Annotated in this window: 46 protein-coding genes and 3 pseudogenes (2 of these 49 running past the window's edge); 24 read left to right on the top strand and 25 right to left on the bottom strand. The window is 60.4% G+C overall.

Annotation, left to right across the window (positions count from 1 at the left end; genetic code table 11):
• The 3 genes from OKW45_RS38170 to OKW45_RS38180 form a co-directional block, all read left to right on the top strand.
• Window positions 1–541, top strand: partial view of a protein-L-isoaspartate(D-aspartate) O-methyltransferase gene (locus OKW45_RS38170; RefSeq protein WP_429473855.1) — the 3' end only. It extends 1505 nt beyond the left edge of the window; only the last 541 of its 2046 coding nucleotides appear in the window; its start codon lies beyond the left edge, outside the window; its stop codon occupies window positions 539–541.
• 94 nt (window positions 542–635) lie between these two features.
• A complete protein-coding gene (locus OKW45_RS38175; RefSeq protein WP_429473856.1) occupies window positions 636–956 on the top strand; it encodes a hypothetical protein in 321 nt (106 codons plus the stop codon).
• A 51-nt stretch (window positions 957–1007) separates the two neighbouring features.
• Window positions 1008–2312: a cation:proton antiporter domain-containing protein gene (locus OKW45_RS38180; RefSeq protein WP_429473857.1), complete on the top strand. Its 1305-nt coding sequence runs from the start codon at window positions 1008–1010 to the stop codon at window positions 2310–2312.
• Window positions 2313–2517: 205 nt separating this feature from the next.
• Here OKW45_RS38180 and OKW45_RS38185 read toward each other — a convergent pair whose 3' ends face one another.
• The 4 genes from OKW45_RS38185 to OKW45_RS38200 form a co-directional block, all read right to left on the bottom strand.
• Window positions 2518–3255 carry an ABC transporter substrate-binding protein gene (locus tag OKW45_RS38185; protein WP_429473858.1) on the bottom strand — a complete coding sequence of 246 codons (738 nt, stop codon included), beginning with the start codon at window positions 3253–3255 and terminating at the stop codon, window positions 2518–2520.
• A gap of 216 nt (window positions 3256–3471) precedes the next feature.
• On the bottom strand, window positions 3472–4761 hold the full coding sequence (locus OKW45_RS38190; protein WP_018422226.1) for an MFS transporter: 1290 nt from the start codon (window positions 4759–4761) through the stop codon (window positions 3472–3474).
• A gap of 52 nt (window positions 4762–4813) precedes the next feature.
• Complete coding sequence (locus tag OKW45_RS38195; protein ID WP_429473859.1) at window positions 4814–6142, bottom strand: MFS transporter; 1329 nt, start codon at window positions 6140–6142, stop codon at window positions 4814–4816.
• Window positions 6143–6213: 71 nt separating this feature from the next.
• Entirely contained in the window at window positions 6214–7488 is a 1275-nt protein-coding gene (locus tag OKW45_RS38200; protein ID WP_429473860.1) for a glucarate dehydratase family protein, read from the bottom strand.
• Window positions 7489–7691: 203 nt separating this feature from the next.
• On the opposite strand from OKW45_RS38200, the gene OKW45_RS38205 reads away from it, so the two are divergent.
• Window positions 7692–8396, top strand: coding sequence for a GntR family transcriptional regulator (locus tag OKW45_RS38205; protein ID WP_026226114.1), 705 nt, complete (start codon window positions 7692–7694; stop codon window positions 8394–8396).
• 212 nt (window positions 8397–8608) lie between these two features.
• Here the strand turns inward: OKW45_RS38205 and OKW45_RS38210 are convergent, their stop codons facing one another.
• Both OKW45_RS38210 and OKW45_RS38215 read right to left on the bottom strand, forming a co-directional pair.
• Window positions 8609–9622 carry a Gfo/Idh/MocA family protein gene (locus OKW45_RS38210; protein WP_429473861.1) on the bottom strand — a complete coding sequence of 338 codons (1014 nt, stop codon included), beginning with the start codon at window positions 9620–9622 and terminating at the stop codon, window positions 8609–8611.
• A gap of 176 nt (window positions 9623–9798) precedes the next feature.
• Window positions 9799–11463 carry an alpha-amylase family protein gene (locus tag OKW45_RS38215; RefSeq protein ID WP_429473862.1) on the bottom strand — a complete coding sequence of 555 codons (1665 nt, stop codon included), beginning with the start codon at window positions 11461–11463 and terminating at the stop codon, window positions 9799–9801.
• Between the two features lie 48 nt (window positions 11464–11511).
• On the opposite strand from OKW45_RS38215, the gene OKW45_RS38220 reads away from it, so the two are divergent.
• Complete coding sequence (locus OKW45_RS38220) at window positions 11512–13143, top strand: alpha-amylase family glycosyl hydrolase (RefSeq protein ID WP_429473863.1); 1632 nt, start codon at window positions 11512–11514, stop codon at window positions 13141–13143.
• A 102-nt stretch (window positions 13144–13245) separates the two neighbouring features.
• Here the strand turns inward: OKW45_RS38220 and OKW45_RS38225 are convergent, their stop codons facing one another.
• Entirely contained in the window at window positions 13246–14103 is an 858-nt protein-coding gene (locus OKW45_RS38225) for a helix-turn-helix transcriptional regulator (RefSeq protein WP_429473864.1), read from the bottom strand.
• A 104-nt stretch (window positions 14104–14207) separates the two neighbouring features.
• Here OKW45_RS38225 and OKW45_RS38230 point away from each other — a divergent pair, with 104 nt between their 5' ends.
• Window positions 14208–15107 carry an SDR family oxidoreductase gene (locus OKW45_RS38230; RefSeq protein WP_429473865.1) on the top strand — a complete coding sequence of 300 codons (900 nt, stop codon included), beginning with the start codon at window positions 14208–14210 and terminating at the stop codon, window positions 15105–15107.
• Between the two features lie 114 nt (window positions 15108–15221).
• On the opposite strand, the gene OKW45_RS38235 is transcribed toward OKW45_RS38230, so the two are convergent.
• Window positions 15222–15914: a phosphatase PAP2 family protein gene (locus OKW45_RS38235; protein ID WP_429473866.1), complete on the bottom strand. Its 693-nt coding sequence runs from the start codon at window positions 15912–15914 to the stop codon at window positions 15222–15224.
• 279 nt (window positions 15915–16193) lie between these two features.
• Here OKW45_RS38235 and OKW45_RS38240 point away from each other — a divergent pair, with 279 nt between their 5' ends.
• The 3 genes from OKW45_RS38240 (at window position 16194) to OKW45_RS38250 (ending at window position 18304) form a co-directional block, all read left to right on the top strand.
• Window positions 16194–17066, top strand: a complete 873-nt coding sequence (locus OKW45_RS38240) for an endonuclease/exonuclease/phosphatase family protein (protein ID WP_429473867.1) — start codon at window positions 16194–16196, stop codon at window positions 17064–17066.
• Between the two features lie 139 nt (window positions 17067–17205).
• A complete protein-coding gene (locus OKW45_RS38245) occupies window positions 17206–17991 on the top strand; it encodes a COG4705 family protein (RefSeq protein ID WP_429473868.1) in 786 nt (261 codons plus the stop codon).
• 37 nt (window positions 17992–18028) lie between these two features.
• Complete coding sequence (locus OKW45_RS38250; protein ID WP_429473869.1) at window positions 18029–18304, top strand: hypothetical protein; 276 nt, start codon at window positions 18029–18031, stop codon at window positions 18302–18304.
• Between the two features lie 327 nt (window positions 18305–18631).
• Here the strand turns inward: OKW45_RS38250 and OKW45_RS38255 are convergent, their stop codons facing one another.
• Window positions 18632–19816 carry a glycosyl hydrolase gene (locus OKW45_RS38255; protein ID WP_429473870.1) on the bottom strand — a complete coding sequence of 395 codons (1185 nt, stop codon included), beginning with the start codon at window positions 19814–19816 and terminating at the stop codon, window positions 18632–18634.
• Window positions 19817–21722: 1906 nt separating this feature from the next.
• Between OKW45_RS38255 and OKW45_RS38260 the strand changes: the two genes are divergently transcribed.
• The 6 genes from OKW45_RS38260 to OKW45_RS38285 all read left to right on the top strand — a co-directional run bounded on the left by OKW45_RS38260 (window position 21723) and on the right by OKW45_RS38285 (window position 29388).
• Window positions 21723–22367, top strand: a complete 645-nt coding sequence (locus OKW45_RS38260; RefSeq protein ID WP_429474046.1) for an SCO family protein — start codon at window positions 21723–21725, stop codon at window positions 22365–22367.
• A 17-nt stretch (window positions 22368–22384) separates the two neighbouring features.
• Window positions 22385–24343: an RICIN domain-containing protein gene (locus OKW45_RS38265; protein ID WP_429474047.1), complete on the top strand. Its 1959-nt coding sequence runs from the start codon at window positions 22385–22387 to the stop codon at window positions 24341–24343.
• Window positions 24343–24777, top strand: coding sequence for a c-type cytochrome (locus OKW45_RS38270; protein ID WP_018422207.1), 435 nt, complete (start codon window positions 24343–24345; stop codon window positions 24775–24777). Before OKW45_RS38265 ends, OKW45_RS38270 begins: the two co-directional genes overlap by 1 nt.
• Before the next feature lie 345 nt (window positions 24778–25122).
• Window positions 25123–26145, top strand: coding sequence for an IS30 family transposase (locus OKW45_RS38275; protein ID WP_429409801.1), 1023 nt, complete (start codon window positions 25123–25125; stop codon window positions 26143–26145).
• A 237-nt stretch (window positions 26146–26382) separates the two neighbouring features.
• Entirely contained in the window at window positions 26383–28644 is a 2262-nt protein-coding gene (locus tag OKW45_RS38280; RefSeq protein WP_429473871.1) for a polysaccharide biosynthesis tyrosine autokinase, read from the top strand.
• Between the two features lie 579 nt (window positions 28645–29223).
• Complete coding sequence (locus OKW45_RS38285; protein WP_429473872.1) at window positions 29224–29388, top strand: hypothetical protein; 165 nt, start codon at window positions 29224–29226, stop codon at window positions 29386–29388.
• Window positions 29389–29849: 461 nt separating this feature from the next.
• On the opposite strand, the gene OKW45_RS38290 is transcribed toward OKW45_RS38285, so the two are convergent.
• Complete coding sequence (locus OKW45_RS38290; RefSeq protein WP_429473873.1) at window positions 29850–30935, bottom strand: glycosyl hydrolase; 1086 nt, start codon at window positions 30933–30935, stop codon at window positions 29850–29852.
• A gap of 1311 nt (window positions 30936–32246) precedes the next feature.
• Here OKW45_RS38290 and OKW45_RS38295 point away from each other — a divergent pair.
• A pseudogene (locus tag OKW45_RS38295) lies at window positions 32247–32843 on the top strand (sugar transferase); the annotation flags it as partial.
• Window positions 32844–32950: 107 nt separating this feature from the next.
• Window positions 32951–34075: a glycosyltransferase gene (locus tag OKW45_RS38300; protein WP_018422200.1), complete on the top strand. Its 1125-nt coding sequence runs from the start codon at window positions 32951–32953 to the stop codon at window positions 34073–34075.
• A 534-nt stretch (window positions 34076–34609) separates the two neighbouring features.
• Here OKW45_RS38300 and OKW45_RS38305 read toward each other — a convergent pair.
• The 3 genes from OKW45_RS38305 to OKW45_RS38315 all read right to left on the bottom strand — a co-directional run bounded on the left by OKW45_RS38305 (window position 34610) and on the right by OKW45_RS38315 (window position 37796).
• Complete coding sequence (locus OKW45_RS38305) at window positions 34610–35530, bottom strand: glycosyltransferase (RefSeq protein WP_018422198.1); 921 nt, start codon at window positions 35528–35530, stop codon at window positions 34610–34612.
• A gap of 98 nt (window positions 35531–35628) precedes the next feature.
• A complete protein-coding gene (locus OKW45_RS38310; RefSeq protein ID WP_018422197.1) occupies window positions 35629–36570 on the bottom strand; it encodes a glycosyltransferase in 942 nt (313 codons plus the stop codon).
• A 314-nt stretch (window positions 36571–36884) separates the two neighbouring features.
• Window positions 36885–37796, bottom strand: a complete 912-nt coding sequence (locus OKW45_RS38315; protein WP_018422196.1) for a polysaccharide deacetylase family protein — start codon at window positions 37794–37796, stop codon at window positions 36885–36887.
• Window positions 37797–38198: 402 nt separating this feature from the next.
• Between OKW45_RS38315 and OKW45_RS38320 the strand changes: the two genes are divergently transcribed.
• The 4 genes and pseudogenes from OKW45_RS38320 to OKW45_RS38335 all read left to right on the top strand — a co-directional run.
• Window positions 38199–40460: a polysaccharide biosynthesis tyrosine autokinase gene (locus OKW45_RS38320; RefSeq protein ID WP_429473874.1), complete on the top strand. Its 2262-nt coding sequence runs from the start codon at window positions 38199–38201 to the stop codon at window positions 40458–40460.
• Between the two features lie 68 nt (window positions 40461–40528).
• Window positions 40529–41767 carry a lipopolysaccharide biosynthesis protein gene (locus OKW45_RS38325; RefSeq protein ID WP_429473875.1) on the top strand — a complete coding sequence of 413 codons (1239 nt, stop codon included), beginning with the start codon at window positions 40529–40531 and terminating at the stop codon, window positions 41765–41767.
• Window positions 41768–41849: 82 nt separating this feature from the next.
• Window positions 41850–42998: a hypothetical protein gene (locus OKW45_RS38330; RefSeq protein ID WP_429473876.1), complete on the top strand. Its 1149-nt coding sequence runs from the start codon at window positions 41850–41852 to the stop codon at window positions 42996–42998.
• A gap of 29 nt (window positions 42999–43027) precedes the next feature.
• Window positions 43028–43170 (top strand): annotated as a pseudogene (locus OKW45_RS38335) (UTP--glucose-1-phosphate uridylyltransferase); the annotation flags it as partial.
• Window positions 43171–43406: 236 nt separating this feature from the next.
• On the opposite strand, the gene OKW45_RS38340 reads toward OKW45_RS38335, so the two are convergent.
• From OKW45_RS38340 to OKW45_RS38360, 5 genes are all read right to left on the bottom strand, one after another.
• Complete coding sequence (locus OKW45_RS38340) at window positions 43407–44237, bottom strand: ATP-binding cassette domain-containing protein (protein ID WP_018422193.1); 831 nt, start codon at window positions 44235–44237, stop codon at window positions 43407–43409.
• A complete protein-coding gene (locus OKW45_RS38345) occupies window positions 44237–45241 on the bottom strand; it encodes an ABC transporter permease (protein WP_018422192.1) in 1005 nt (334 codons plus the stop codon). Before OKW45_RS38345 ends, OKW45_RS38340 begins: the two co-directional genes overlap by 1 nt.
• Window positions 45241–46350 carry a sugar ABC transporter substrate-binding protein gene (locus OKW45_RS38350; RefSeq protein ID WP_018422191.1) on the bottom strand — a complete coding sequence of 370 codons (1110 nt, stop codon included), beginning with the start codon at window positions 46348–46350 and terminating at the stop codon, window positions 45241–45243. Before OKW45_RS38350 ends, OKW45_RS38345 begins: the two co-directional genes overlap by 1 nt.
• 291 nt (window positions 46351–46641) lie before the next feature.
• Window positions 46642–47268, bottom strand: a complete 627-nt coding sequence (locus tag OKW45_RS38355; protein WP_429473877.1) for a uracil-DNA glycosylase family protein — start codon at window positions 47266–47268, stop codon at window positions 46642–46644.
• A gap of 44 nt (window positions 47269–47312) precedes the next feature.
• Window positions 47313–47861, bottom strand: coding sequence for a DUF488 domain-containing protein (locus tag OKW45_RS38360; protein ID WP_429473878.1), 549 nt, complete (start codon window positions 47859–47861; stop codon window positions 47313–47315).
• 96 nt (window positions 47862–47957) lie between these two features.
• Here OKW45_RS38360 and OKW45_RS38365 point away from each other — a divergent pair, with 96 nt between their 5' ends.
• Window positions 47958–48650: an MFS transporter gene (locus OKW45_RS38365; protein ID WP_429473879.1), complete on the top strand. Its 693-nt coding sequence runs from the start codon at window positions 47958–47960 to the stop codon at window positions 48648–48650.
• 33 nt (window positions 48651–48683) lie between these two features.
• On the opposite strand, the gene OKW45_RS38370 is transcribed toward OKW45_RS38365, so the two are convergent.
• The 7 genes and pseudogenes from OKW45_RS38370 to OKW45_RS38400 form a co-directional block, all read right to left on the bottom strand.
• Complete coding sequence (locus OKW45_RS38370) at window positions 48684–49649, bottom strand: sulfonate ABC transporter substrate-binding protein (RefSeq protein ID WP_429473880.1); 966 nt, start codon at window positions 49647–49649, stop codon at window positions 48684–48686.
• Window positions 49650–49741: 92 nt separating this feature from the next.
• Window positions 49742–50569, bottom strand: coding sequence for a MetQ/NlpA family ABC transporter substrate-binding protein (locus OKW45_RS38375; RefSeq protein WP_429473881.1), 828 nt, complete (start codon window positions 50567–50569; stop codon window positions 49742–49744).
• A gap of 394 nt (window positions 50570–50963) precedes the next feature.
• The gene (locus OKW45_RS38380) at window positions 50964–51404 is read right to left on the bottom strand and encodes a MarR family winged helix-turn-helix transcriptional regulator (protein ID WP_018422184.1); all 441 of its coding nucleotides are present in this window, start codon (window positions 51402–51404) and stop codon (window positions 50964–50966) included.
• A 27-nt stretch (window positions 51405–51431) separates the two neighbouring features.
• Window positions 51432–53327 carry an FAD-binding monooxygenase gene (locus tag OKW45_RS38385; RefSeq protein ID WP_429473882.1) on the bottom strand — a complete coding sequence of 632 codons (1896 nt, stop codon included), beginning with the start codon at window positions 53325–53327 and terminating at the stop codon, window positions 51432–51434.
• Between the two features lie 212 nt (window positions 53328–53539).
• Window positions 53540–53746, bottom strand: a complete 207-nt coding sequence (locus OKW45_RS38390; RefSeq protein WP_429473883.1) for a hypothetical protein — start codon at window positions 53744–53746, stop codon at window positions 53540–53542.
• A 16-nt stretch (window positions 53747–53762) separates the two neighbouring features.
• Window positions 53763–55640 carry an extracellular solute-binding protein gene (locus OKW45_RS38395; RefSeq protein WP_429473884.1) on the bottom strand — a complete coding sequence of 626 codons (1878 nt, stop codon included), beginning with the start codon at window positions 55638–55640 and terminating at the stop codon, window positions 53763–53765.
• 23 nt (window positions 55641–55663) lie between these two features.
• Window positions 55664–55915 (bottom strand): annotated as a pseudogene (locus tag OKW45_RS38400) (hypothetical protein); the annotation flags it as partial.
• A 49-nt stretch (window positions 55916–55964) separates the two neighbouring features.
• Between OKW45_RS38400 and OKW45_RS38405 the strand changes: the two are divergent.
• Window positions 55965–56240 (top strand): recombinase family protein, encoded by a 276-nt coding sequence (locus OKW45_RS38405; RefSeq protein ID WP_429473885.1) that lies wholly within the window; start codon window positions 55965–55967, stop codon window positions 56238–56240.
• Window positions 56241–57042: 802 nt separating this feature from the next.
• Window positions 57043–57671, top strand: partial view of a hypothetical protein gene (locus OKW45_RS38410; protein WP_162634018.1) — the 5' portion only. Its footprint extends 271 nt past the window's final position; 629 of the gene's 900 nt are visible here — the first part of the coding sequence; it begins with the start codon at window positions 57043–57045; the stop codon falls past the right edge of the window.

A 57671-nucleotide genomic window follows, 5' to 3' on the forward strand; every position in this document is an offset into this window, starting at 1 on the left:
GCGTCATACGCTCGACAGCCACGGGCCGCAGGCGCGTCTGGTCGTGTGGGCGCACAACTCGCATATCGGCGACGCGAGCGCCACGCAGATGGGCCGCGTGCAGGACGAGATCAATCTCGGCCAGCTGTGTCGCGCGCAGTTCGGCGACGCGGCGGCGCTGATCGGGTTTGGCACGCACAGCGGCACGGTCGCCGCGGCGAGCGACTGGGGCGGACCGATGGAGGTCAAAACCGTGCAGCCATCGCTCGATGGCAGCGTCGAATTCAGCATGCACGGCACGGGTCTCACGCGCTTCCTGCTCGACCTGCGGCCCGGCGTGCACGACGCGCTGCGCGATCGGCTGCGCGCGCCGCTGCTCGAGCGCTTCATCGGCGTCCTCTATCGGCCCGACACCGAGCGCTATAGCCACTACGCGGAGGCGTCGCTGGCCGAGCAGTTCGACGCGTTCGTGTGGTTCGATCGCACGAGCGCGGTGACCGCGCTGCCCGTTTCCGCCGACGAGAAAAACCACGCGGCGGAGACTTTTCCGTTCGGTGTATGAGGGCGCTCGGCACGCTCGCGCCTCAGGCGAGGAACGCGGCTTGCAACGGAACGGACAGTGCAAATCCAGCTTGTCCGAACCGAGGGGGTCGCTTATGAACAAGGTTGTACAGCGCTTTACCATCGCCGCGATGTTGGGTGTGGCCAGTGGCGTCGTCTGCGCGCAAGCCGGCGAGCGGGCCGCGACGCCGCCGGCTGGCGCTGCGCAACCCTTGCTATTCGCGCAGGCCGGCAAAGACGCGGGCACCGAAGGCGGCGCGGGCGCGGCGGGCCAGTCGGGTACGCCGCCCGCCGAGTTGAGCCGCGACCAGGCGAACCGTGAACAGGCGGGGCGCGCGAACCAGCCCGCGGCTCAGCACGGACAGCACCGCCGGCAAGGCGCGAGCGCGGCACACGGTGCGAGCAGCGCGCGCTAGCGGCGACGCGGCCCGGCTGCCGCCGTCGTCGCGCGTGCTCGCGATTCCGCCATGAAAAACGAACCGGTCTGGTTCCTGCTGATCGGCGCGCTGCTCACGTTCATGGCCGTCGCGCGCGGGCCGATCCGCCGCTTGCCGCTGACCGGCGCGATGATCTATCTGCTGGTCGGCGTGGCGATTGGGCCGGCCGTGTCCGGGCTCGTCGGTGTCGATCTGCTCGGCAATACCGCGTTGCTCGCGACACTCGCTGAAGTCGGGCTCGTCGTGTCGTTGTTTTCGATCGGCATGCATCTGCGCGTGCGGCTGCGCAATCCGTTGTGGTTGTTGCCGCTGCGGCTCGGCGGCCCGGCGATGCTCGTCACCGTTGCCTTGATGTTCGGCTTCTCCGCCTGGGTGACCGGACGCGCGGACGGCGCGGCGTTGTTCCTCGCGGCCGCGCTCGCGCCGACCGACCCGGTGCTCGCCAACGAGCTGCGCGTGACGCAAGCCGGCGACGACGAGCCCGTACGGTTCGCGTTGTCGGGCGAAGGCGGCCTGAACGACGGTGCCGCCTATCCGTTTGCGGTGCTGGGTCTGACGCTTGCCGGCGCGCGGCTGTTCGGCTCCGGCAGCGGCGTACATTTCGTCGGCTCGGTGTTGTGGGGGCTCGTCAGTGCGCTCGTGATCGGTTGCGTGTTTGCGATCGTGTTCGCGCGCGCGATCTTCTTTCTGCGCACCCGCTACGGCGAAGCGATCGGTCTCGACGGGTTTCTCGCGCTAGGCCTGATGTCGACGTCGTACGGCGCGGCGCTGCTGCTGCACGCGTATGCGTTCGTCGCGGTGTTCGTGGCGGGCGTCGCCGTCCGTCACGAGGAGTTGCGCGCGACGGGCGACAAGAATCCGTCGGAAGTGCTCGACGAAGTGCAGCACGGCGAAAAGGCCGACGTCGCCAAAGACCCGGAAAAGGCCCATGCGATCCTCGCCGAATCGATGATGGGCTTCACGCGCGAAATGGAGCGGCTCGCGGAGTTGTCGCTGATGCTGATCATCGGCTGCGTCGTGTCCGCGCATTGGCGCGAGATGTTCGACCTGCGCGCCGTGTTGCCCGCGGTGTTTCTGTTTGTCGTCGCGCGGCCGCTGTCCGTCGTCGTCGCGATGATAGGTGCGCGCATCGACAACAGCCAGCGGCATCTGATGGCGTGGATGGGGATTCGCGGCGTCGGCGCGTTTTATTACCTGATGTTCGGCCTCGAATACGCGCGCGGTGCGATGACGCCGCTGCTGCCCGCCGTGCTCGATGCGATCGTGTTGTCGGTGCTGCTGCATGGCTCGACCGCGAACTATCTGTTGCGGCGGTATTTCGATCGGCGTCGCTGAATGGAGCGACGGTTTTGCCGCTGCTTGTATCGCAATGTACCTGCCCGTATTCGAAGGCGTTGCGCGGTAATGTGGATGTGCAGACTACGCTCGTTTGAGCGTCGCTGAGGGTGGTGGTGGGGCCGCGCCGAAGCATCGCGCGGCCCCGCGTATCTGCTATGCCAGCAGCTTCGAAAGCTACGCGGTGTCGGGTTCGAGCGGCCCGCTACGCCGCCGCAGGCGCAACCGACGCTCCGGCGATCTTGTGCCGCGCGAGCGATTGCGCCACAAAACCCGAGGCCTTCATCTCTTCGACAAACGAACACAGCGCGTGAGCCGCCGCTTCGCCGCGGCTCTTCGGCAGACCCATCGCCTGCCGGATCACCATGAAGCGTTCGTCGAGCAGCCGCAGGCCGGCGGTTTGCTTCGCATCGGCTTCGAGTTGCTGCTTCACGCCTGCCGCCACGTCCAGATGCTGCTCGATAAACGTCGGCACGACGCTCGGCGAGCTCGGCGCGCGCACGATTTGCGCGGATTTCAGCTCGCGCGTCAGAAACAGATCGTACGCACTGCCTTTGCCGACGACGACTCGGTTGTGCGCCTGATCCACATCCTGATTCGAGCGCACCGGCGAGTCGTCGCGCACCAGGTAGAAGCCTTCGATCAATACATACGGCGACGTGAAGGCAATCGTCTCGCCGCGCAACGGATCGATCGCAAAGAAGCCGAAATCCGCGCGCTCGTCGCCGACGGCCTGCACCGATTTGCCCGCCGTATCGAAGATTACCAACTCCAGTTCGATGCCGAGTTTCGCGGCGAACGCGCGCGCGAGATCGACCGATACGCCGAACGGCTCGCCTGAGTCGGCGTGACGATTGGCCAGGATTGGATTGCCGAGATTGATCGACGCGCGCAGCTTGCCCGTGGGCGTGAATGCGGCGACGACGGAGGGATCGATGGTCATAAGGCCTCTCGTGGCGACCGCGTCCGGCGCGAAGCGCAGTCTTAGGGTTCGGGGATTTCGCCGATGCGGGATAGCGCGTCAAGAGTATGCAGCAGATGCTCGCGCGTTGCTTCTGACACTTCTTCGTTGCGCTCGCGCTCCAAGAGTTCGGCAGATGGTCGGGGACGCCAGTTATCCGTGCCACGTCCCCTCGCCGTTTCACCCGCCAGCGGCACTTCAATCGCGCAACTTGACCGCCGTCATCCGCGGCATCAACAGATGAATGATGCCCAGCGCAACCAGATACGCCGACGCGCCGACCGTAAAGAGCGCCCAATACTGCCCGGTGCGCTGCAAGGTCTCGCCGATCACGCCGGAAAAGAAGAACGAACCGACCATCCCCGCCACGCCGCCGATACCGACCACGGTGCCGACCAGCCGCTTCGGAAACACGTCGCCGACGGTGGTGACGAGGTTCGCCGACCAGCCCTGGTGCGCCGCTGCCGCCAGACCAACGGCGAAGACCGCCCACCACAGGCTCTGGAAATACGACAACGTTGCGATCGGCACCACGCACAATGCACAAATGAGCATCGTGAGCTTGCGTGCGAAATTCGGCCTGTTGGTGCGCGCCATCAAACGCGACGACAGCCAGCCACCCGCCACGCTGCCGACCGATGACATCGTATAGATAGCGATCAGCGGCAGGCCCATGTTGCCGATGTCGATATGGCGCGACTCATTGAGCCACTTGGGCAGCCAGAACAGATAGAACCACCACACCGGATCGGTCAGCAGCTTGCCGAAGACAAACGCCCACGTTTCGCGGTACTTGAGCACCGACAACCAGCCGACCTTCTGCTCGACGACTTCCTCGCGATCCGCATTGATGTAGTCGAGTTCTTCCTTCGACACCGACGGATGCTCCGAAGGCTGCCGATAAACGAGCATCCACACCATCAGCCAGATGAAACCGGTCGCGCCGCCCGCGATGAACGTTGCGCGCCAGCCCCACGTCACGGCAGCGATCGGCACGAAGGCCGGCGCCACGATGCCGCCGATCGTCGCGCCCATGTTCCAGAAGCCCGTCGCTAGCGCGCGTTCCTTCTTCGGAAACCACGTGGCGGTAGTGCGGATCGCAACCGGAAAATTGGCCGCCTCGCTGAAGCCGAGCAGACCGCGCACGGCCGCGAAGCCCGGCACGGTCGATGCCACCGCGTGGAGCATCGCCGCGAGACTCCACAGCGCCATCGCGCTGCCGTAGACCTTCTTCGTGCTGACGCGATCCGCGATGCGGCCGAAGATCGCGAGACCCACCGCATAGGCGACCGTAAACACCATCACGGTCTGCGCGTACTGCACCTGGTTCCAGCCGATATCCTTTTGCAGCAGCGGCGCGAGCAGCCCGAGCATCTGACGATCCATGTAGTTGATCGTCGTCGCCGCGAAGATCATCGCGCAGATGGTCCATCGGTATCGTCCGACGGCCGTGCGTGCGGCGGCCGTCGTCGCTTCTATCGTTTTCATCGTGTCTCCTTGAGGTTTCTGGAAATGGTGTCTATACGGTTGTTCGATGCAGTCAATGCGCGGAGGCGGGCATTCCTTCGCGCGGGCTCATGCGGGAGAAGAACACGACCCCGGCGGCCACCACCGACATCACCGCGAGTCCAGTGAGGCCGCCCTCGATCGAGCCGGTCTTCTGTTCGAGGAAGCCGAAGGCCGCTGGCGCGACGAAGCCGCCGAGGTTGCCGATCGAGTTGATCAGCGCCAGCACCGCGGCGGAAATCCGCGCGTCGAGATAGCCCTGCGGGATCACCCAGAACAGTGACGAGGCGGCCTTGAAGCCGATCGCCGCAAAGCAGATCGCGACGAACGAAAACGCCGGGCCGCCCTGGCCGGCCGCATACATGCCGAGCGCGGCGATCAGCAGCACGCACGCGACCCACGCCTGCTGGAACTTGAAGCGCGCCGCGAGCATCGCGAACAGATACATCGCCGCGATCGAGATCAGCCACGGAATCGAGTTGTACAGGCCGACCTGGAAATCGTTGAAATGGCCCATCTTGCGGATGATGCTGGGCAGCCAGAAGGTCGCGCCGTAGATGGTCAGCGATACCGCGAAGTAGATCAGGCAAAAGATCAGGATTTGCGGATCGCGCAGTAGCGCGCCTATCGATGGCTTGACCGGGTGCGCGGCGGCGCGCTGGCGTTGCTCTTCGTCGACCGCATCGAGCAAGGCGTCCTGCTCGGCGCGGGTGAGCCAGGCTGCGTCGCGCGGCTTCGAGTCGAGCCACAGCAGGATGAAGCCCGCGAGCACGACCGAGAACATGCCTTCGATGATGAACATCCACTGCCAGCCGCGCAGCCCCGCGCCTTCGATCAGCATCAGTCCGCCGGAGATCGGCCCGGACAGCACCGACGCGAGCGCCGAGCCGCTCAGGAAGATCGCCATCGCCTTGCCGCGCTCGTTGCCCGGCAGCCATTGCGTGAAGTAGTAGATGACGCCGGGAAAGAAGCCCGCTTCGGCCGCGCCGAGCAGGAGCCGCATCACATAGAACGACGTCTCGCCGCGCACGAACGCCATGCCGGCCGCGGCCAGCCCCCACGTGAGCATGATGCGCGCGAGCCACAGCTTCGCGCCGTAGCGCTGCAGCAGGATGTTCGACGGCACTTCGAAGATCGCGTAGCTGATGAAGAAGAGCCCCGCGCCGAGCCCATAGGCCGCCGCCCCGATGCCCAGATCGGCGCTCAGATGCTGGCGCACGAAGCCGATGTTCACGCGGTCGATGTAGTTGACGATGAACATCACGACGAACAGCGGCAGCACGCGCCATTTGATCTTGTGCACCGCGCTCGCCAGCGCGCTGGCGCGCTCGGGCCGCGCCGTGTCGGCAATCGGGCTACTCATGGGGTTGTCTCCTTCGATGGCGACGCGCGTTGCGCGTCGCAGGGCTCGTAGGCGCGGATTGGAAGCGGGAGTTAAAAGCGCGGATTCTTGCCGGTGAAGCCCGGCTCGTACTTGCGCATCTGCGAGAGGTCATCGCGATTGCGCACGCCGCACGACAGATACTGCGCATGCAGTTCGGCGAGCCGCTCGCGGTCGAGCTCGACGCCGAGGCCCGGCGTGGTGGGCACGCGCACCGAACCGTTGTCGAACTTCACGCGGCCGCCCTTGATAACTTCTTCCTCTTGCCACGGGTAATGCGTATCGCACGCATAGGTCAGGTTGGGGATGCTTGCCGCGACGTGCGTCATCGCCATCAGGCTGATGCCGAGGTGCGAGTTCGAATGCATCGACATGCCCAGATCCCACAGCTTGCACATGCGCGCGAGTGTTTGCGTCGCGCGCAGGCCGCCCCAGTAGTGGTGATCCGACAGCAGGACCTTGACCGAACCCATCTCGGCGCCGCGCCGGAAATCTTCCATCGTCGTGATGACCATGTTGGTCGCGAGCGGCAGGCGCGTGTGCTTCGCCAGTTCGGCCATTCCTTCGAGACCCGGGCACGGGTCTTCGTAGTACTCGAGCAGCTCGTCGAGTTCAGGGGCGGCGGCGATGCTCGTTTCGAGCGTCCAGTTGGCGTTCGGGTCGAGACGCAGCGGCACGCCGGGGAACGCCTGATGCAGCGCGCGCATGCACGCGATTTCGTGTGCCGGCTCGAACACGCCGCCCTTCAGCTTGATGCTCTGGAAGCCATACAGCTCGATCATTCGCCGTGCCTGCGCGACGATCTGCCCGGGGCTCAGGCCTTCGCCCCAGGCATCGGGCGCATAGGGCTTGTCGACGTGCTCGGCGTACTTGAAGAACAGATAGGCGCTGTAGGGCACGGCGTCGCGCACCTTGCCGCCGAGCAGGTCGACGACCGGCGCGCCGACGATTTGCCCTTGCAAGTCGAGCATTGCGACTTCGAGCGTGCTGATGACTTTCGGCGCGTTCTTCGCCGAGTGCGAGCCGGGCGCGAGTTCGAATTCGACCGCGCCCGGGCTCGCCTTGATCGACGCTCGCACGCGCTCTTCCATGCGATTGAGGTCGAACGGCGACAGGCCGGTCACCAGCGACTTCGCCTGGTCGAGCACGCGCAGCATCGGTTCGTCGCCATAGGTCTCGGAGATGCCGACGCGGCCGTCGCTCGTCTCCAGCTCGACGATGGCGCGCAGCGCCCAAGGTTCGTGGATTCCGGCGGCGTTGAGCAGCGGGCCGTCGCGGAAGGCGATCGGGGTGATGCGCACCTGCGTGATGGTGATGTCGCGAGTCATGATGGCAATCGGCATAAGAGGACTTTGATGGGACGGATGGTAAAGCACTAATGTATTAGTGCGTTACTGGGGTAAATACCATGTGCATTTTTCGCGGAGTTCCGCTCGCAAGCCCGCTGCAAGGGGCGCCCGTCGGCTATAGTACTAGTGCCTCAGCGACCGTCATGCTAGGGTCACGCCTGCTTCCATGCTCAGTTTCTGCCATGAAAAACCACGCTCATTCGTCGACGGTAACCCGCCTCGACCGCTCCCGCCACGCCGCGCCGCAAGTCTTCGAACGACTGCGCGAAATGATCCTTTCCCTCGAACTCACGCCGGGTACGGTGCTGTCGCGCACCGAGCTGGCAAACCGCTACGGGCTCAGCCAGACGCCCGTGCGCGACGCGCTGATGAAGCTCGGCGAGGAAGGTCTCGTCGATATCTATCCGCAGCACGCGACGGTCGTCAGTCAGATCAACGTGACGTCCGCGCTGCAGGCGCATTTCCTGCGCCGCTCGATTGAACTCGAAGTGGTGCGCACGCTCGCGGAGCAGCGCGACGCCGTGCTGATCGCTGAACTGCGCGTGACGATCGCGCGGCAAACCGAATGGCTCGACCTGAAGAACTACGAGCAGTTCTCGCTGCTCGATCAGGCGTTTCATCGGCAGATGTACGAGGCGGCCGGCGTGCCGCAGCTATGGGATCTGGTGCGTAGGTTGAGCGGCCATATCGACCGGCTGCGGCGCCTGAATCTGCCGGTGGAGGGCAAGACGATAGCGGTCGTGCGCGATCACACCGAGATCGTCGATGCGATCGACAAAGGCGATGTCGAGGCGGCGCAGGCAGCGCTACGCAAGCATCTCTCTGGAACCCTGAGTCAGATCGATCAGATCCGCACAAGTCATCCGAATTTTTTGGCGGATGAGTGAGCGTTCGCTGAATCGCTGGCTACGGCGGGTTCACGGTCATTCTGAATGGACCGCCGTTCCCGGCCGCGTGGGATACCGCTTCGTTGAGACCACTTTCGCTCGCCATAGTCTATGGCTTTGCGAAAGGGGCCTTTGCGACTGGAGGCATCGCGAATCAGACAACTGGGCACTTGCCGCGCGTTGAACAGCGCGGGTCGCGCCAGCGTTGGACTTCAACCTTGGGCGATGCTCTCCCACGCGCCCGATTGAGCCGAGCGGAACACGGCATCGATCACCCGCATATTCGCGCGCGCATCTTCTAGCGGAATAGCCTGCGGGCCCCCACTCAGGATCGCCTCCGCGAACGTGGCGGCGGCTACGCCATATTGATCGCACACCGCAAGCTCCAGCCAGCGATCAGTCGCGACGCCGTCGCTATTGTGCTCACTGATTAGCAGGCGCGTCGGTCGATCGTTTGGTGCATTGAATGGAATTTCGACTTCGATTCGCCCCTTGGTACCGTGAAATTGCATCCGTTGGTACGGGTAGGTCTGAGTCGAGTAAAAGAAACTCGCCTGCACGCCATCGAAGTCCATCAGCACGGAGCCGAGCCGGTCCACTTTAAAGGTGGGATCCCGCTCCATCAGCGCAACTACGCGTCGTGGCTCACGCCCGATAGTGAAGCGCGACGTCGTGATCGGATAACAACCAATATCGAGCAGTCCGCCGCCACCTAGCTCGCTCTTGTTGCGGATATTGTGTTCGTTCGTGTTGTGATAGGTGAAACCGCCGGTCACTGCCCGCAATTCGCCGATCGCGCCTTCGTCGATCAAGGTCCGCACCTTCAACCATTGCGGATGCGTGCGAACCATGAACGCTTCCTGGATGTATCGGCCGTTCTTGTCGCGCGCGGCGATCAGCCTTTCAACCTGTTGAGCGTCCAGGCTGATCGGCTTCTCACACAGGACGTGCTTGCCCGCCTCGACCGATTTGATCGTCCATTCCACGTGGAGATGATTGGGTAATGGAATATAGACCGCGTCGATTTCCGGGTCCGCGAGGAGCGCCTCGTAACTATCGTATGCGACAGCCAGACCATACTTGGCCGCGGCTTCCCGCGCCTTCTCCGGAGCGCGTGACGCGATGCCTTTTACCCGACACTTCGGCGCGTTGTGCATGGGCACGACCACCTTGTCGTTGATCTTTGCGGTGCCCAAAATTCCCCAGACTATTTCATCCTTTGCCATGACATCCCTTTGTTCGATTGCGTATCCGATGAGTCGAGCAGGCTGAACATTCGCGTGAGTCGGCAAGTCGCGTGAGTCCGCGAACGACCTGAACCACGCGATCGTATCAGTTTAACCGTGCCGACCGGCGATACCCGATACCCGGTCCGACCGAAGGCACGACCGCGACCCGTCAGCTAGACTTCGGTCCGCCTGAGCAGATAGCCGAGGCCGCCCACCCGATACCATCGGTATCCGAACGGCTCGAGCACCACCGCGTGGCGGCCGCCATCGTCGGACTCGCTGTGGTCGTCGGACAGAAGGTTGATCAACGACTGTCTACCCGGTTCGCCGGAGCTTAGGCGGAATTCGACGGTGCACGCTTCGGCGCGGAAATTGTGCAGAAACAGTACGGAGTTGTTACGCCACTGATAACTGAGCGCGAGCACATTGTTTCGCGAGGTAGGCAGCACTTCGAAGTCCCCCCAGCTGATTTCCGGCACTTCCTTGCGCATGCGAATCATCCGCTCCGTCCAGTTGAGAAACGAATCGGGATCGCGTCGCTGCTTCGCAACGTTGACCCGCTCGAAACCATAAGCCCCGCCGGAGATCGCGGGAACGGGCGGTTTCGAATGGCGGGTGAAGCCGCCTTGCGGCTCGCCCGACCATTGCATCGGCGTGCGCGCACACTCGCGCTCGGGCCGGCGCAGATCGTCGCCCATACCGATTTCATCGCCGTAGCGGAACACGGGCGTGCCGGGCAAACTCAACATCAGGCTGTAGGCAAGTTCAAGGCGGCGTCTGTCGTCCGACAGCATCGGCGCAAGTCTGCGCCGGATGCCGCGCCCATACAGCTGCATGTCCGGGTCCGGAGCGAACGCGGCGAACACTGCCGCGCGCTGAACGGGCGTCAGCCGGCCCAGATCGAGTTCGTCGTGATTGCGCAGAAACACCCCCCATTGCGCGCTCGGCGGCCGTGGCTTCGTCGCAAGGAGCGCGTCCTTCAACGGCTTCGTGTTGCCCGTCGCGAGCGTGTAGAACGTGTTTTGATTGACCCGGAAGTTGAACATCATCGGCAAGCGCTCGCCCTCGTCGCCGAAGTACTGGAGGTCCGTTTTGGGCTGCACGTTGGCTTCGGCCAGAATGATCGCGTCGCCCTCGCGCCACTGCAGAAACTCGCGAAACGTTCGCAACATGTCATATTGCTCGACGGGGCGGCGCACCTTCGGGCCCTTCGTCGCGATGACGAAGGGCACGGCGTCCATGCGGAATCCGGAAACCCCCAGCTGGATCCAGAAGCCCATGATCTTCAGCAATTCCGCCTGCACATGCGGATTCGATGTATTCAGGTCCGGTTGAAAATCATAGAAACGATGGAAGTACCAGCGTCTCGCCCGCTTGTCGAAACTCCAGGTCGACTTCTGCACGCCCGGAAACGCGACGCCACGTTGCGCATCGGGCGGTTTGTCGTCCGACCAGACATACCAGTCGCGATACTTCGAAGCGGGATCGCTGCGTGCTTCCAGGAACCACGGATGCTGGTCGGACGTGTGATTGACCACCAGATCGATGATGACGCGCAAGCCCCGCTCGGCGCACGCATGCGTAAACTCGGCGAAATCGCCGAGCGTGCCGTACTTCGGGTCGACGTTGTAATAGTCGCAAACGTCGTAACCGTTATCGCGTCCGGGCGAGGGGTGGAAGGGCATCAGCCAGATCGTCGTCATGCCAAGCCCTTGCAGGTAATCGAGCCTGCGCATCAGGCCCTGGAAGTCGCCGACGCCGTCGCCATTCGCATCCATGAAGGTGCCTACCGAGAGGCAATAAATGATCGCGTTCTTGTACCAGAGGTCATTGAGCATAGGTTCCGCGCGTAGCGCCAAAACGTTCGATCGCCAAGAGGAATTGCAATGTCGGAGCTTGCGTGGTGGCAACGCGGCGTGATCTATCAAATCTATCCGCGCTCGTTTCAGGACAGTGACGGCGATGGCGTCGGCGATCTACCCGGCATCAGCGCGCGCCTTGAATACGTCGCGGCGCTAGGCGTCGATGCGGTGTGGATCTCCCCGATCTACCCGTCGCCCATGGCCGACTTTGGCTATGACGTCGCGGACTACTGCAACATCGATCCGATATTCGGCACTCTGGACGGGTTCAAGCAATTGATGGGCCACGCACATCGGCTTGGGCTCAAGGTGCTGCTCGATTTCGTGCCGAACCATTCGTCGAGCCGGCATCCGTGGTTCGAGGAAAGCCGCTCGTCACGGGACAATCCGAAACGGGACTGGTATCTCTGGCGCGATCCCGCGCCCGATGGCGGGCCGCCGAACAACTGGTTGAGCCGCATGGGAGGCTCGGCGTGGGAGTGGGACGAGGTAACGGGACAGTACTACTATCACGCGTTTCTGCGCGAGCAGCCTGATCTGAACTGGAGGAACCCGCAAGTACGCCGCGCGATGGATCAGGTGCTGCGATTCTGGCTGGATCGCGGCGTGGACGGCTTCCGCGTGGACGTACTGTGGCTGTTGATCAAGGACGCGCAGTTTCGCGATAATCCGCCCAATCCCGGCTATCGGCCCGGCGAGCCGGAACATCATCGGCTCTTGCAAAGTTACACGGAGGATCAGCCGGAAGTGCATGAAATCGTCCGCTCGATGCGAGCCACACTGGACGAGTACGGCGAGCGCGTGCTGATCGGCGAAATCTACCTGACTGTCCCGCAACTGGTGAAGTATTACGGCGTGAACGGCGATGGCGCGCACATGCCGTTCAATTTCCAGCTGCTCAACGCGAGATGGGACGCGGAGAACATCGCCCGCATGATCCGGGATTACGACATCGCGTTGCCCGAATACGGGTGGCCAAACTGGGTGCTGGGAAACCACGACAATCCGCGCGTTGCATCGCGCGTCGGCGCGGCGCAGGCACGAGTGGCCGCTGTACTGCTGTTGACGCTACGAGGGACGCCGACGCTCTACTACGGCGATGAGATCGGCATGACGGATGGCCATATCGCGTCGGATGAGATCCAGGATCCGGCGGAACTCCGGCAGCCGGGCATTTGCCAGGGGCGCGATCCCGAGCGCACGCCTATGCAATGGGATGGCTCGCTGGCGAATGCGGGCTTTACGGACGGCAAACCGTGGTTGCCGATTGCGACGGCGACGAGCGTGCGCGAACAGGACGGCGACATGTCGAGCATGTTGTCGCTCTATCGGCGCCTGCTGAGCCTGCGCCGCAGCAACGCCGCGCTGGTGCAGGGCACGATAGAGAACGTCGTTGCTGACGGCGACGTGCTGACCTATGAGCGGCGATACGGCAATCAACGCCTTTTCATCGCGCTGAACATGGGCGTCGAAGATGCCACCGTGCAATCGCGCCCTGGCACGGTGTTGCTATCGACGGTGAGTACGCGCATCGGCGAAACCTTTGTGCAGGGCGCCAATTTGCTTGCCGCCAGCGAGGCGGTCATCGTGATTCTTACGCGAAGCTTGTCCGATGCCGTGCGGCCAATTTACGGGCCGAACGATGCAGTTCGGTAGTCGTCCCCCACGGTGCTTCAACCTCATTGGTTTCCACGAGCAATTGCGGAGTCGCCTGAGTGCGATCCGGCGGCCGCGCTCGCGCTCGAGCGTCAAAGCCGATCACGCAGCGGTCAAAGGCGCGGCGCTGGCATTCTCATCGATCGATGAAACGGTACTGCGGATGCGCGCGGCGATTCGCGCGTCGAGCGGCGTGTACACGAGCATGCTCAGGTCTGGCCGACCATCGACGGCGAACAGCGAATACTCCATTTCGATGGTCCCGAACGCAGGATGCAGCAGGCGCTTAACGTGCTGTCCTTCGCTGTGGCCGAATACCTGGTTTTCGCGCCACATGCGTTCGAAGTCCGGGCTCGCGCGACACAGATCGTCGACCAGATCGCCCACTTCGGAAGCGAGCCCCGCGCGAGCAACGTCCGCTCGGAACGTACCCACGACGAAGCGCGCGACACTCTCCCAGTCGTGCTGTTTTGCCCGGACGGCCGGATCGCCGAACAGGAAGCGCAGGATGTTGCGCTGGCCCGGCGGCAGCGCGCTGTAGTCGGTCAGCACGACGGCTGCGGCGCGATTCCACGCGACGACGTCCCACGTCGCGGTCTTGATGATCGACGGGCTGGCATCGAGTGAATCGAGCACGCGCTGCAAGCGCGGGTCCACTGCGTCGGTGGACCGGTAGCGCACTTCCGGCGGGCGCCCGAGGCCCAGCATGAAAAGATGTTCGCGCTCGGTATTCGTCAGCATCAGCGCTGCGCAGATGCGCTCAAGCACCGCGGCGGACGGCGCGCCGCCGCGGCCCTGCTCGAGCCACGTGTACCACGTCGAGCTGATATTCGCGCGCTGCGCCACTTCTTCCCGGCGCAATCCGGGCGTACGCCTGCGGCCCGAGAAGCCGAAGCTGGCCGGATCGAGCCGCGTGCGGCGACTGCGCAGAAAGTCCCCGAGGGTTTGGGCGGTGTTCACTGGGATGATTAACCTGTTAGTCGCTTTACCGGGATAAGCTCACTACTTCAATAGCATAGTGAATGATCGCATAGTACGTCGGTGGCTATTCTGGAGACTTGACCATGCGAATCTTTCTGACGGGCGCAACCGGGTTTATCGGCTCGGCTCTGGTACCCGAACTTATCGAAGCCGGGCATCAGGTTATCGGCATGACCCGATCCGATCAGGGCGCGCAGGCGCTCAGCGCCGCAGGCGCGGAGGTGCATCGTGGCACGCTCGAAGACACCGAGAGCCTGCGCAGCGGCGCCGCGAAGGCGGACGCCGTCGTTCACCTTGCTTTCGACCACGATTTCTCGCACTTCGTGGAGAACTGCGAGAAGGACAAGCGTGCTATCGCTGCACTGGGCTCGGCGCTGGCCGGCTCGGATCGGCCGCTTCTGATCACGTCGGGCACGGGCGTCGGCAGCCGCGATAACGGGCAGCCGGCCGCCGAAGACGTATTCAACACCAGTCACCCGAACCCGCGCATCGGCTCGGAGCTGGCCAGCAACGTGCAGCTGGAGGCGGGCGTCAACGTGTCGGTGATGCGCTTGCCGCAAGTGCATAACCCGTACCGGCAAGGCCTCATCACGCCGCTCATCCAGATCGCGCGGGACAAAGGCGTGTGCGCATATGTGGAGGAGGGACGCAACCGCTGGCCGGCGGGGCATCTGTCGGATGTCGTGCGGCTGTACCGGCTCGCGATCGAGAAGGGCGAACGCGGTGCGCGCTATCATGCGGTCGGCGAAGAAGGCGTTAGCGCCCGCGAGATCGCCGAGGCGCTCGGACGCGGCTTGAAGTTGCCGGTCATCTCGATCGCGCGCGACGAGGCGCAGGCGTACTTCGGATGGATGGCGATGTTCGCCGCGCTCGATATGCCGGCATCGAGCGCGCAGACGCAGGCGCATTTGGGCTGGCGGCCGACCGGTCCGACGCTTCTCGCGGATCTGAACGAAGCGCGCTACGTTCAGGTGTCCACGTAGCTTTCGCTGTCGCTGTCAGCCGCCGTCGCACGAATCAACCGAAACGGCTCGACGGCCCACATTTCGCCGGGCCCGCGGATGCTGCTGTCCAAGGGCGAGCAACCATCGCCGCCATCATAGGTGTTTCATTACGCCACTCGCCACCTTGCGCAGTTCGTCGAACTGCGTGACGAGCTGGAGGCACAGAATAAAAGCCAGCGTCGCTGCGGGCGCCGGGTGGCGTTCGGTCCATCGCAGCATCGGCGTCGCGTAGCGCACGCGGATCGCATCCCGCGTCATCACCACTGTAATCACGATTCCGACTGCGGCGCCCACCAGCAAATCGGTCGGATAGTGAAAACCGAGATAGGCGCGCGGAAGGCAAATGAACAGCGCAGTATAGAGAAGCGCCAGCACGCCGACGCGCCGCGACATGAGGAAGATGCCGGTGGCGACCGCCATCCATAGCATCGCGTGATCGCTCGGGAAGGAACTCCAGTTGGTTAGCACTGCGTCCTTGATTTCGCCGCTGGCAAAGCGCAGATGCAGTTCGGTGTTATAGACGGGGCGCACCCTGAATGGCAACCAGTGGGTCAGCAGTCTTCCGACGACGAGCGCCACGATGCCGCTGGCAAGCGTCGCGAGAACCATTTCTCGCCGCCATTCGCGGCACTCGTCTTGCTGAAACCACATCCACCACAGCACGGGAATGAGTACGAGGCCTTTGAAGGTGTACAGGTTGTCGATGGCTTGGATGGATAGATTCGCGAAGTCACCGAGGTGTATGTTGGACAGATATGTTTCGATGGACAAATCGAGGCTATTCATTATTTTCTACAGAAGTTGAGCCGGTCGCGGACGAAGGTCAGCATAATTCATCGCATGCACGGCATTTTTTGGCGCTTACTTTCACTGACAATTTTTACTGAGCAATTTCATCGCTAACTTTCAGTGACCCCATGTGCTTGAAATGCGCTCAGCATCGGAAGTTATTTCCGTGGCAGCGCTAGCGAAAGACCTCGATCTTTCGAAGTCGTCCCATCCAGCGCTGAGTCACCGCGCAGGATGCGGCGATACACTGTAGCCGGATCTTTCAAGGAGGCCGTCATGAAACTGGTCGACTGGAACATTCAGTGGGGATGCGGCGTCGACGGCCGCGTCGACCTTGGCCGGATCGTGCGGGAAGCACGCGCGTTGTGCGACTTCGATGTCCTGTGTCTGCAGGAAGTCACGCGCGGCTTCAACGAAGAACCGGCGGCAGGCGGACTGAAAGGCGCGCCATCGACCGATCAGTTCGCCGAACTTGCCGCTCTGCTGCCCGAGATGACCGTGCTCGATGCGATCGGCTCCGATCTGCCCTCGTTGGGCGCGAGCCGTCATCGGCGGCAGTTCGGCAATGCCATCGTGACCCGTTTGCCGGTTCGTCAGGTGCTGCGCCATTCTCTGCCGTGGCCCGCGGACCCCGCCAAGCCGTCGATGCTGCGCGTCGCGCTCGAAGCGGTGCTCGAAGCCGACGTCGGTCCGCTCCGTGTCATCAGCACGCACCTCGAGTTCTATTCGGAGAAACAGCGGCTCGCACAAGTGGCGAGACTGCGCGAGTTGCATCAGGAGGCGTGCGCTCACGCGCGCGCTCCCGCGCGTGGCGAGAAGCCGGACAGTCCGTTTGCCGATACGGCGCGCCCGGTCAGCGCGGTTCTGTGCGGAGACTTCAACAGCGCATTCGAAGACACCGCCTTTTGCCGAATGCTCGAACCGATCACCGACACTCCGGCGTTCGTCGATGCGTGGGCCCGCGCACACCCGGGCGAGCCGCGTGCCGCGACGGTCGGCCTATACGATCACGAGCAATGGCCCGACGGAGCATTCGCGTGCGATTTCGTTTTCGTCACGGAAGACCTGAGCGCACGCATTGCATCGTGCGATGTCGATCAGCACAGCCGCTCGTCCGATCATCAGCCGATGTGGCTGGAACTGCGTTGAAGGGACTCGGCGTTACCGCCCCGTTATTGGCGCAGGAAAATCTGACCGCGTGATTCGGCGGGATGCTTAAGGTGCTGTTAAGGGTTGCTCTGCGATGGTTGAGCCTATGTTCAAACCATGAGAATAGTGAGCACGTCACATGAATAGCAACCCGTCGCAAACTCGCGCGCATGCACTCAGTAAAGTCCCGCAGATCACGCTGGGCTTCTGGATCATCAAAATCGCCGCCACGACGCTTGGCGAAACGGGCGGCGATTGGGTGACCATGTCGCTCAAATTGGGTTATCTGATCGGCACCGCGATTTTTGCGGTTATTTTTATTGGGCTGGTCGCAGGGCAGATCAGGGCGGAGCGGTTCAATGCCTCGCTCTATTGGGCGACCATCGTTGCAACGACCACGCTCGGTACCACGCTGGCCGACTTCTTCGATCGTTCGGTGGGAGTCGGCTATCCGGGCGGTGTAGTCATCGTCTTCGCGCTTCTGCTTGCGAGCCTGGGCGTCTGGTACAAATCGGAAGGTACGGTGGCGGTGCAGAGCGTAACCACGCCCAAAGCCGAGTGGTTCTATTGGGTGACGATCCTCTTTTCGCAGACACTGGGTACGGCCTTGGGCGATTGGGTGGCGGGATCGGACCGAGGCGGTCTGGGGCTTGGCTATGAGTACGGCGCTTTGATCTTCGGTGGGGGGCTGCTGATCGTCGGTGCGCTTTATTACTGGTCGCGGCTGTCACGGATCGCTATATTCTGGGCGGCGTTCATCCTGACGCGTCCGCTTGGCGCGACCTTGGGGGACCTGCTCGACAAACCCATTTCTCAAGGTGGGCTCGAGATCAGCCGACTCTATGCGTCGGTGATTCTGGTTTCGTTCATGGCCCTCTGCGTGGTTTTGTTACCGCAACGTCCTGCTGGGCGAGCGATGCGGTAGATGGTGCGAAGAGGCTACGAATGTTCGGGAATAGCCATTGCGTGACCGCTTTCGCCGCGACACCGACGCGCAGAACGAGCGCGTCGGCCGATCGGTAGCTCGCCCGCTCGACGTCCGCTCAATCGAGGTCGACATGAAGAATCCGTGGACCAAGAAGAACCCGTTCCTCAGCATGTGGTTAAGCGGCGCCAATACCGTCGCCAACTCAGCGGGGGTAAGAACGACAGCGGCAGCCAAACGCGCGACCTCCGCATTCTGGAGCGCCGCACTTACCCCACCGAAGCCGAAGAAAAGCAGAAAGACACGCCGCTGAGCGGACTCGTCCGCTGTCGCGCGAATTTGCCGCCTGGCGTGCGCGACCGGACGCACGGCGTATCTGGATCTGGCGTTTCTCGACTCTCGGGGGGCGCCGCGGCCTCGGGAATTTCGCTGCGCCCTCAAACGGGATGCGGTCCTGTCAACCCGATCAGACTTCGCTACTTCGAAAAATAATCGACCGTAACGCCTATTTGCAACACAGCCAAATAGGCGCCCGCGTTACTTCCTCCAAACCATCGAGCAACGAACCGACGCCAAAACGGAAAAGAGAAGGAGCGCCATAGTCAGCGCTCCGTTCATTCATGGGTTACAGCAGGCAGGCTTACTTGATCGCAGTCAGGTAAGAGCCGGACAGGAAGCGTTGCGAACGCGGAATGGTCGCCGTGTAGGCCTGAATCGCGGCTGCCAGCTGCGGACGAATCAGGTTACGGTTGTAGTCGTAGATCGAATAGCCGTCGCCTTCGCCATTGCCCGGATCGCCGTTACGCACGACATACCAGAACGCCTTTGCCACCGAACCATTGTTCATCAGCACCTTCAACTGGTTGAATGCGGCCGTTTGTCCGGCGTCCGTACCGTTGGTGCCATTGTTGGTCTCGGTCAGCCAGATCGGCTTCGCGCCGCTGCTGACGAGGTTCGACACCGTGGTCATGAATGCCTGCATCAGCATGTCGTATTCGGCGCTGCCGAAGTAGGGGTGAACGTCGACGACATCGATCGTGGTGTTCAACGGGCTCGAAGCACTCTTCGTGTTGTTACCCATTGCCTTGATGTAGTCGGTCGCCTGGATCAGCTCGCTGCCCGCGGGCGGTCGCCAGCCGTTGTTCGGGTACGCCGAGTTGTAGAAGTACGAGATGCCCTGAGTGTGCAGAACCGTTTTGTAGCCCGACTGGCTTTTCGTGTTGAGGATCTGCCTGGCTTCCGAATAGAGCGTCTTGCTGCGATTCAGAATGTATCCGGAGATACCGTTCGGATCGCCGTAAGACGGGTCCGACGCGGAGAACGACCAGTTGGTCTCATTGAACAGTTCGATGTCAGCCGTAAAGGGCAGAACGACGTCCATGAGCGAGCCGAGATACTTCGTGAACGTCGCGTCGCAGAAGTCGAGTCGCGGTGACGATGCGGTCGGCGGATTCCTGGTGGCCGAGCATTGGTATGCGCTAGACGGCGCGTACATGCCCACCTGGAAAAGAATCTTCATGCCGCGCGTGCGTGCGGCGTTCAGAAGCGCCTTCAGGAAAGCCACTTTGTTGGGGTCCAGCGTGCTGCCGTCGGCCAGCGTCATGAAGTCCCACGAAACGCCGAGGCGAACCGTACCGACGCCCAATCCGGCAATCAGATCCAGGTCCTTTGAGCATTCGCTCAGCGCCGTCTGATCCGCACTCCAGAGATTGCAGTTCACGTCCATTGCAAAACGGTCGTTTCCGCTTCCGGTGGGCGGCGGCTGCAGCGCCGCGAGTTGCTTGGCGGTGGCGGCGGTCGAACTTGTCTGGGAGAACGCTGGCATCGATTGCCCGCACAACAGGGCTAAAACGGCGAATAGTGAGTAGAGTCTGAGTTTCATGGCTTAGCTATAAATTGCTACTGACCGGGGATGGGCCGAGAACGTTGGAATTACGTTTGCCGATGACCATCAGTTCCTGAAGCGATGGCAGACGTAACGCAAACATGTCAAACGCGTGAGTCGATTGCAAATGCTCTTGCACGGGATATGCGGGTTTCGTATCGATCGTCGAGAAACGGTTCAATCGCCTTGTCCCGCGCGTTGCACCGGGGCGCGGTTATAAGGCTGACCGTTCGCCTGAACCGGCGGAGAGCCATTGTCGGTGGGCACTATGCCGTTGCTGTACGGATCTGTAGCCGCGTTCGCGACTGTGTCGGCAGGGAGGGAGTTGGCGGTCACGGACGCGGTGCTGCCATCATCGCCTGTTTCACCGCCACAACCTGCAAGGCTCAGTACTCCTGCGATAAATGCAAGCGCTGAAGCACTTTTAGCGATCTGGGGAAGCCGACGAAATGACGGTTTTAGTCTTGGAGAGAGTGTGCTGAAGAAGGACATCTGTCTATCAAGGCCAATGGAACCTGGCCGCTAAAACGAACAACGTTCGCGTGATAAGGACGTCGCCACGCAAAAATACGCAACAACACGAAGTACAACTGAATAATGATCGGCTCTTGTCAAGAGCCGCCCGCTGCCGCACTCGCGTCGGGCACTAATCGCGTTTAATCTTCAGATTTAATGGGACCTACTGAAAACCCGCTGCCATCATTTTCGATCGGAAGATTCGGTAATTCGTCGCAAATTGCGAAGTTTTGCCAATCGAATAAAATCGACAAGGTTTTCCCTGACTTATCTGATTAATACGAATGATACAGAATTGGAACAAATACTGCGATATCGGACGTAACTAAGCGTAACAACGAAATTTGTGCTATGTGAGCCCATCGGTAGCGCCTCCATCCTCCGTTCCCACGCCTGTCCAGAGGCGTTCTCACGCCCGAGTGCGAGATTCATAAGGCACGAGGAGAACCGTTACAAAATTGTTACCTGGCGCCTTTAGACAGGTCGAGCGCTTTAATTTCCGCCAACGTATGGTTCTTATCGGATGGCTCGTGGCCTAACTGAATGCTAATTAAATGATCTGGTATGGTTTTAGAAAGAAAGATAATGCCCGGCGGTATTTATATGCGCGCACCCGCCGCATCAAATAAATCACGGAATGCGAATTTTGCCACGGTTTGACCTTGTGCTTTGGAACAAGGAGACGGGCGGGAGCCAAGGGCGCGGAACCTGCATATCGTCGCCAGCGAAACACGCGCAATGGCTCGCCGTGGTCGCGGCGAAACTCGAAGCCGCCGGAACACCGGCGCTGGTTGCTATTCGCCACCGCGGCCTTGCCATCGTGCCGATGCTGAGGCCTTGTTAGGCGACGCCTTCGTTGTAGGAGCAGGGCCTGGCAGTTCGGTAACGGTCAGCCGAGTCCCTTCGGTCAGGCCGACCTGGTCCGCCTGCCTGACGCATCTCGCCGCCACGTTTGAGCGCGCAATCCATTTTCGCGACTTCGCCATTTGCGCCGCCTCACGACGAATCTCGTTGCCCATGTTTTCCTTGCTCGGCAAGAGCTGCAGTTCTCTGATTTGCCCGATCACGGACTGCCGTCCTGATAATTAAAACGCCCAGCATTTGAAGTTTCATGGTTATGTGGCCGACCTCACAAAGCGGAGCAAGTCGCGGGACTGACGCTGTCATTTTCCGAAAGATTCCCTGCTACGCTCCAAATGCCGTTGATTCGCCATTAGGAAGCGAACGTAGCCGTCGCGCGACTCGTGCGCACTATCGCGCGGGTAACACGCAATCAAAGATGGCGACGAATGGTTCTGCAGGCCATTACACGTTGCGGGAGATCATAGTCATGTTCCATCAACACGCGCCGACTCGCGCGACGTTGCGTGCGTGCGCGCCGGTCCGGAGTTCGAGGCGCCGCGCGCTGCTGCGTGGCATATCGGCCGCGGCGTTAGCCGGCGTTTCTTTTCCGCTATACGCGCAGCACGCAAGCATAGGACTCGTCACGCCGCCCATTCGTCTCGACGACTTCTGGGTGGTCGATCAAAGCGGCCAGAAACAGTTGCTAACCGACCTCTTGCGTCAGAAAGTGACTGCGTTGCAGACGATTTACACAGGATGCACTTCAGTTTGTCCTTTGCAGGGTGCGCTGTTCAGCACCGTTCAGCAACGGATATCGCAGTTACAGCACCGCTACCCCGTTCAGTTGGTGTCGATCGGAATCGATCCGCTTTCCGACTCGCCGCCCGCGCTGCACGCATGGCTCATGCGCTTCCAGGCCGGACCCGAATGGCGGGCGGCCACGCCGACGTTGCAGGACGTCGACCAGATGCGCAGAGCGCTTTCGGGCAGCACCCTGCCACTCGGCAACATTGCCGATCACTCGACCCAAATCTACTGCTTCGACGCGAACGCCATGTTGCGCTGGCGAAGTGACGACCTGCCTCGCGCGGATCAAATTTGCGATGTACTGGGCGCATTAGGGCGTGTGTAACCAACTGGACTGAGGCTATGTCACAAAACCGATCGTTTAGGATCCTCTCGCAATTGTTCGACGGGTGCGTGAAAGCGTTGCTGCTGATCACATTCATGGCGGCGCTTTCGATGTTCTCCACAGCTGCCGACGCGCAGACATCGAGCACGCTCACCGTCAACGGCACGACCTTGTGCGCCGACGTGAACGCCGAATCGAAGACGCCTGGCGCCTCGGTTATCGAGTGGACGTGCAATGGCGGGAATAACGAGCACTGGACACTGACGCAGAACAACGGGCTTTATCAGTTCGTCAACGTCAACAGCAAGCTTTGCCTCGACATCTACGGTGTCAGCACGGACGCCGGCGCTGGGGCGGACCAGTGGACCTGCAATGGCCAGGCGAATCAAAGCTTTCAGTTGATCCCGCAAGGTGGCGGCTTTGCAATTGTCGCGTCGCAGAGTCACCTGTGTCTGGCTGTTGCCAGCCTCACGGCGCAGGGCTCGCAGATAACGCAGCAGCCTTGCAGCGGAGCCGCTCTGCAGACGTGGCAGATCAGTGGCATGACCGCGAAAACATTGCCGGCGAAGTGGACTACACCCTATAACCTGTCGATCGTGCCGGCAGCTGCGGCGAATCTGCCCGATGGCACCGTGGTAGTGTGGTCCTCCGACCAGAAGCTGGACTTTACGGCTGGCGAAGTGACCCCCGGCAACACATACACCGCAATCTTTAACCCGACTACCGGCACGAGCAAACAGGTGCTCGTGACGAATACCGGCCACGATATGTTCTGCCCGGGCATCGTCAATCTTCCGGATGGCCGTATTTACGTCACTGGTGGCTCGAGCAGCGACGCGACGAGTTTCTACACGCCTTCGACCGGAAAATGGTCGTCAGGTCCTCTAATGAAAATTCCGCGCGCCTACCACGGCAGCGTAACGTTGAGCAATGGCAACGTATTCCTGGTGGGCGGCTCGTGGAACGGAGGCGAGGGCGGCAAGACCGGCGAAACCTGGTCATCCAGTACGGGTTGGCAGCTCAATAGCGCCATTCTCGCGGATTACATCCTCACGAATGACGCGGCTGGCATTTTCCGCTCCGACAATCATGCATGGCTGTTTGCGGTGGCAAATGGGCGAGTCTTCCACGCTGGTCCGAGCGTTGCCATGCACTGGTTCGATACCGCCGGCGCGGGCAACGTGACGCCTGCCGGCAACCGGGGCAGCGATACCGATGCGATGAACGGCAACGCCGTTATGTACGATATCGGCAAGATCCTGGCTGTAGGCGGTGCGCCGAGCTACGAGTATGCCAACGCGACTGCGGACGCCACGCTAATCGACATCAGCAGCGGCACCGCGGTGACTCAAACGCTTACGCCGATGAATTACCGCCGCGCCTTCAACACCAGCGTGGTCTTGCCGAACGGTCAGGTGGTAGTCCTAGGTGGAGAGGCGTTCCCGATAACGTTTTCGGACGACACCGCCGTGCTGGCGCCAGAGTTGTGGGACCCTACCACCAAGACTTTCTCGGTGCTCCCGCCGCAAGCCGTGCCGCGTAACTATCACAGCATCGCACTGCTGTTGTCGGACGGTCGCGTACTGAGTGGTGGCGGTGGGCTGTGCGGAAGCTGCTCGACAAACCATACGAACCTCGAAATACTGACGCCGCCGTACCTGCTCAACGCGGACGGCTCGGCGGCAACACGACCGACCCTCACAGCCGCGCCCACAACGGCACAGCTCGGGACATCGATCGCCGTAACGGGCAGCAGTGGCATCACGGCCTTTGCGTTGATGCGCATGTCTTCGTCGACCCACGCGGTCAACAACGAGCAGCGGCGGGTACCCGTGACTTTCACGGTAGGAACGGCGGGCGAATATCTGATCAATATTCCTTCCGATCCGGGTGTCGTCGTACCTGGCTACTACATGCTGTTTGGCCTGAACGCGAAGGGCGTGCCGAGCGTTTCGCGCACGGTGCAGATCCAGTGATGGCGTTACGGTCACGGCGAACCGCGGCGCGTGCGCTGGCGCTGGCGCTGGCGAACATCACGTATGTCGCGCATGGCGCGCCGCTTTGTGAGTCGAACGATCTCGGGTGTTCGATCTTCAACGGGCAGCATTCGGTTGAGGCGCAATTGCGCGACGACGATCGTCTGTTGCCCGGCTCGACCACGCGTTGCGCGAACTGCCATTCGCAAACCGGCTCGGGCGACGCATTCGCACCACCCTTGACCGCCGGCAACCTGTTTCCTGCGAAGAGTCGAAGGGACGGTCCGGCGAGCAGTTACGATCAGGCAACGTTCTGCAGGGCGCTGAGGGAAGGCATCGACCCTGTCAACGTGATGTTGCGCAAAGCCATGCCTCACTACCGGATATCCGACACCGAGTGCGCGGCGCTCTGGCATTTCGTGACGAAGCCCTAGCACCTTTGCGTGCGGTTACGCGAATTCGGCGCCGTTTGCTCCACCAGGTTTTTCGGTGTTTTCACGCTATACGGGTGCTTGTTCGAAATGATCGAAATAGCGACATCGCAATTGCGCGTGACCCCGTTGGGGCGAAAAATGGGAATGTGCGGCAGCGTACGGAGGTGCGGCAAGCCGTCAGATAGGCTGCGATGACGTCTGCTATGAATAACTCGATTTCTGTTTGCTGGCGCAATACATCGGATGCGGAAAATTAGAAGTCTGCACCAGACCCGGCGGAAGTCCCTTTTAAACGAGGCGGCCTCAAATCTGAAGTGCAACACCTATCTCGTATAAGGTGTTGCGATGCACGAAAGAACTCAGTACCAGCAACTTCAACCTGAAGAGCGTCTGACCATTGCAAGCCTGCATCTGCAGGGTTCGAGTATCCGGGCCATGGCCCGGATACTCGGGCGCTCGCCGGCCACCGTTAGCCGGGAACTGACGCGAAACAGCTCTCCCGCTGGCTACGCGTCCGTGTCGGCTGAAGCACTCAGTGCCGCACGCCGCAGCGCGGGTCGCCATCCCACAAAGCTTTGCCTGCAAAGCGTCTGCTGGCGTATCGTTCTCACCCTGCTCGAGTGGAAATGGTCACCCCAGCAGATATCGGGCACACTCAAGCGTATGTATCCGACCGACCCGACCCAACAGGTTTCGCACGAAACCATCTACACGGCCATCTATGCCCAGCCGCGCGGCGAACTGCGCCGTCAGCTCATTGCGTGCTTGCGCCATGGCCACAGCACGCGCATGCCGCGTACACGGGGCACAGACCGGCGCGGACAGATTCCTGACATGGTCAGTATTCATGTGCGGCCGCCCGAAATCGAAGACCGACTGCTGCCTGGGCACTGGGAAGGCGACTTCATCAAGGGTGCCGGCAACCAGTCCTCGGTAGGCGTGCTGGTCGAACGGACCAGCCGGCTGGTGCTGCTTGCCAAGATGGAAGACGCCACCGCCGCTTCAGCGCTGGCGGGCTTCTCCGCCAAACTCAATTCGATTGTCGCGCCATTACGGCAGAGCTTCACCTACGACCAGGGCAAAGAAATGTCGCGCCATAAAGAGCTCACCGCCGCAACCGGCGTGAAGGTGTACTTCTGCGACCCCCACAGTCCCTGGCAACGCGGCACTTGCGAAAACACCAACGGGCTACTGCGCCAGTATCTGCCCAAAAGCGCAGACCTTTCGGTCTACAGTCAGGACGAACTTGACGCTATCGCCGACAGTCTGAACAGCCGACCTCGCGCGACTCATGCCTTCCATTCGCCATTCGAGGTCTTCGCCGCGACCCTTGCCTCGGCAAGTCAACCTCAAGGCTCTAAACATTAAACCCGCTGTTGCGCTTCACTCTTGAAACCGCCCGATAAGACGATTTAGTTCGAGCACGCGGCGGGGCGTAGATCATAGGGATTTTCTCTCCGGGTGCGTTGCGAGCGGGACTGACGTACCCGGCCTGTGCGTCCGATTTCAGCCGTCCCGTGACAAAAAACGAGATCTGGCAATGCCGCATCGCCTGCACATTAAATCCGGCTTCCACCCTTTTCGCACACCCGCCCTGGGGTTTCGATGAATCAGAACTCTCTGTTTACGAATGCTGCCGTGCTCCGGAATAACGATGTAAGTCTTTCGCGTTATTTCGACGTTCTATTGGCCAACCGCTGGCTGGTCGGTGGAATCGCCGGCACTGTGCTCGCCCTGGGCGTGGCATACGCGTTTATCGCGCCGTCGGTGTACCAGGCCGATATTCTCGTCCAGGTTGAAGACAGCATTCCGACCAACAATTCAAAAAGCCCGCTGGGCGACGTCTCCAGCATGTTCGACGTCAAAACAGAGGCGACGGCCGAAATGGAAATCCTGCAGTCGAGAATGGTGGTCGGAAAAGCCGTCGACGATCTGCACCTCGATGTCAGCGCAAAGCCCAAGCGCTTTCCGTTGATCGGAGACTGGTTGGGCCGGCAAGCCAGGAGTCTTTCCGAGCCAGGTATCTTTGGATTTGGCGGATATGCATGGGGCGATGAAGCGATCAAGGTGTCCAGCTTCGACGTCCCGGAAGCATTCGAAGGCGAGAAGTTCGTTCTGACCGTTCTGGACGGCGGGCGCTACCGGCTGGAGCAGTCGGATCTCAGCGAGCCGATCGAGGGTCGCGTGGGCAAACAGCTCGACACGAAACTGCCCGATGGCGCGATCACGCTGCAGGTCGCTTCGCTGAAGGCAAAGCCGGGCACGCAATTCATTCTGGAGAGACAGTCGCGCGAAAAGACGGTGGAAAGCCTGCAAAACAGGCTGGCCGTCTCGCAGAAGGGTAAAGACAGCGGCATCATCGGCGCGTCGCTGACGGGTTCTGAGCGGTCGCTGACGGCCAGCACGCTCGCCGAAATCGGCAATGCGTATGTTGAGCAGAATCTGAAGCGCAAGGCGGCGGAAGCCGAGAAGTCGCTTGAGTTCCTGAGCGAGCAGCTGCCGCAACTCAAGAGCGACCTGGAGCGCGCCGAGGGACGCTATAACGACATGCGCAACCGCATGGGCGTGTTCAATCTGAGTGAGCAGGGCAAGGCCTATCTGGATCAAAGCGTCGCCGCGCAGCGCAGCCTGCTGGAACTGAAGCAGAAGCGCGCGGAGATGGGCGCGATCTACGCGCCGGGTCACCCCGCGATCCAGGCGATCGATCAGCAGATCGGCATGCTGAGCAGCAGGATCGGAAGCTTGTCGCAGCAGGAACAGGCGTTGCCGGACCTGGAGCAGAATGCGGTGCGCCTGACCCGGGACATGAACGTGAACAACGAGCTTTACGTCGGCATGCTGAACAACATGCAACAGCTCAGACTGGTTCGCGCCGGCAAGGTTGGAACGGTACGGTTGATCGATAACCCGGTGGTGCCGAAAGAGCCGATCAAGCCGAACAAGCTTCTGGTGATTGTCTATGCTGCGTTGGGCGGCCTGATTCTGGGCGTGGGTGCGGCGTTCGGGCGTACGGCGCTGTATCGGGGCGTGACCGACGCGCAGGAGATCGAGGAGCAAACGGGCCTGAACGTCTATGCGAGCGTGCCGCTGTCGCAGGCGAAAGTCGCGCGACTCGGCAAGACGTCGAAGCTGCCCACGGGCGAGAAGTTCCTGCTGGCGAGCGAGTTTCCGCGTGACCCGTCGATTGAAAGCCTGCGCCGACTCAGAACCGCGCTTCATTTTGCAATGCTTGAATCGGAATCGGGCGACAACCGCGTGCTGCTGACGGGGCCGACGGAGCAGGTGGGCAAGTCGTTCCTTTCGGCGAATCTGGCGGCGGTCGTATCGGCGGCCGGCAAGCGGGTGTTGTTGATCGACGCGGACCTGCGCAAAGGTCATCTCGAGCAATACTTTGGTCTGGACTCGACCCCCGGCCTGGCTGACTATCTGACGTCGGACGTGACGTCCGACCCGGTGATCATGCGTGACGTGCGCCCGGGCCTCGACTTCGTTGCGCGCGGAGCGATACCGGAGAACCCGGCCGAGCTTCTGGTGAGCGAACGCATGCAGCAATTCCTCGCGAAGACGAGCCAATACGATATCGTGCTGATCGACACGCCGCCGGTGCTCGCCGTATCCGACGCGACCGCGCTTGCGGATAGCTGCGGCACCGTGCTGCTGGTGACCCGCTTCGAGACCACTTCCATTGCGCAGGTGCTGGAGGCGACCGCGCAGCTCAAGCAGGCGAATGCCCGGGTGAAGGGCGTGATCCTCAACGCGATCGATACGGATGTCTATCGCTATAGTCTGGGCGCGCGCGCCGGCCTCTATCGCAGTGCTTCCTATCTCGATGCACTGCCGGCCAGCGGAGAGACGCAGAAAGGCTAGCCTTCAGACGACAACCATCGTCGTGTAGAGCGATGAAAAATTCACCCGGACTTCGACGTAGATAAATTGTGAATATCAAACATTCGATCGTAAGTATCGCTGGAGTCGTACTGAGCCAGGCGCTCAATTTCGTTTCGATTCTATTGATCGGGAAGTTCTGCGGGCCGACGACTCTCGGGTACTTTGTATCGGCTCGGTGATCGGCTTGCGTCTGGAGGTTGCATGCATGGCGGCGGACAAGGCCCAAGCCGTGCGTGCAACAAAGAGTTCCAGCGCCGTCGCCGTTCCGATCGGCCCCGCGCTTGGTGGCCACGACCATTTCCGGCCCCTCCGATTCGATTCCGGTGATCGCCCTCGCATTCGGCGTGTTTCTGCAATAGACGCTGGGTGAAGCGCTGACCAGCGAAAGGAAGTACACGAAGATCGCCACGGTCCGTTTCTTACCGATCACTGCGTTCGCCGGGCACTTCATCTGCGCGATGGCGCTTTTGAAAGCTGAGCGCACGGGCACCGGCGTCTTCATCTACGCCGGGATCTTTCCGACCTCTCCGTTTGTGCCGGCCGGCGTCTGCCATTTTGATGCTGATGATCTTCGTCCATCGCGACACCGGCATCTTCGCGCTCGCCTACCGCGTCGGCTATTTTCGTACGTCACGGTTTTCTGAACCCGCGCGCCGCCGGCGATGCAATGCGGTCGCCATTCTGGAGTTTGGCGCCGAAAGCGTGGCTAAACCCGTGGTATAGTGAGTTCGATTATTAGGTCGGCATCCATCCGCAAGCGGGACACTGCGCCCTCGTCAATCTCTGCCGGACTTTGGATCGCCTTTATCACACTGTCCGGTGCCGCTAGGGAAGATCTCAAGCCATAGCTACGCCACCGATGACGTCATGCTGTTCAACTTCTCAAAAATTCGATGTGGTCGTAAAGGGAGTGGAAGATGGTAACTTTCTTGACGCATGCCGCCTGTCTGCTGATCGGCGTGGCGATTGGGGTCTTTGCGTGTGCGCTTTGCGTTGCGCGCGCGAGAGGATCAAAGGAGGATAATTAGTCTCATCGCCCTCTTATGATTCAGCCGTCATTGCGGATGTCCGCTGCTTCCTCTTTGCAACACCATCAAGCACGTTGGAGCAGGGCAGAACAGCAAAATGACGCAAACGCCGAAGTCGGCGTTCGCGTTCATCTCATCGATTGCAAGTAGACGCCTTCACTTGACCGGGGTCAGGTAGGGACCCGATAGGAATCGCTGCGCTCGCGGGATGCTCGCGGTGTAGGCCCGAATAGCGGCTGCCAGCTGCGGACGAATCAGGTTACGGTTGTAGTCGTAGATCGAATAGCCGTCGCCTTCGCCATTGCTCGGATCGCCGTTACGCACGACATACCAGAACGCCTTTGCCACCGAACCATTGTTCATCAGCACCTTCAACTGGTTGAATGCGGCCGTTTGTCCGGCGTCCGTACCGTTGGTGCCATTGTTGGTCTCGGTCAGCCAGATCGGCTTCGCGCCGCTGCTGACGAGGTTCGACACCGTGGTCATGAATGCCTGCATCAGCATGTCGTATTCGGCGCTGCCGAAGTAGGGGTGAACGTCGACGACATCGATCGTGGTGTTCAACGGGCTGGAAGCACTCTTCGTGTTGTTACCCATTGCCTTGATGTAGTCGGTCGCCTGGATCAGCTCGCTGCCCGCGGGCGGTTGCCAGCCGTTATTCGGGTACGCCGAGTTGTAGAAGTACGAGATGCCCTGAGTGTGCAGAACCGTTTTGTAGCCCGACTGGCTTTTCGTGTTGAGGATCTGCCTGGCTTCCGAATAGAGCGTCTTGCTGCGATTCAGAATGTATCCGGAGATACCGTTCGGATCGCCGTAAGACGGGTCCGAAGCGGAGAACGACCAGTTGGTCTCATTGAACAGTTCGATGTCAGCCGTAAAGGGCAGAACGACGTCCATGAGCGAGCCGAGATACTTCGTGAACGTCGCGTCGCAGAAGTCGAGTCGGGGTGACGATGCGGTCGGCGGATTTCTGGTGGCCGAGCATTGGTATGCGCTAGACGGCGCGTACATGCCCACCTGGAAAAGAATCTTCATGCCGCGCGTGCGTGCGGCGTTCAGAAGCGCCTTCAGGAAAGCCACTTTGTTGGGGTCCAGCGTGCTGCCATCGGCCAGCGTCATGAAGTGCCACGAAACGCCGAGGCGAACCGTACCGACGCCCAATCCGGCAATCAGATCCAGGTCCTTTGAGCATTCGCTCAGCGCCGTCTGATCCGCACTCCAGAGATTGCAGTTCACGTCCATTGCAAAACGGTCGTTTCCGCTTCCGGTGGGCGGCGGCTGCAGCGCCGCGAGTTGCTGAGCAGTGGCGGTAGTCGCGTTCGTTGTCTTGGCGCGACCGTTCTTCGCGACGGCCGACATCGGCTGCCCACACAAAAGTGTTAAGACGGCGAATAAAAATAAAAGTGTGAGTTTCATTTCTCAACTATAAATGCTGTCGCCTGGAATTGGTCCGAAAACGGCAAAGTTAAGTGTGCCGATGAACATCAATTGTTGAAGCGACCGCATTGACGGCACGGATATGTCGAACACGCGTATCGAACACTGCGTCGACGTCAGAGTCCCGCACTGACACAACACTTCCGAACAGAGCGACTCAATCTTCCGAAGGATGCGCCCCCCTTGTTCGCTGGTTGTTTCGGCAATTGTCATGGCATCACGCGGTTATCGACCGATGGGCGACTGCTGAGTGGCAGTGTTTGACTGTGAGACTGTTACGCGCATTTTCGCCATGTGCTCAGAGACGGCATCAGAAGTCTTCGCGTCGAACTCTGCAATGAGCGAATCGTCCGACCATGTACGGGAACGCACATCGATTCATAGTGTCGAGCCGGGATACTTGCGACTTCGATGTGCAGCGCGAGTCATCGCATAGATCTTGGCGCGGTCAGTCATTACACAAGTTGTTCCTTCATCAAATTTTCTTTTTTCCTTCATTGAACGCGCAAATAAGATTTATGTGGAGATGAAAAACGGTCGTCTCTATCTAGACAAATTCGAAATCGTGCGAGATAGGTGTTGCACTTCAGATTTGAGGCCCGCTCTTTGAAAAGAGCGGTTAAACGTCTGATAAAAGTATGCGTCTGATCTGATCGCTTTGTCATGATATTTACCAGTGGTATCTGGCGATCAGACCAATCAGGAACGAAGTCATGATTCGAATTCTGCGTATCTGATTGGCAGAAGAGCAGTCGGTGCGCCTGATGAAGGCGACGTGTCGCGATCGAACTGTACGATGGCGCCTTTATGCGCTATTACTAACATTCGGTCCTTGAGTGAGATGTTACGCTCGTCGCGAGTCCTCAGTGAATCAATGAAATTAGCGGCACTAAACGATTCACTTCCACACCAAAATCTGTTTTGCAAGCGCAGGGTGCCTACGCGGGCACCGTCCCCAACGAGTTCCCGAACTAAGGAGAAAGTATGTTCGAATCCAACGCCGCTGCGGATCCGAAACTGAAAGAGGCGTGCCTTGAGGCGAATTCAAAACAGGTCGCCCAGGATGACGCGAATCCGCAAAGCGAGAACCTCTTCGGCGCAAGGTGGGACGACGCAGTGAAGAGAACGATGGACATTTGCGGGGCGTCGGTTCTACTCATCCTGCTCTTTCCAGTTCTCCTGATAATTGCGATGGCAGTCATGAGCGATCACGGAAACGCCGTATATGGTCATCCGAGAATTGGCCGAGGAGGACGTACTTTCAAGTGTCTGAAGTTCCGCTCCATGGTCAAGAACTCGGATGAAGTTCTCGCCAAACTGCTCGCAACAGATGCGCAGGCTCGTGCGGAATGGGACCGCGATTTCAAGCTTAAAAACGATATTCGCGTGACGCCGGTCGGCCGCATTCTGCGCAAGACGAGCCTCGATGAGTTGCCGCAACTATGGAACGTGCTGCGCGGCGATATGAGCCTGGTGGGACCCCGCCCTATCGTGCAGAAGGAGCTGGTGCGATATGGCCGAGACGTTCGTTACTACCTCGCGCTGAAGCCGGGAATGACAGGCTTATGGCAGGTCAGCGGCCGCAACGATGTGGACTATCCGACGCGGGTTTCGCTCGACGTTAAATACGCAATGAACCGCTCGCTGACATTCGATTTGTCGATTCTTCTGAGGACCGTCAAAGTGGTGCTCGCGAAAGACGGCGCCTACTGAGCCGGCTGAGGTGTTTTTCCCTTCCGTAGATTGCATGGTCGTCCCGATCGCCGTGACCAATAGGCGATGTGTTCCGCTATTGCTGCGCATTTCGCGAGAAACATGTTATGAGAGTGGTCCACGTAATCGAATCGACTGCTACAGGAACGCTTGCAGTTGTGAGCACGCTTGCGACGCGCCTCGCCAAGGAAGGTCACGAGGTGTATGTGATCTATTCAGAGCGCGAGGAGACACCGAAGAACTTGCGCGCGATGTTTCACTCTGACGTCGTCCTGCAGCATCTGCAGATGAAAGGACCATCGTTGGCACGCATCATGTCTGTCTTGCGCCAACAACTCATCGAATTGAACCCGGATATAGTCCATCTGCACTCTTCATTCGCAGGTTTCCTGGGACGAATGTCGACCTTGTTTGCGTTGCCGTCAACGGCGCTTCTTTATAGCCCGCATTGCATCTCTTTCGTACGGCGAGACATAGGGAGGTTGAAGCGATACTGTTTCGCCGCGTTGGAGTTGCTTGCGTGTGTGAGGAACTGCACATATGTTGGCTGTTCCGAGAGCGAATGTGCCGCTATCCGCCGCTATCTTCGGCGAGATGCAGTGCTGGTCGAGAACGCGATCGATCGGGCTGTCGGTGTCCAGGGCAACAATCGTTTGGAAAGCGCTGGAAAAGTCGGGTCGACGAAACGGCGAAGAATCGCGACTGTCGGCGGCATTCGTGTGCAAAAGAATCCGCGACTGTTCGCGGAGATTGCACGCTCGTTTGATCGGGACGGCGTCGAGTTCGTATGGATCGGCGACGGCGACGCAGATCTCAGGAGGACCCTCGAGGACGCCGGCGTGCGTGTGACCGGTTGGCTTACGCGTGCTGACGTAATCGCGGCTGTGGGGCAGGCGGATATCTATTTGTCGACAGCTTCCTGGGAGGGAATGCCGATTTCTCTGATTGAAGCAATGACGCTCGGCACACCCGTTGTGGCGTCAGATTGTCCCGGCAATATAGACACCATTCGTCACAATGCCACCGGCGTTCTTTATCGGACGGCTGCGGAAGCGACTTCGTTGATCCGGAAGATGATAGCCGACGATAAATTTCGTGAAGGTCTATTGCGCCGCGCGCAGGAGGAAGCGCGCAACAGATTCAGTGAAGATCGCTTCTTCAACAACATCGCGCTGCTTTATTCGGCCCAGTTGAGAAGCATTCGCCGGGGCCGTTCGGTCCTGAGCGAGTGACGGCGTGAAGCTGCGCGGCGGGCCTAGCGCGATTTCCGGCGAAGCGGAGACGCGGGTCCGGTTTCAGTCGTCGGCGCAGACTGCGCGATTTGCAGCAAGCCGTCGTCTGGGACCGATTGCATGCAGTGCTCCTGGCGAAGTGAAGAGTAGCGGACAAAAGCCTCTTCACGCGCGTGACCATCAGCTCTTCATCGATTCGCGCAGTCGGGATGGGCGAAGAACTGGCCGCGAACGTGCCGGTGGGGCGCGGCAAGAATCGAAGCGCCACTCCGTAACAACGCTCACGGAACGCCGATCGCGACGAGACTGACTTGCGCCATCGAAAGGTCGTTACCGAGCTGGTTGCTCTGATTGGATGAAACTGCCTCCAAGCGCGTCTCATGTGGTCCGCGCATTTTTTGATTCGATCAGGAGGTTCGAAAAAACTGCGTCCGGTTTTTTTCGTATCAGCGACGCAGCTTTCGTGGAAACGATTCGAGAATTCGCTCTTTCAGAAATGGTTTGCGCGTGTCATCGCGCAAACCATTTCAAATTTTAGAGCCGAGCGAGATATCGCTCCACGCCCGAGGCGGCGATTATATCTGTCCACCGCAAATGCAGCAGCGTGGAGGGGTCATTTTTCGGCACCATATCGCCGTGGAAATTGCAGATGCTGGAGAATACGTCTGGGCCCGTTACCTTACATTGAATTCCAAACTGAGCGGCGGCGTTCAGATTCGAGGGCGAGTCATTGCAGATGATTCTTTTGCCGAGCGCAGCATATTCCAGAAGCTTGGTCGGCGTCTGCACGTCGTACGGACGCTTGTATGGGATGGTTGAAATAGCAATCTCGCAGTTGCGAACCACCGCGAGGGCATCGCGTTGCGCAAGACGTCCCGTGAACAGGATGCCGGGCGATCGCAGATATGCGTCGGAGATTTCCTTTTCAACAGGCCCAATCAGAACGAGGGTATCCGAGTCGCGCTTGGCGGCCAGGAAGTCCCTGATGAAGCTGACAAAGCCGCGTTCCCGCGTTATCTCGCCCAGATAACAATACGTTCCCGACGGAAGCGTCTGGTTGCGGTCAGCGTCCGTCGTGAAAATCCAATCTGGTACGCCCATTGGCAGGAAAACGGTATCTACGCCGTCGCGGAAATCCATGACTGCGCTCATTGAGTCGTTCTGAAATATTCGTAGATCGGGCCGTGGTTGAAACGTTTTCTTGATGCTGTCCTTTAGCGCACTGTTACGCCCGACCGACAGCGAACGGTAATCGTGGATGACGTATTTTGCAGCAGGGATCCTGGGGTAAAAGCCCATGATGCACCAGAGAACGTACTCCTCCGGATTCTTGACTCTTTTGTAATCATCCAGTGTCCCTGACGTTACCTTACAGTCGTTTCTCACAAAATACCTGGTGTAGGCATCTATCTCAGGATAATTCGCCTTGCCGGGGTGAAGGATGAATATCTGCATGTCATTGCCACCGTTCAAGTGTCGTCTCTTCAGCTGACTCAGCGCTACCAGGGCAGTTCGGGTCGCCTTCGTTGAAATGTCGCACGTCAATGGATTGGTCAAGCGTCGGTTAGCTTGATATCCTTTGGCAGAAACGCCGCGACGTTGGATTGCTCTATCACCCGGTCCCAAATGAGGTCTGCGAAGTCCGTCCGGCGATTCGCTGTCGCACCGCGCGCAGCGTCTTCATCGATTCCGTCAAAGATGTTCGCCGTGGTGATCACACTATGGATGCCCATCTCTTCGCAGCATCTGATATTCGACGGCGAGTCGTTGCACAGGATTTTCTTGCCGAGCGCAGCATACTCGAGCAGCTTGGTCGGCGTTTGATAGCAGTGCGGTCGGTGATAGGGGAAATAGCACACTGCAACATCGGCTTCGACCACGTGCTTCAGCGCCTCACGCTGCGGCAACGGGCCAGTGAAAATGATATTTTTTGCATTCGAAAATTTTTCGTAGATGCGCGGGTCCGGTTTTCCCACCAGGAGGAGGGAGACGTCGCGCTTCTGAAAGTTGTTTATAAATGCTTCCAGCACGCGATCGAAGCCCCGCTCGACGCTCATTTCGCCGATATAACAGAAATCAGCTTTCTTTTCAGTCTGGCCGCCATCCTGCACCTCGAAGATCCAGTTCGGCACGCCCATGGGCAGGATGACACTGGGTACGCCGTGGCCAAAACCCATGATCTCCTGTTGCCGTTTGTTCTGAAAGATCCGCAGATTCGGCTGGCAATTGAAATACCGCTTCGCGACGTCTTTCATCGCCGGCCAGCCGCCAACGGAGAGAGAACGGTAGTCATGGATGACAAAGTCGGATTCAAACCGGTTCGGATAGAAACCCATGATTTCCCACAACACGAAATCTCGTTTGTTATCGAGCTCCCGGTAATCGCTGATTGTTCCGACCACCACATCCACGCCGCGCGCTTTAAAGTAGTTTTGATAGGCAGTAATTTCCGGATAATTGGCGGTACCCGGAGACGTGATGAAGATTTTACGCATGCCGCCTTCCTTTTTAACCGTGGAGATAAGGAACAATAAGGCCGTTACGAATAGTGGACTGGCGGTCCGGTTGCGCCTTTAATTAACAGGTGCTCGAACGTTGACCGCTTGTTCTGCTCGAAGCCGAGATCGCGCGCGATAGTATTTTTATTAGCGAATACCTTATCGTGACGATTCGCTGCCCTGGGTTGGATGCCGCACGGTGCACAACGATGTCGTACGCCGCTGCGCGAGCCGTCGCGTCGACGCTCGGTCGACATCTCCCGGCCTCGGCAGTTTCGGTCAGCGCGCTGTCGTCGGCGGCGCTGTGCTTTCTACGCCTGGTTCAATGCACGTGGCCTGCTGAAGATGCGCTGAGCCAGGCGCTTGACGCGTCCCAGTCGCAGATAGCGCGGCACCAACGTCAGGCCCGTGAGCTGCGCGGCGAACCACGACACGGAAGAGGCATCGTCAATGTCGAACGCCTTGAGTCGGAACGGGTCGCTTTCTTCATCGTTCCAGCCCACGTCGGTCGTGCGTGCGGTCTTGTAGCCGGCGGCCTTCAGCAGCTCGACTTCGCGCGGACCATAAATGCCATAGGGATACGCGAAATGCTCGCAAGGCTTACCGACGATCCGTTCTACCTCCGACTTTGATAGCGCAAGCTCTTCAAAGCATTCGTCATCGTCACAGAAGGTCAGTGTCGGGTGATAGCGTGTGTGAGACTGAAAGTCGACATAGGGGCGCATCTCTTCAATATGGGCGGCGCTGAGGCCACTAATCGTCGCCGATGGGTCTGGCAAGTCCTGACGAAAGCCTCGCGCGTCGAGTTCAGCCAGGCGCTCGTGGTTTTTCATGCGAATCAGCCGCTTCACACCTGCTTCCTTCGCGACAGGATGTAGGAACCAGTGGGTACGATCGTGCGCCACGACACTGCTGCAAACGTAAATGGTCGGGTACACGCCGTACTTGATGAATACGGGCAGCAGATTTGCATTGCCGATATGGCCGTCGTCAAACGTGACGGCCACGCGCGGGCGACCACTACCTCGCGAATTTGCCTGCGACAACGGCACGAACTCGACTTTGTCTTTCAAGTACTCAAAATGAGCCTCGAGCGTGGCGGGCGACGGATCGTGATAGAGCAGAATCGCGGTGCGATCGCGCCAGAGCAAGGCTCGAATCGCCGCGGGAGTTCCACTGAAAAGCAGCGCGCGTGTGAATATCTCACGCATCAATTGTTTCATATGTATTCCAAGCTAACGGCGTTGAATGGGATTGTGCCGTCACGGACATAAAAGCGATGTGCGTTAGCGTACAGAGGTGATGACAGCGTTCAGATAGTCTGGGATACTTGTTAGTGTGAAATATGCGCTAATTTTCACAGAGGAATCTACTGCGGGGAAACAGTGGGTTTCAGCGGAGAATTAGGCAGTCTTATCTTTGTACGGTAAGACGATTATTCTGAAGTTGGTGGCGCGCAAAGCAGAGGAATAGTTGCCAGATTGCGTTGCACACCGAACTGACGCGCGCAGCGCCAGCACCCAAAATGTTGCCGTCCCGTGACAAAAACGAGATCTGGCAATGCCGCATCGCCTGCACATTAAATCCGGCTTCCACCCTTTTCGTGCACCCGCCCTGGGGTTTCGATGAAACAGAACTCTCTGCTTACGAATGCTGCCGTGCTCCGGAATAACGATGTAAGTCTTTCGCGTTATTTCGACGTTCTATTGGCCAACCGCTGGCTGGTCGGTGGAATCGCCGGCACTGTGCTCGCCCTGGGCGTGGCATACGCGTTTATCGCGCCGTCGGTGTACCAGGCCGATATTCTCGTCCAGGTTGAAGACAGCATTCCGACCAACAATTCAAAAAGCCCGCTGGGCGACGTCTCCAGCATGTTCGACGTCAAAACAGAGGCGACGGCCGAAATGGAAATCCTGCAGTCGAGAATGGTGGTCGGAAAAGCCGTCGACGATCTGCACCTCGATGTCAGCGCAAAGCCCAAGCGCTTTCCGTTGATCGGAGACTGGTTGGGCCGGCAAGCCAGGAGTCTTTCCGAGCCAGGTATCTTTGGATTTGGCGGATATGCATGGGGCGATGAAGCGATCAAGGTGTCCAGCTTCGACGTCCCGGAAGCATTCGAAGGCGAGAAGTTCGTTCTGACCGTTCTGGACGGCGGGCGCTACCGGCTGGAGCAGTCGGATCTCAGCGAGCCGATCGAGGGTCGCGTGGGCAAACAGCTCGACACGAAACTGCCCGATGGCGCGATCACGCTGCAGGTCGCTTCGCTGAAGGCAAAGCCGGGTACGCAATTCATTCTGGAGAGACAGTCGCGCGAAAAGACGGTGGAAAGCCTGCAAAACAGGCTGGCCGTCTCGCAGAAGGGTAAAGACAGCGGCATCATCGGCGCGTCGCTGACGGGCTCTGAGCGGTCGCTGACGGCCAGCACGCTCGCCGAAATCGGCAATGCGTATGTTGAGCAGAATCTGAAGCGCAAGGCGGCGGAAGCCGAGAAGTCGCTTGAGTTCCTGAGCGAGCAGCTGCCGCAACTCAAGAGCGACCTGGAGCGCGCCGAGGGACGCTATAACGACATGCGCAACCGCATGGGCGTGTTCAATCTGAGTGAGCAGGGCAAGGCCTATCTGGATCAAAGCGTCGCCGCGCAGCGCAGCCTGCTGGAACTGAAGCAGAAGCGCGCGGAGATGGGCGCGATCTACGCGCCGGGTCACCCCGCGATCCAGGCGATCGATCAGCAGATCGGCATGCTGAGCAGCAGGATCGGAAGCTTGTCGCAGCAGGAACAGGCGTTGCCGGACCTGGAGCAGAATGCGGTGCGCCTGACCCGGGACATGAACGTGAACAACGAGCTTTACGTCGGCATGCTGAACAACATGCAACAGCTCAGACTGGTTCGCGCCGGCAAGGTTGGAACGGTACGGTTGATCGATAACCCGGTGGTGCCGAAAGAGCCGATCAAGCCGAACAAGCTTCTGGTGATTGTCTATGCTGCGTTGGGCGGCCTGATTCTGGGCGTGGGTGCGGCGTTCGGGCGTACGGCGCTGTATCGGGGCGTGACCGACGCGCAGGAGATCGAGGAGCAAACGGGCCTGAACGTCTATGCGAGCGTGCCGCTGTCGCAGGCGAAAGTCGCGCGACCCGGCAAGACGTCGAAGCTGCCCACGGGCGAGAAGTTCCTGCTGGCGAGCGAGTTTCCGCGCGACCCGTCGATTGAAAGCCTGCGCCGACTCAGAACCGCGCTTCATTTTGCAATGCTTGAATCGGAATCGGGCGACAACCGCGTGCTGCTGACGGGGCCGACGGAGCAGGTGGGCAAGTCGTTCCTTTCGGCGAATCTGGCGGCGGTCGTATCGGCGGCCGGCAAGCGGGTGTTGTTGATCGACGCGGACCTGCGCAAAGGTCATCTCGAGCAATACTTTGGTCTCGACTCGACCCCCGGCCTGGCTGACTATCTGACGTCGGACGTGACGTCCGACCCGGTGATCATGCGTGACGTGCGTCCGGGCCTCGACTTTGTTGCGCGCGGAGCGATACCGGAGAACCCGGCCGAGCTTCTGGTGAACGAACGCATGCAGCAATTCCTCGCGAAGACGAGCCAATACGATATCGTGCTGATCGACACGCCGCCGGTGCTCGCCGTATCCGATGCGACCGCGCTCGCGGATAGCTGCGGCACCGTGCTGCTGGTGACCCGCTTCGAGACCACTTCCATTGCGCAGGTGCTGGAGGCCACCAAGCAGCTCAAGCAGGCGAATGCCCGGGTGAAGGGCGTGATCTTCAACGCGATCGACACGGATGTCTATCGCTATAGTCTGGGCGCGCGCGCCGGCCTCTATCGCAGTGCTTCCTATCTCGATGCACTGCCGGCCAGCGGAAAGACGCAGAAAGGCTAGCCTTCAGACGACAACCATCGTCGTGTAGAGCGATGAAAAATTCACCCGGACTTCGACGTAGATAAATTGTGAATATCAAACATTCGATCGTAAGTATCGCTGGAGTCGTACTGAGCCAGGCGCTCAATTTCGTTTCGATTCTATTGATCGGGAAGTTCTGCGGGCCGACGGCTCTCGGGTACTTCAGCCAGCTCATGGCCGGTGGTCTTTTTATCGGGTCGGTGATCGGCTTGCGTCTGGAGGTTGCGTGCATGGCGGCGGACAAGGCCCAAGCCGTGCGCGCAATGACGAGTTCCAGTGCGGTCGCCATAGTGATCGGGGTGGCGCTCGTGGTGGCCACGGCAGCGGCCGGGCATACGGAATACATACCTGTTATCGGTCTGGCACTTGGCGTGTTCCTGCAACAGGCGTTGTGCGGAGCACTCACCACCGAAAGAAAGTACGCGCAAATCGCGACGATCCGGTTCTTCCCTAATGCCGCGTTCGCCGTCTACTTTGTCTGCGTGATGATGTTTTCGAAAGGGGAGTGCACAGGCACCACCGTATTCGACATCTATAGCTGGATTTTTCTGGCCTCGACCGTTGTGCCGGCCGCGATCTGCCTTTACTCGGCGCGCCGGATGATCCCGTTGGCCTTCCTCAGGTTCTCCGCGCTTCAGATCCAGTATGCAAAATTTGGTGTGCCAACCACTACGCTGAATTCATTCGTGATCTATGCGTCCGCCATTTTGATGCCGATGATCTTCGATCATCGTGACGCCGGCATCTTTGCGCTGGCGTATCGTGTGGGCTACTTTCCTGCGTCGCTCTTGTCGCAAAGTTTGGGCGCCGTCTTCCGCCGCGATTTGATCGATTATTTCGACGGCCACAGAAAAGACAGAGCGAATCCATCGAAACAGTTTTTTACTATGCTGACGTTTATCAGCATTTCTCTGGTGGCTGCGTGCTATGCAGGCCTTAGCCTCATTATCCACGTGAAGATGGGCGACGAATGGGAACCGTCGATGTCAGTGTACCTGATCTTTATTCCCTATTTCATCACGATGGCGATCTATGGCTCGATGGCTCAGGTATTCATTGTCGCGAACCGGCAGAAGATCGACTTGATGATTCAAACAGTCAATGCCGTATCGATTTTCCTGATCTTTGCGACGGCTCGTTTCCTCGGCGTCGGATTCTTCCACTCGCTTCTTCTGCTCAGCGTCTGTGGAACGATCGTGGCAAGTGTGGGTACTTACCAGGCGCTCAAGATCGGCAAGGAGCCGGACGCTTATTTGAATCGCCAACCTAGTTTTGAAGCGCCGTGATCTCTGCGCTCAAAAATCAACGACGCTGCAAGGTTAGCTCCTCCACCGCGAGGCGAGTCGCTCACTTGTTCAGGGAAAGAGAATGCGCATTGTAAAACTCCCCGGCATCATCGGCAGGAATGCGAGTCCAGGCGTTTCGGCCGCGGTCTGGTTCATTCTGTTCATCGCGCTTTATGCGATCTCCGCGTTTCACGACAGCACGTTGCCGGCGCGTTTTCTGTTCGACGAACTGGTGATCTTCGACCGGATGAAGACCGTCACGGCTTTCAGGGCGTTTGGCGACTCATTTGACAATCTCGCGTGGCTGTTCAACTTTTTCGGTCTCCAGAGTTTCTCCATTTCTTTGATAGGATTTCTCGCATCGACTATCGGCATGTTTGTCGCCATCTGGCGTTCCGGTGTCACTTCGCTAAAACCGGCCGAGTTCTTTCTGGTTGCCTTCTGGCTCGCCAATCAGACCGTCTACATCGGCGTTCCATCGAAAGAAATCATCATTTCGGTTCTGGTTCTTTTGATGCTGTTTTACAACTCGTCGCGTGCGATATTGGTTTTGTTTGTCGTCCTGGCAGCGCTGGTAGCCGTGTACTTCAGGTCGTACTGGGGCATTACACTGGCCGCAACCGTGTTTCTTTATTTGGCGCCAAACGGCTTCAGAAGGCCGGTTTCATTGATCTTTTTCGCGCTGGCCATGTTTGTGATGGTCGCCTTCGTGTTCCAGAAGGCCTATGGCGAATCACTGGATTTCGCAAGGCAGAACGCCAATGAGTGGCGGGATCCGGAGGAAGTGGGGTCGATGATCGTACAGTTCATTCCGGGCAGCGGTATGTTCATTGGCGTGGCGAACGTCGCCATCACGCTGGCGAGCTTCGTTTTGCCGGTGCGGTTGATTACGTCGGGTTCTCCGCTGCAAATGCTCGGCGGCGTTGGCGTGTTTTTCACTTTTGCCATTGTATTTGTGCGTTATCGCTCCGCGGCGGCGCTATTTCCAGTGGGCCGGTTCGAGACACTTTGTTTTTGTTTTCTGGTCAGTTTCCTGTCAACGCAAGCTATTTTCGAGCCGGACTACGGGTCGTTTCTGCGGCATCTTTCACCGGTTTCGCCGATGATCATGTTTCTCGTCCTGCGGCTCTCGTACGATGAACCCATAACGGTATCGGCGCAGAGTGCGTCGCGAGTGAACGGCGGCGCCCATCCCCAGTCCACATTGTCGAAGCATCGCAGTGCCTCCTGAATCGCAATGACGGTCTGCTGATTCAGTAGGCCGTCGATGAAGCGATTGTCGCCAGCATCACGGAAATGATCTTCGTGACGGGTCGAAGCAAGCGCGCCATTGAAAATCATTTCGACAAATCGAATGAGATCGACGCGGAGCTCGCGAGGCGCGCGGCAAAAAGGCGCTTTTGGGCCCGCGACCTGGAGACGGGCGGCTACAAGATCGAAAACATCGGGGCGAACTATCTGACGCGCGTCGATGGGCACGACGTGACGCCGCGCGCGGCGATCGGCAACATCACTAATCGCCGCTACTGGACGTTCCAGTACTCGGACTACATCGCGCCGGGCGATCCGCGCATGGTCAGCGTGAACGCGAAGATCGATTTCCGATTTGAGTTGCGCGGTGTCGCGGGCCGTGGCGGGCTCACTGCGCGCCGCCGGCGCGCATGGCCCGGTATTCCCGCTGCACGATGTCCATCAGCTCCGCCACCGAAGTCAGCGCGCTCTGTTGCTCGTAGGTCACGCGGCCTCGCTGCATCAACATGATGCGATCCGCGATATCGAGCGTCTGCGCATAGTTGTGCATGATCATGATGATCGAGAGGCCGCCTTTTTCCTTCAAGCGCATCAGAAGGTCGATGATGAGTCCCGCCTCGCGCGCGCCCATCGCGGCGAGCGGTTCGTCGAGCAACAGGATCTTCGCGTTCGAGTGCACGGCGCGCGCCACGGCGATCGCCTGGCGCTGGCCGCCCGAAAGACGCTCCACCGGCAAATCCACCGAAGGCACGTGCACGCCGATATCGTCGAGGCATTGCGCCGCGCGCTCGCGCATCCGTTTGTGGTCGAGCAGCCTGAACGGTCCGCGCCGCACGATTTCGCGGTTCAGGAACATGTTGTGGTAAATGCTCAGCGAATTCGCGAGCGCGAGATCCTGATACACGCATTCGATGCCGAGCGAACGCGCATGATCGACCGAGCGCAACAGTGTCTCCTCGCCGTCGATGTGGAGCGTGCCGCTCGTTTGCTGATGAAAGCCCGTGAGGATCTTCACGAGCGTGGACTTGCCCGCGCCGTTGTCGCCGAGTATGCCGAGGATCTCGCCCTTGCCGAGCGTGAGCGAGACGCCATCGAGCGCCGTCACCGCGCCGAAGCGTTTGACGAGGCTGTCGCCGCGCAGCGCGAGTGGGGCGTTCGGCGCGCTGCGCGCAGCGGCCGTGGCATTGGCGCCCGCGGACGAGGTTTGCGATTGGTCCATCATCGTCCACCTTTGCGGCGAATGCGCCCGACGTGGATGTTGAAGATCATCGCCGCCAGAATCGCGGCGCCAAGAATGATGTTGAACGTAAACGCGTTGATACCGATCAGTGTAAAGCCGTCGTTCAGAATACCGAGCACTGCTGCGCCGATGAGGCCGCCCACGATGGTGCCCGAGCCGCCCGTGAGGGGCGTGCCGCCGATCACGGCGGCGGCCACGGCAAGGAACATGATTTGGTTGCCGCCTGCCTGCGGGTCGATCGAGGTAATGCGAAAGGCTTCGAGCATGCCGGTGAAGCCCGCCAGCACCGCGGCGAGGACGAAGTTGCCGAGGCGCAGTCGCTTCACATGTATGCCGGCCTCGCTCGCGCCGAGCGGATTCGCACCCGCGGCCTGCGTATGCAGGCCCCAGCGTGTATGTCGCAACAGCACGTGCATCGCGGCCGCGATCACCAGGGTCCAGATGATCTCGCTGTAGCCCCACGCGCCCATGAACGCGGCGAAGGTGGGGGATCCCGGCGTGGCGGCGGGCGTGCCGCGCGAGATCGTGAGCGTGATACCGTTGATCAGAAAGAGCGTGCCGAGCGTCGTAACGAACGAGGGCAGCCGCAGCCAAACCGACACCGCCCCGTTCACGAAGCCGACGATTCCCGCGGCCACGAGCCCCGCGATCACGGCGAGCCACATCGGCGCGCCCGCGTCATTCGCGAACACCATCATGAATGGCGCGAACGCAAACACCATGCCCGCCGACAGATCGATGTCGCCGCCGATCATCAACATGATTTCGCCGAACGCGATGATCGCCACCGGCGCGATGAACTGCGACAGGTTGACCAGGCTCGCGTTGGTGAGCAGGAAATCGTGGTTCGCGAATTCGAAGTAGGCGGCCAGCAGCACGGCCACGAGCAGAATGCGCAGCTCGGCTGCCCATTGAGACGCGAAGGAAACGCCCGCGCGCCGGGACGCGCGGACCGCTTTGCCGGTTTCGTTCACTGTATTCATCAGGACTTGATTGCGCCGGATCTCGGAACGATTTGCTCCTTGTCGGTCTTGCCTTCAAAGCGCGTCGAGGTATTCAGGTACGGCTCGACGTTATCCTTTGTCACGAATTTCAGGCCGGTGTTGATTTCGGCCGGCCCGACGAGGCCGCCGGAGCTGAGGAACACGAACGCCTGCATCACCGTATAGAAACCCTGGACGTAGGGCTGCTGATCGATGGTGAAGTCGAGGAAACCTTCGTGGATCAGCTGGATCGTGGTCGGCAGCAGGTCGAAGCCGCCGCCGTGCACGCCTTTGGACGGCAGGTTCGACTCTTTCATCACCTGCGCGACGCCCTGCGTGCTGCCCGCATCCACCGCGAACATGCCTTTCAGGTCCTGGTGGCCCAGATAGAACGCCTTGATCTTCGAAAGCTCCTCGTTGACGGTCGCGCCCGTGGCCACGGTCTGGATGTCGATCTTCTTGCCGGACTTCTTGATGGCGTCGCTCGCACCGTCCAGACGCGGCTGGATGTTGAGCTGCCCCGGCGTGGCGATGAACAGCCCGACCATGCCGCTGTCGATCAGACTGACGATGCGCTCGCCCATCTGGTAGCCCGACAGATACAGGTCCTGGCCGATATACGCGAGGCGCGGATTCTTCTTGCCGCGCGGCGCGTCGGCGTTGTACGCGAACACCGGAATTCCGGCGTCGAGCGCGGCCAGGATGGGCTTGTCGAAAGCGCTCGGATCGACGATCGGCACCGCGATGGCGTCGGCCTTCGCGGCAATCGCCGAGTTCACGGCGCGGACCATTTCGCCCGCGTCCGAAGTGGCCGAGCCGGTCCACTGATAATCCATGTTGAGCAGTGAGCAGGCATCCTGAATGCCGTACTGCGTGGGCACGAAGAACGGGTTGGTGGTGACGTGATTGACGAACACGATCCTCCACTTCTTGTGCGACGGAAAAGCCGTCTGCGCTGCCTGCGCGGTGCCGATCAGACCGCCCGCGCCGCCTAGCGCACCCATCAGCGAAAGCGCCGCGCCGAGTCCCGCGCCCTGCATCAGCCCCCGCCGCGCCGTGCTGAAACCGTTGCCGCTGTTTTTCTGATCGTCATCCCGTTGCTGTGCCATCTGATCCTCCGGTTCTTGTCTTCATTGGTCGATGTGGTCGACGTTGCGTCGATTGCGTGCAGATGCTGGACGGCACCGGGAGTTCGCGGGGCAGCGCGAGAGTTTGGCGTGGGACGTGCAACCCCGATTCGGAAGCGCTCGATACGAGCCGTGCGGTACCGCAAAAATGTTAGTGCAGTGCGGTAGCGACTCCTAATCCATGTATACCCGTAACCGTTCCGAAGATTGGGACGCCGGGTCAGGATGCGTGTTTACCACGAGCGGCTGATCGCGCGGATGGGTGCGCGGCGCTCAAAGCTCGCCGCCCGCCAACACCGTCGCCACGTGCTGGCGCAACGTCGGCAGCACCGCGCCCTCGAACCAGGCATTGCGCTTGAACCACGCGATATTGCGCGGCGACGGATGCGGCAGCGGCATCACATGCGGTCCAAACTCGGCCCACCTGACGAGCGTTTCGGTCGAGGTCGGGCCAAACGCGTCGCCGAGGCCAAAGCGCTGCGCGTATTGTCCGATCAGCAGCGTCAATTTCACCGAACGCATTTGCGCGAGCAATTCGCGGTGCCAACGGCCGGCGCACTCGGGCCGAGGCGGCAGGTCGCCGCTCGCGCCGCGGCCCGGAAAACAGAAGCCGATGGGCACGATGGCGAATCTGGAAGCGTCGTAGAAGGTCGTGTCGTCGACGCCGAGCCATGTCCGCAGACGCGCGCCGCTCGCGTCGCTCCACGGCACCCCCGACGCATGCACGCGCGCGCCTGGCGCTTGCCCGATGATCAGAATCCGCGCCCGCGTGGACGCGGCGAGCACGGGGCGGGGCGCGTGCGGCAGCATGGGTGCGCACACCGTGCAGGCGCGGATGTCGCGAAGCAGCGTGTCGAGCGACGTGTCGAGTTTCGGCGGACGTTTGGTGGTAACAGCCATAAGGCGGTGGAGGTGACTGGTGCGCAGTCGTGTCGTGAGTCGGCTCAGTTCTGCGCCTGAGCCGGATAGATCAGCGTGCCGTCGGCCTGGGGCTCGGCGCCCGGCGTCATCGTGGCGGCGTTCGTGTGATGCGCGTCCATGATGTGCAGCACGGTTTCATCGTGCATCAGCAGATAGTCCGTAATGATACGCCGGTGGCAGCGCCACCAGACCGCTTCCGAGCACATGATCGCGCAGCGCTGCCGATGACCGAGCGTCAGAAGTTGCGCCAGTCCCTCGCGGAACGCGTCGCTCATTGCATAGTCGGCATAGTTGCGAAAGGCCGGATGCGTCCAGTACGCATTCGGCGACGGCGCGTCATCCTTGCGCCTGCTGCGGCGTCCGCCGAGCGCGGCGAGATGCATGTAGTCGATATGTTCCGGTGCGAGCGAGGCGGGCAGCGTGTCGCGATTGAACTGCGGGTTGGTCCGCGAGCGCGGGATGCTGCGCACGTCGACGAGCAAGGCGATCTGCTCGCCTTTCAGTAAGTCGACGAATTCCTGCAACGGACGCGTCGAGTGGCCGATCGTGAAAAAAGGGCGTTTCGTTTTCATGCGTGTTTCGCCGGCGCTGATAGCGGCGACGATGCCTACAGATTTACAACGTGTGGCGCAGTAACGTCAACTGTGTCCCGATTCAGGTGCGAGTCAGTGGCCGGCGTGCTGTTCGTGCGACGCGAAAGCCGGCTTGCCATACCAATGCTGCCCATCGACCTGCTGCGCATGCCGGTGTTTTCATTGTCGATGGCGACGTCGATCTGCTCGTTCGCGGCGCAGACGATGGCGTACATCGTGCTGCCGTTCTACTTCGAGCAGACGCTGAAGCTGTCCGAAACACAGACCGGCATTCTGATGACGCCGTGGCCGCTCGTGACCGCGTTGATCGCACCGGTCGCGGGCCGGATGTCCGATCGGTGGGCGCCGGGACGCATCAGCAGCGTCGGGCTCGTCGTGTTCGGGTGCCGACTCGCGATGCTCTGCCAGCTCGGCGAGACGGCGACGCGTTTCGACATCGTGTGGCGGCTCGCGGTCTGCGGCCTCGGCTTCGGTATCTTTCAGTCGCCGAACAACCGCGTGATCATCGGCAGTGCGCCGCGGCATCGCAGCGGCGGCACGTCCGGCCTGCAATCGATGGGTCGTCTGCTCGGCCAGTCGAGCGGCGCGGTGGCGGTGTCCATCGTGTTCGGACTCGTGCATGGCCGGCACCTCACGTTGATTGCCGGCATTGCCGCGGCGCTCGCGTTGATCGCGGCCTGCGTGAGTTCGGTGCGGCGTATGACGGAGCACAGCGACGCCTCGCAGGAACAACAGGCTACGCCAACGGGGCCGGTCTCCGGGCGTTGATGCGGGTGCGGCGTTGTTCCGCCGCCCGTACGCCTACGCGAGATTCGAAGGCGCCGCCTTCAGCACGTCGACGTGCTTCGGAATCAGGCCGAGATCGAGGAACGTATCGGCGATCTGTTGCTGCTCGCCGAGAATCGCGCGGGTAATCAGCTGCGTGCCGAACTGCTGACGCTGCACCGCCACGTCCACGACCTGCTTCGGCAGACCCCATAGCTGCGCGAGTTCGCTGGCGAGCTGATCCTTGTTCTGCTTGCCCCACTGATCTACCTTGTCGAGTTCTTCGATCAGGATCCGGATCACGTCGGGATTGTTCGCCGCATAACTCTGCGACGAGAAGTAGAACGCCCGATTGCCGACTACGCCGCTTGCATCGGTAATCACGCGAGCGCCGAGCGATTGCTCCGCCGCGGCGAAGAAAGGATCCCAGATGACCCACGCGTCGATCGACGCCCGCTCGAACGCGGCGCGTGCATCGGCGGGCGCGAGGAACACGAGCTTTACGTCGCCGTATTGCAGGCCATGCTGACGCAGTAGTTTGACGAGAAAGTAGTGGACGTTGCTGCCTTTGTTGAGCGCGATCCGTTTGCCCTTCAGGTCCGCGACCGAGCGGATCGTCGATTGCGGCGGCACCAGCACCGCTTCCGACTGCGGCCGCTTGACGGTCGCCGCCACATAGGCCAACGGTGCGCCGGCGGCCTGTGCGAAGATCGGCGGTGCTTCGCCGACGTCGCCGAAATCGATCGAGCCGACGTTCAGTGCTTCGAGTTGCACGGGGCCCGCCGCGAACTCGGTCCATGTAACCGATACGTTCAGCGGCGCGAGCCGTTTTTCGAGCGTGCCGCGGCCCTTCAGCAGATTCAGGTAACCCTTCTGATTGCCGACGCGCAGCGTGCGCGCGTTGCCTTGCGCGAACGAAAGCGGTGCCGCCGCGGCCGCTGCGGCGCCGAGCGAAAGTCTCAGGAAGGTGCGGCGGTCGTGGAGCGTTCTGATAATGGACATGACGGGCGATACGATCAAGAGGGCAATGAAGAAGGCAGATGCGCGGCGGCCGAAGCGCCGCCGCTCGAGTCGTGCGTTGTTCGTGCGTCAGGTTAGTGCTGGGGCGCGCCATCCCATGCCGGCAGCGTGGCACCGTGATAAACGGTCAGGATCGCCGCGGCGACGTTGGTCTGCTGGTAGCTGTCGACGATCGTCTTCACCCACACTGCGTTCGCGTCTTTCGCGTTGACCGCGATGAAGTTGCGGTACGGGTTGCCCGGCACTTTCTCCTGCGCGATGCGTTCCTGCGGAATCTTGATGCCCGCTTTGATCGCCCAGTCGGTATTGACGACGGCAGCGTCGAGGTCGCCAATCGCGCGGCCGACGATGCCGGCGTCGAGCTCCTTGATCCGGATGTGCTTCGGATTCTCGGCGATGTCGCGCGCGGTCGGCAGCAGGCCGACGTCGGGGCGCAGCTTGATCAGTCCATTCGCCTGCAGCAGAAGCAACGCGCGGCCTTCATTGCTCGGATCGTTCGGCACGCCGATCGCCGCGTCCTGCGGCAGCGCCGCGACCGATTTCACCTTGCGCGAGTAGAGACCGATCGGCTGCACGTAGGTATAGCCGACCGGCACGATCTGATAGTGGCGCGCCGCGATCTGCGCGTCGAGATACGGCTTGTGCTGGAACGAATTCGCATCGAGGTCGTGTTCCGCGAGCGCTTCGTTCGGCTGCGTATAGTCGGAGAAGGTCGTGATCTTGACGGTGACGCCCTGCCTGGCGGCATTGGCCGCGACCGCACGCCACACGTCTTCGTCCTCGCCAGACATGATGCCGACTCGCACCGTTTGTCCCCCCGCGAGCGCCGGTTGCGCGCTGACGATGCCGCATGTAACGAGAACCGAAAGGAGTGCGGCCTTGAGCGCTTTTGTCGTAGCCATGTTTGAAAAGAGATCGAAGTGTAGGTCCGGAGATCGTAGAGGGGCACTCGTTAGTGCACAAATAATATCGGGCGCTATCGTTATCGCGCTTGAGCGTAAGCGGCGGAACGACGTGCATGGCGCTTCTGGGAATAAGCCAAGCGCGATCGCCGCGCTGGAATGAAGCGAGCCGCAGCGGGGTTGGCGGACGCCGGATCGTGCGAATGTCCGCTGGCGCGGTTTTCGTTTCAGGTTGCGTGCCGGAACAGATGTGCGGGCTCGCGTGCGTCGTCCGTCATTTGTTCTGGAAAGGCACCCGGTTTCTAACCCGGCGGCGGGGAGGGGGCTATGGGAGCCGAAATGGAGGCGCTGTCTGCCAGACCGCGACGGCAGGCGGTCTTCAGAAGCAAGCGCATCAAGCCCGCGGCGGCAACAGTGCCGAAAGCAGCCGGCGCAACTGCGCCAATTCGCTTGCCGTCAGCCTTTCAGTGAGAATGCGCTCGACCTGCTCGACGCGCGGACGCAAGGCCGAGAGCTGCTTCTTACCGGCAGTGGTGAGAAACAGCACATAACTGCGCTTGTCGACAGGATCGTCCGCGCGCTCGATCTGGCCATTGCGCACCATGCGTGCAACGAGATCGGCAATCGTCGAACGATCCACGTCGAGTTTGTCTCCGAGTTGCCGCTGACTGACGCCAGGCGTCTCGTGCAAGACCTCGAGCGCCGCGTACTGCACACTCGTGATCTCCGCGGAAACCTCGCTCAGCCAGACCGCTGCATGGCGCTGTTGGGCACGGCGCACCAGGCTGCCAGTAAATTTGGGGAGCGCGCCGGCGTCTTCGGGTTTGATCGGCAATTTCGGAGGTTCGGGTTTCGTTGTGGTTTAACGCACGCGAAAGATCGGCCGCAAGAAGGCGTTCAACTCCGCATACGCATTCAATGGGAGAACATGGGCCACGTATTGATCGGGACGTACCACGACGAGTGCGCCTTGTTCTCGATCGATGCCGCGCTCGTCGAAGATATCAGTCGTCGCGTCGCTCGTAAATGCCTTTTCGTAGTCGACGAGGCCGTGGCGACCCTTGCGCGGCAGCAGGAGGGCGGGGACGTCTTCGAGGCGGACTTCGCGATGCGGCTGTTGCAGCACCGCGCGCAGATCGAGAACGCTGTCCACGTCGGCGTCCTTCGGCGTGAAGAGCCTCAAAACGGAATCGGGCGACTTGTCGAGATGCTCGCACAGCGCATCCAGCGCACGACGCGACGCGTCCGCGAAAGCGTACAGGCGCCAGCGGCCGTCCGCTTGCGCGGCATGCCCTAGATGGAACGGTTTTGCATCAGCGAGGCGAACGACCGGCGACGAGTGAAAGCGCGTACCGATCGCAAAGCCTTTGGCGAGCGCCTGATGCGTCGCTTCACCGGTCAGGGTGGCCGGCCGGTAACGCGTTGCGACGCCAGCCGTGTAGCGGCCAGCGCGAACGAAGTACGCCTGAAGCTCCGCGGGATCGACGCCGCCCGCCTCGGGCCGGTTGGGGTCCTTCGGCGGCGCGGCCATCATCGCCGACCACTCTTTGTCGAAATCGATCAGTTCCTGCGCAATGGGCTGGCGCTCGTCCGAATACGTGCGCAACAGATCGGCGTCGCTACGCCCCTCGAGCACCGCGCCGAGTTTCCAGCCGAGATTGAAGCCGTCCTGCATCGACACGTTCATGCCCTGGCCCGCTTTGGCGCTATGCGTATGACAGGCATCGCCCGCGATGAATACGCGCGGTTCGCGCGAGGTGCCGTCGGCGGCAATGGCGTCGTCGAAGCGGTCGGTGAGGCGCTGCCCGACCTCATAGACCGAGAACCACGCCACTTCTTTTACGTCGAGCGTATAGGGATGGAGGATGCGCTGCGCCGTCTCGATGATGCGATCGACCGTGATCTGCTTGATGCTGTCGCGATTCTCCGGGGTGACATCGCCGAGGTCGACGTAGAAGCGGACCAGATATCCGCCCTCACGCGGAATGATCAGCAGGTTGCCCCTGCTCGCGGACTGAATCGCCGCTTTCAGCCGGATGTCCGGAAAGTCGCTGACCGCCAGCGCATCCATCACGCCCCACGCATGGTTGGCCGCGTCACCGCGCAACGTTTGTCCGATGGCGGTGCGTACGCGGCTGCGAGCGCCGTCGCAACCGACGACATAGCGCGCACGCACGGACACGGTCTCGTCGAGCCGCGCGGGATCGGTATGGCGCAGCGTGACCAGCACCGGGTATTCGTGCGTATCGTCGCGCTGAACGTCGACCACTTCGAGGCCGTAGTCCGGTTCGATCCGTCGCGCGGAGCGGCGCATCACGTCGAGCAGATATTCCTGGATGCGGGCCTGATTGACGATGACGTGCGGAAATTCCGAAAGGCCTGTTTCGGTATCCTGAACTCGGCCGGTACGACTGATCGCGCCGCGGTCATTTGCATCGGGTCGCCAGAATACTGTTTCATTGACCCAATAGGCTTCTTGCAGCAGGCGGTCACTGAGGCCGAACGCATTGAACATTTCGACGGTACGGCACGCTACGCCATCGGCCTGTCCCATCTGCAACGGTCCGTCGCGACGCTCGACGACGCGCGTGCTGATCGACGGGAATCGCGACAGCTGCGCCGCCAGTACGAGTCCGGCAGGGCCGCTGCCGACGATCAGCACGTCGACCGTCTCGGGCATCTGCGCAGCATGCGCATTGTCGATGACTGGCTCGATCGTCGGATCGCCGACCCGGAAACCGTTGAGATGAAATTGCATGACGTCCTCCTCCATTCAGTAGATATCTGCTGAACGCGAATATACTCCGTACACCAACCATTTTGAAGTAATTCGTGGGAGGATGGATGTTTACCCTGGTTCGGAAGAACTGGTGGATTGTCGGGAACGACGGTCGATGCGGGATCGACACCGCGTCATGGCCCTAGATGCGGCGCAACCGCATGCCGTCGTTTCCTTCGAGAACGTCTGATTCAATGGCCGTGCCAATGACCCCCATGGCCACCCCAGTAGCCGCCAATGCCGATGCCGAGGTTCACGGACGGCGCGACGTAATACCCGGGGGCATAGCCATAGGCGGGCGCTGGCTCATAACCGTAGCCATAGCTGGGCGGCGGCGGGGCGACGACGCAGCCCGCCAGGCCGACCGACAGGATGATTGCAAAGAGTAGTCTGGTCATGATTGTTGCCCTCCAGTCATTGAGGAGACGCAAGTTTCGGTCCAGGCGTCTTGTGCCACCACGTCGACAGCACCCATTCGTCGGCGGCGAAGTAAAGCGGCAGCTTTGCCGGATAGGCGAGACTGTTGCGGTACGCGATGCGATGAACCGCGGAATACCAGTGCGGAATCACGTAATAGCCGTTCATCAATACCCGGTCGAGGGCGTGGGTCGCATCGACGAGCTGCTCGCGCGTTTGCGCGCCCAGCACCTTGCGCAGGATCGCGTCGACGGCGGGCGACTTCACGCCCGCGAGATTATCGGAGCCCGGCTCGTCCGCGTACTTGCTGCCGAAACGCGACAGCTGCTCGGTGCCCGGCACCTGCACGTCGGGCAGGCGCACGGTCGTCATGTCGAAGTCGAACGCGTCGATGCGCTTTTGAATCAGCGCGTAATCGGCGGTGCGAAAGTTCATCGTGATCCCGAGCTTCAGCAGATTGCGGCCGAATACGGCGGCGACCGGCTCCATCGACACGCCGCCGCCCGTGTCGCCGAGCAGTTCGAAGACGAACGGCTGACCGCTCGCGTTGCGCAGCGCGCCGTCGCGATAAGTCCAGCCCGCCTGCGTCAGCAGTTCGCGCGCCTTGATGAGGTTGGCGCGCAGCGATCCCGGCGGATCGGTGTCGGGCTGCTGCGGCATGTCGCCGAACACGCCGAGATCGAGATCCTTGCGCAGCGGCTCCAGAATCGCGAGTTCTCCTGCGCTGGGTTTGCCCCTGGCCTGCAGGTCCGTATTGACGAAGAAGCTGTCAGTGCGTTTGTACTGATTGTAGAAAAGCTGCCGGTTCAGCCACTCGAAGTCGAACGCGAGATCGAGCGCTTCGCGCACGCGCACGTCCCGGAAGAGCGGTCGCCGCAGGTTGATGAAAAAGCCCTGCATGCCTGCGCCGTTGTGATGAGGAAACTCGCGCTTGATCAACTCGCCGCTGTCGAAGCGCTTGCCGATATCGCGCCGCACCCAGCTTTGCGCGGTGTGTTCGACGAGTACGTCGTACTCGCCCGCCTTGAACGCTTCGAGCTGCGCGACCGCGTCCGCGTACAGCTTGTAGTCGATGTGCGCGAAGTTGTGCGTGCCCACGCGTACGGGCAGCGACGCGCCCCAATAGTTCGGATTGCGCTTGTAGCTGATGGTTCGGCCATTGTCGTATCGCTCGATCAGATAATCGCCGCTGGCGATCGGCTTCTCGAACGCGAGCTGGTCGAAAGGAATGCGCGTGCCGTCCGGCCTGATGCCCCACTTGTGCGAAAACACCGGGATTCCGCCCGCGAGCAGGGGCATCTCGCGTGTCGCGACCTTGAAATCGAAACGGATCGTTAGCCGGTCGATCACCACCGCGCGCGCGATCTGCCCGAAGTACACCGCGAACTGCGGTAGCGCCTGCGGACTTTTCAGCGTGTCGAACGAGAACTTGACGTCTGCTGCCGTGACCGGATCGCCGTTCGAGAAACGCGCCTTCGAATTGATGTGGAAGGTTGTCGACAGGCCGTCTTTGGCGACGTCGATGTCGTCGGCGAGCAGACAATATGCGCTCGCCACTTCGTCAGCGCTGCCGGTCGTCAGGCTTTCGAACATCAGTCCCAGTCCCGGTGCGGGATTGCCGCGCAGCGTAAACGGATTGAATTTGTCGAAGCTCGTCAGCCGGTTCGGATTCGCGAGCACGAGCGTGCCGTCGCGGGGGGCGTCGGGGTTGACGTAGTCGAAGTGCTTGAAACCGGCTGGGTATCCTGGCTCGCCGTATTGGGCGATGGCGTAGGCCGCCCAGGCAGGATTGGAGCTCCAGATGGCCGCGGCGCTCAGCGCGAGCGCGACCAGCAAGCGCCGCCGGTTGGACGAACGGATCGTCGTGCGAGTCATAACTATGTCGCGGTATCCGCACGAGGGACGTACGAGACCACGTAACCGCTCAATGGCGAGCGGTCCCAACTGCCGTGCTCGCCGATGAACGCGCCGCCGCGATACTGCGACGGCAGGTTGTTGCCGGTATAGAACGTCAGTCCTAGCGGTGCAACATGCGAACCGATCGAGAAGTCAGGTGCAATCGCCTTCGCGACGAGGTCGGGACGTTGCGGTTGAGCGCGTGGATCGACGTGCTGGCCGTAGTAGCTATACGGCCAGACCAATAGCGCTCCATATGCAGAGGCGTAGAATAGGCGTTTCTTCATGTAGGACTACTCCAAAATGAACGTCAAATCTACCACGGCGACGCCCCCGCGCAGCGGTCCTAAGCGCGCGCCCAGCAAGCCAAAAATCGACGTGCAAAGGTTCGCTTCAAACGAGCCGCGCGTGTATTCGTATCAACGTTTTTCCTCGCTCAAGCAGGCGGCCGGCTCCAGCATTGAGCGGCAGTCCGATTACGCCGCAGAGTGGGCCGCCACAAACGGCATGAAAATGGACACGACGCTGCCGGGCCGAGCGTGGCTGTCACTTCCTGAAGCGTCGTCACGCCACGCCTGAAGATCGCCATCTGTTCAGGCCTCACTTCGACCCCGGCGGACATGCAACCGACAAGCAGCGCACCGCTCAGCAGCCCAAGTACCAGTCCATGTTTCATGTTGCCCCCACACCGTACTTACAATTTTAGGACGACGCAGGGTCGGCGCGCGGCGATATTAACCTGCCGCCGTTGCGTTGGATCAGTCGCGCTTGACTTCGGCGCTTCAACAGATCGATCGCCTTGAATAGGTCGTCAACCATTCCAAGGCTCGCGTGTCAGCGCTCGGCATATATAAACCCCGCGCTGCGACTGAAGGCGGGTTGATGCGGAATCGCTAATGCGGCCGAGAAGGTTGGTCCCGGTCGCCAACGTCGGGCGGCTGTCGGCCGAGGCCGTGTGAAAACGGAAAAGTACTCGGTTTTCGGGTGTCGCTTTACCCTTCCCGAGTCGCCACCAGGCTGATACGCGGCGATCTGAAGGGTCGACTTTTGAGAAGGCTTCGTGCGGAGCGCGTTTTCACACGGCCTCGGTCACTTTCAGACGTTGGCCCATGCTTTTAGGAAGACGCTCGGAAGTCCACACCATCCAAACACCGGACACTCGTGTTCACGTCATATGAGTTGAATGGCCGATCGAAACCGACATTCACGGGTTCCTTTGGTTTAAGGTCTGGCCCGCCAAATCGGTTTGTAGCGAATGCTACGAGACATATACTTTGGACACGCGCATCGCGCCGGTCGACAAGTATCTCAACAGTTAAGACACTGTTGGCCGATGGCGCATCGGCATCGTTCGAAACAACTGTTCGCTTAGGAGGTCGCGATGCTATATAAGGTTGCCGTTGGCTCCATCAGTTGGATTCATGCCGATTCGCACCCGGTATCATTTGCGTTCCAAGCCCTTACGCAAACACCGCACTGGATCCCGAAAACCTATATCGGATTGGCCGCCACGGCCAATCCGACACCTCCGAACGAGATTGCTGACTTCAAGTCTTTCCAAGCTCAGAAGCAATTTCGAGCGTTGTTGTACTGCCGTTTCACCGTTGAACTAGATCCGACCACCAACGCAGTAGGCAGCTTCAATGTTCTTGATGCCGTACACGATCCGGGGTGGACGCCGCCTTTTGATAAATCGAAGTTCAGCAGCACAAAGTTGATGAAAAATTCGTCAATGAGCGACCCAAATTTTTATCCTGGAGAGGCCAGTAGCATCTCTCTAGTTAAGACACGCGCACGACACGCAAATACTGTGCTGCCTCCCACGCCAAAGAATGAAGTGGTTTGCGTAAATGCACTGATTAAGTTCAGAGCTGGTTCGCATACTGATGGAATCGGAGTGAGCGACGATGTTGGCTCTCCCTTTCATGTTCCGTGGGTATGGTGTGAACTCCTCCTCACCTATGATAGAGGGATCTTTAAATTGCTTGGCTGCGGATCTATTTTTCCAAC

Origin of the sequence: Paraburkholderia lebeckiae, assembly GCF_050436225.1 — a bacterium.
In the GTDB taxonomy this organism is placed as follows: Bacteria; Pseudomonadota; Gammaproteobacteria; order Burkholderiales; family Burkholderiaceae; genus Paraburkholderia; species Paraburkholderia tuberum.

Excerpts from the sequence above, each read along its gene's own strand:
- OKW45_RS38200 (WP_429473860.1), bottom strand. The coding sequence starts at position 7,488 with ATGACTCGCGACATCACCATCACGCAGGTGCGCATCACCCCGATCGCC.
- OKW45_RS38395 (WP_429473884.1), bottom strand. The coding sequence starts at position 55,640 with ATGACTCGCACGACGATCCGTTCGTCCAACCGGCGGCGCTTGCTGGTC.
- OKW45_RS38390 (WP_429473883.1), bottom strand. The coding sequence starts at position 53,746 with ATGACCAGACTACTCTTTGCAATCATCCTGTCGGTCGGCCTGGCGGGC.
- OKW45_RS38385 (WP_429473882.1), bottom strand. The coding sequence starts at position 53,327 with ATGCAATTTCATCTCAACGGTTTCCGGGTCGGCGATCCGACGATCGAG.
- OKW45_RS38355 (WP_429473877.1), bottom strand. The coding sequence starts at position 47,268 with ATGGCTGTTACCACCAAACGTCCGCCGAAACTCGACACGTCGCTCGAC.
- OKW45_RS38180 (WP_429473857.1), top strand. The coding sequence starts at position 1,008 with ATGAAAAACGAACCGGTCTGGTTCCTGCTGATCGGCGCGCTGCTCACG.
- OKW45_RS38345 (WP_018422192.1), bottom strand. The coding sequence starts at position 45,241 with ATGAATACAGTGAACGAAACCGGCAAAGCGGTCCGCGCGTCCCGGCGC.
- OKW45_RS38405 (WP_429473885.1), top strand. The coding sequence starts at position 55,965 with ATGAACGTCAAATCTACCACGGCGACGCCCCCGCGCAGCGGTCCTAAG.
- OKW45_RS38290 (WP_429473873.1), bottom strand. The coding sequence starts at position 30,935 with ATGGACGTGAACTGCAATCTCTGGAGTGCGGATCAGACGGCGCTGAGC.
- OKW45_RS38280 (WP_429473871.1), top strand. The coding sequence starts at position 26,383 with ATGAATCAGAACTCTCTGTTTACGAATGCTGCCGTGCTCCGGAATAAC.
- OKW45_RS38350 (WP_018422191.1), bottom strand. The coding sequence starts at position 46,350 with ATGGCACAGCAACGGGATGACGATCAGAAAAACAGCGGCAACGGTTTC.
- OKW45_RS38270 (WP_018422207.1), top strand. The coding sequence starts at position 24,343 with ATGGCGTTACGGTCACGGCGAACCGCGGCGCGTGCGCTGGCGCTGGCG.
- OKW45_RS38300 (WP_018422200.1), top strand. The coding sequence starts at position 32,951 with ATGAGAGTGGTCCACGTAATCGAATCGACTGCTACAGGAACGCTTGCA.
- OKW45_RS38370 (WP_429473880.1), bottom strand. The coding sequence starts at position 49,649 with ATGTCCATTATCAGAACGCTCCACGACCGCCGCACCTTCCTGAGACTT.
- OKW45_RS38260 (WP_429474046.1), top strand. The coding sequence starts at position 21,723 with ATGTTCCATCAACACGCGCCGACTCGCGCGACGTTGCGTGCGTGCGCG.
- OKW45_RS38205 (WP_026226114.1), top strand. The coding sequence starts at position 7,692 with ATGAAAAACCACGCTCATTCGTCGACGGTAACCCGCCTCGACCGCTCC.
- OKW45_RS38220 (WP_429473863.1), top strand. The coding sequence starts at position 11,512 with ATGTCGGAGCTTGCGTGGTGGCAACGCGGCGTGATCTATCAAATCTAT.
- OKW45_RS38305 (WP_018422198.1), bottom strand. The coding sequence starts at position 35,530 with ATGCAGATATTCATCCTTCACCCCGGCAAGGCGAATTATCCTGAGATA.
- OKW45_RS38215 (WP_429473862.1), bottom strand. The coding sequence starts at position 11,463 with ATGCTCAATGACCTCTGGTACAAGAACGCGATCATTTATTGCCTCTCG.
- OKW45_RS38275 (WP_429409801.1), top strand. The coding sequence starts at position 25,123 with ATGCACGAAAGAACTCAGTACCAGCAACTTCAACCTGAAGAGCGTCTG.
- OKW45_RS38185 (WP_429473858.1), bottom strand. The coding sequence starts at position 3,255 with ATGACCATCGATCCCTCCGTCGTCGCCGCATTCACGCCCACGGGCAAG.
- OKW45_RS38175 (WP_429473856.1), top strand. The coding sequence starts at position 636 with ATGAACAAGGTTGTACAGCGCTTTACCATCGCCGCGATGTTGGGTGTG.
- OKW45_RS38255 (WP_429473870.1), bottom strand. The coding sequence starts at position 19,816 with ATGCCAGCGTTCTCCCAGACAAGTTCGACCGCCGCCACCGCCAAGCAA.
- OKW45_RS38245 (WP_429473868.1), top strand. The coding sequence starts at position 17,206 with ATGAATAGCAACCCGTCGCAAACTCGCGCGCATGCACTCAGTAAAGTC.
- OKW45_RS38230 (WP_429473865.1), top strand. The coding sequence starts at position 14,208 with ATGCGAATCTTTCTGACGGGCGCAACCGGGTTTATCGGCTCGGCTCTG.
- OKW45_RS38210 (WP_429473861.1), bottom strand. The coding sequence starts at position 9,622 with ATGGCAAAGGATGAAATAGTCTGGGGAATTTTGGGCACCGCAAAGATC.
- OKW45_RS38195 (WP_429473859.1), bottom strand. The coding sequence starts at position 6,142 with ATGAGTAGCCCGATTGCCGACACGGCGCGGCCCGAGCGCGCCAGCGCG.
- OKW45_RS38315 (WP_018422196.1), bottom strand. The coding sequence starts at position 37,796 with ATGAAACAATTGATGCGTGAGATATTCACACGCGCGCTGCTTTTCAGT.
- OKW45_RS38190 (WP_018422226.1), bottom strand. The coding sequence starts at position 4,761 with ATGAAAACGATAGAAGCGACGACGGCCGCCGCACGCACGGCCGTCGGA.
- OKW45_RS38235 (WP_429473866.1), bottom strand. The coding sequence starts at position 15,914 with ATGAATAGCCTCGATTTGTCCATCGAAACATATCTGTCCAACATACAC.
- OKW45_RS38330 (WP_429473876.1), top strand. The coding sequence starts at position 41,850 with ATGCGCATTGTAAAACTCCCCGGCATCATCGGCAGGAATGCGAGTCCA.
- OKW45_RS38265 (WP_429474047.1), top strand. The coding sequence starts at position 22,385 with ATGTCACAAAACCGATCGTTTAGGATCCTCTCGCAATTGTTCGACGGG.
- OKW45_RS38285 (WP_429473872.1), top strand. The coding sequence starts at position 29,224 with ATGCTGATGATCTTCGTCCATCGCGACACCGGCATCTTCGCGCTCGCC.
- OKW45_RS38240 (WP_429473867.1), top strand. The coding sequence starts at position 16,194 with ATGAAACTGGTCGACTGGAACATTCAGTGGGGATGCGGCGTCGACGGC.
- OKW45_RS38360 (WP_429473878.1), bottom strand. The coding sequence starts at position 47,861 with ATGAAAACGAAACGCCCTTTTTTCACGATCGGCCACTCGACGCGTCCG.
- OKW45_RS38310 (WP_018422197.1), bottom strand. The coding sequence starts at position 36,570 with ATGCGTAAAATCTTCATCACGTCTCCGGGTACCGCCAATTATCCGGAA.
- OKW45_RS38340 (WP_018422193.1), bottom strand. The coding sequence starts at position 44,237 with ATGGACCAATCGCAAACCTCGTCCGCGGGCGCCAATGCCACGGCCGCT.
- OKW45_RS38320 (WP_429473874.1), top strand. The coding sequence starts at position 38,199 with ATGAAACAGAACTCTCTGCTTACGAATGCTGCCGTGCTCCGGAATAAC.
- OKW45_RS38375 (WP_429473881.1), bottom strand. The coding sequence starts at position 50,569 with ATGGCTACGACAAAAGCGCTCAAGGCCGCACTCCTTTCGGTTCTCGTT.